This window comes from Sporosarcina sp. P34 (assembly GCF_002743375.1).
Classification (GTDB): Bacteria; Bacillota; Bacilli; order Bacillales_A; family Planococcaceae; genus Sporosarcina.
This window is the reverse complement of sequence record NZ_PDZC01000003.1, coordinates 1-57,671: the sequence shown is the minus strand read 5'-3', so window position 1 is coordinate 57,671 and position 57,671 is coordinate 1. Positions and strand designations below refer to the sequence as shown.

The 57,671-nt window shown below is 40.5% G+C and carries 63 protein-coding genes and 1 riboswitch (1 of these 64 running past the window's edge); of the genes, 17 read left to right on the top strand and 46 right to left on the bottom strand.

Annotated elements, in window-relative coordinates:
- The 3 genes in view from cysK to CSV63_RS06360 are tightly spaced (at most 42 nt apart) and all read right to left on the bottom strand, a layout consistent with a single transcriptional unit that may run on beyond the window.
- Positions 1-8 carry the beginning of a cysteine synthase A gene (gene cysK, locus CSV63_RS06370; RefSeq protein WP_099695079.1) on the bottom strand. Its footprint begins 919 nt before the window's first position, so 8 of the gene's 927 nt are visible here — the first part of the coding sequence; it begins with the start codon at positions 6-8; the stop codon falls past the left edge of the window.
- A gap of 42 nt (positions 9-50) precedes the next feature.
- Positions 51-1,262 carry an MFS transporter gene (locus CSV63_RS06365; protein WP_099695078.1) on the bottom strand — a complete coding sequence of 404 codons (1,212 nt, stop codon included), beginning with the start codon at positions 1,260-1,262 and terminating at the stop codon, positions 51-53.
- A 33-nt stretch (positions 1,263-1,295) separates the two neighbouring features.
- Positions 1,296-1,775: a PaaI family thioesterase gene (locus tag CSV63_RS06360; protein ID WP_099695077.1), complete on the bottom strand. Its 480-nt coding sequence runs from the start codon at positions 1,773-1,775 to the stop codon at positions 1,296-1,298.
- A gap of 167 nt (positions 1,776-1,942) precedes the next feature.
- Between CSV63_RS06360 and CSV63_RS06355 the strand changes: the two genes are divergently transcribed.
- Together CSV63_RS06355 and pepF are read left to right on the top strand one after the other, a co-directional pair.
- Positions 1,943-2,395, top strand: coding sequence for a hypothetical protein (locus CSV63_RS06355; RefSeq protein ID WP_099695076.1), 453 nt, complete (start codon positions 1,943-1,945; stop codon positions 2,393-2,395).
- A 79-nt stretch (positions 2,396-2,474) separates the two neighbouring features.
- Positions 2,475-4,283, top strand: coding sequence for an oligoendopeptidase F (pepF, locus tag CSV63_RS06350; protein WP_199203620.1), 1,809 nt, complete (start codon positions 2,475-2,477; stop codon positions 4,281-4,283).
- 53 nt (positions 4,284-4,336) lie between these two features.
- Here the strand turns inward: pepF and CSV63_RS06345 are convergent, their stop codons facing one another.
- The 4 genes from CSV63_RS06345 to CSV63_RS06330 form a co-directional block, all read right to left on the bottom strand.
- The gene (locus CSV63_RS06345; protein WP_099695075.1) at positions 4,337-5,362 is read right to left on the bottom strand and encodes an LLM class flavin-dependent oxidoreductase; all 1,026 of its coding nucleotides are present in this window, start codon (positions 5,360-5,362) and stop codon (positions 4,337-4,339) included.
- Complete coding sequence (locus CSV63_RS06340; RefSeq protein WP_099695074.1) at positions 5,359-5,718, bottom strand: winged helix-turn-helix transcriptional regulator; 360 nt, start codon at positions 5,716-5,718, stop codon at positions 5,359-5,361. The genes CSV63_RS06345 and CSV63_RS06340 overlap by 4 nt, the downstream gene beginning before the upstream one ends.
- Before the next feature lie 432 nt (positions 5,719-6,150).
- The gene (thiD, locus tag CSV63_RS06335; RefSeq protein ID WP_099695073.1) at positions 6,151-6,978 is read right to left on the bottom strand and encodes a bifunctional hydroxymethylpyrimidine kinase/phosphomethylpyrimidine kinase; all 828 of its coding nucleotides are present in this window, start codon (positions 6,976-6,978) and stop codon (positions 6,151-6,153) included.
- A gap of 187 nt (positions 6,979-7,165) precedes the next feature.
- Positions 7,166-8,512: a dihydrolipoyl dehydrogenase family protein gene (locus tag CSV63_RS06330; RefSeq protein WP_099695072.1), complete on the bottom strand. Its 1,347-nt coding sequence runs from the start codon at positions 8,510-8,512 to the stop codon at positions 7,166-7,168.
- A 149-nt stretch (positions 8,513-8,661) separates the two neighbouring features.
- Here CSV63_RS06330 and CSV63_RS06325 point away from each other — a divergent pair, with 149 nt between their 5' ends.
- Positions 8,662-9,171: a cupin domain-containing protein gene (locus CSV63_RS06325; RefSeq protein WP_233191974.1), complete on the top strand. Its 510-nt coding sequence runs from the start codon at positions 8,662-8,664 to the stop codon at positions 9,169-9,171.
- Positions 9,172-9,298: 127 nt separating this feature from the next.
- On the opposite strand, the gene CSV63_RS06320 is transcribed toward CSV63_RS06325, so the two are convergent.
- The 6 genes from CSV63_RS06320 to CSV63_RS06295 form a co-directional block, all read right to left on the bottom strand.
- Positions 9,299-9,679, bottom strand: coding sequence for a DUF3887 domain-containing protein (locus CSV63_RS06320; protein ID WP_099695070.1), 381 nt, complete (start codon positions 9,677-9,679; stop codon positions 9,299-9,301).
- Positions 9,680-9,936: 257 nt separating this feature from the next.
- The gene (locus tag CSV63_RS06315; protein ID WP_099695069.1) at positions 9,937-10,263 is read right to left on the bottom strand and encodes a monothiol bacilliredoxin BrxC family protein; all 327 of its coding nucleotides are present in this window, start codon (positions 10,261-10,263) and stop codon (positions 9,937-9,939) included.
- Between the two features lie 162 nt (positions 10,264-10,425).
- On the bottom strand, positions 10,426-10,647 hold the full coding sequence (locus CSV63_RS06310; protein ID WP_099695068.1) for a small, acid-soluble spore protein tlp: 222 nt from the start codon (positions 10,645-10,647) through the stop codon (positions 10,426-10,428).
- 85 nt (positions 10,648-10,732) lie between these two features.
- Entirely contained in the window at positions 10,733-12,745 is a 2,013-nt protein-coding gene (locus tag CSV63_RS06305) for an acyltransferase family protein (RefSeq protein WP_233191973.1), read from the bottom strand.
- A 240-nt stretch (positions 12,746-12,985) separates the two neighbouring features.
- A complete protein-coding gene (locus tag CSV63_RS06300) occupies positions 12,986-16,165 on the bottom strand; it encodes a hypothetical protein (RefSeq protein WP_099695066.1) in 3,180 nt (1,059 codons plus the stop codon).
- Between the two features lie 424 nt (positions 16,166-16,589).
- A complete protein-coding gene (locus CSV63_RS06295) occupies positions 16,590-17,117 on the bottom strand; it encodes a D-glycero-alpha-D-manno-heptose-1,7-bisphosphate 7-phosphatase (protein ID WP_099695065.1) in 528 nt (175 codons plus the stop codon).
- A gap of 85 nt (positions 17,118-17,202) precedes the next feature.
- On the opposite strand from CSV63_RS06295, the gene CSV63_RS06290 reads away from it, so the two are divergent.
- A complete protein-coding gene (locus CSV63_RS06290) occupies positions 17,203-17,439 on the top strand; it encodes a hypothetical protein (protein ID WP_369823801.1) in 237 nt (78 codons plus the stop codon).
- A gap of 79 nt (positions 17,440-17,518) precedes the next feature.
- Here CSV63_RS06290 and CSV63_RS06285 read toward each other — a convergent pair whose 3' ends face one another.
- The 3 genes from CSV63_RS06285 to CSV63_RS06275 form a co-directional block, all read right to left on the bottom strand.
- A complete protein-coding gene (locus tag CSV63_RS06285; protein ID WP_099631474.1) occupies positions 17,519-18,034 on the bottom strand; it encodes a QueT transporter family protein in 516 nt (171 codons plus the stop codon).
- Between the two features lie 154 nt (positions 18,035-18,188).
- On the bottom strand, positions 18,189-18,944 hold the full coding sequence (locus CSV63_RS06280) for a 3-oxoacyl-ACP reductase (protein WP_099695064.1): 756 nt from the start codon (positions 18,942-18,944) through the stop codon (positions 18,189-18,191).
- A 55-nt stretch (positions 18,945-18,999) separates the two neighbouring features.
- On the bottom strand, positions 19,000-19,221 hold the full coding sequence (locus tag CSV63_RS06275) for a DUF2829 domain-containing protein (protein ID WP_099695063.1): 222 nt from the start codon (positions 19,219-19,221) through the stop codon (positions 19,000-19,002).
- Between the two features lie 191 nt (positions 19,222-19,412).
- Positions 19,413-19,512, top strand: a riboswitch (purine riboswitch).
- A gap of 52 nt (positions 19,513-19,564) precedes the next feature.
- On the opposite strand from CSV63_RS06275, the gene CSV63_RS06270 reads away from it, so the two are divergent.
- Positions 19,565-20,728, top strand: coding sequence for an MFS transporter (locus tag CSV63_RS06270; RefSeq protein WP_099695062.1), 1,164 nt, complete (start codon positions 19,565-19,567; stop codon positions 20,726-20,728).
- Positions 20,729-20,793: 65 nt separating this feature from the next.
- The gene (locus tag CSV63_RS06265; protein ID WP_233191972.1) at positions 20,794-21,111 is read left to right on the top strand and encodes a DUF3784 domain-containing protein; all 318 of its coding nucleotides are present in this window, start codon (positions 20,794-20,796) and stop codon (positions 21,109-21,111) included.
- A 15-nt stretch (positions 21,112-21,126) separates the two neighbouring features.
- Here the strand turns inward: CSV63_RS06265 and CSV63_RS06260 are convergent, their stop codons facing one another.
- A complete protein-coding gene (locus CSV63_RS06260; protein WP_233191971.1) occupies positions 21,127-21,651 on the bottom strand; it encodes a hypothetical protein in 525 nt (174 codons plus the stop codon).
- Positions 21,652-21,734: 83 nt separating this feature from the next.
- Here CSV63_RS06260 and CSV63_RS16885 point away from each other — a divergent pair, with 83 nt between their 5' ends.
- Entirely contained in the window at positions 21,735-21,863 is a 129-nt protein-coding gene (locus tag CSV63_RS16885; protein ID WP_255408914.1) for a hypothetical protein, read from the top strand.
- Positions 21,864-21,919: 56 nt separating this feature from the next.
- Here the strand turns inward: CSV63_RS16885 and CSV63_RS06255 are convergent, their stop codons facing one another.
- The 4 genes from CSV63_RS06255 to CSV63_RS06240 all read right to left on the bottom strand — a co-directional run bounded on the left by CSV63_RS06255 (position 21,920) and on the right by CSV63_RS06240 (position 26,109).
- Positions 21,920-22,297, bottom strand: coding sequence for a PH domain-containing protein (locus CSV63_RS06255; RefSeq protein WP_099695059.1), 378 nt, complete (start codon positions 22,295-22,297; stop codon positions 21,920-21,922).
- A gap of 224 nt (positions 22,298-22,521) precedes the next feature.
- Entirely contained in the window at positions 22,522-24,429 is a 1,908-nt protein-coding gene (locus tag CSV63_RS06250) for a PTS fructose transporter subunit IIABC (protein ID WP_099695058.1), read from the bottom strand.
- Between the two features lie 16 nt (positions 24,430-24,445).
- Positions 24,446-25,360 carry a 1-phosphofructokinase gene (pfkB, locus tag CSV63_RS06245; RefSeq protein ID WP_099695057.1) on the bottom strand — a complete coding sequence of 305 codons (915 nt, stop codon included), beginning with the start codon at positions 25,358-25,360 and terminating at the stop codon, positions 24,446-24,448.
- Entirely contained in the window at positions 25,357-26,109 is a 753-nt protein-coding gene (locus CSV63_RS06240; protein WP_099695056.1) for a DeoR/GlpR family DNA-binding transcription regulator, read from the bottom strand. The genes pfkB and CSV63_RS06240 overlap by 4 nt, the downstream gene beginning before the upstream one ends.
- A gap of 117 nt (positions 26,110-26,226) precedes the next feature.
- Between CSV63_RS06240 and CSV63_RS06235 the strand changes: the two genes are divergently transcribed.
- The 3 genes from CSV63_RS06235 (at position 26,227) to CSV63_RS06225 (ending at position 28,905) form a co-directional block, all read left to right on the top strand.
- Positions 26,227-26,493, top strand: coding sequence for an HPr family phosphocarrier protein (locus tag CSV63_RS06235; protein ID WP_099695055.1), 267 nt, complete (start codon positions 26,227-26,229; stop codon positions 26,491-26,493).
- The gene (ptsP, locus tag CSV63_RS06230) at positions 26,493-28,208 is read left to right on the top strand and encodes a phosphoenolpyruvate--protein phosphotransferase (RefSeq protein WP_099695054.1); all 1,716 of its coding nucleotides are present in this window, start codon (positions 26,493-26,495) and stop codon (positions 28,206-28,208) included. Before CSV63_RS06235 ends, ptsP begins: the two co-directional genes overlap by 1 nt.
- 283 nt (positions 28,209-28,491) lie before the next feature.
- Complete coding sequence (locus CSV63_RS06225; protein ID WP_099695053.1) at positions 28,492-28,905, top strand: hypothetical protein; 414 nt, start codon at positions 28,492-28,494, stop codon at positions 28,903-28,905.
- 47 nt (positions 28,906-28,952) lie between these two features.
- Here CSV63_RS06225 and CSV63_RS06220 read toward each other — a convergent pair whose 3' ends face one another.
- The 8 genes from CSV63_RS06220 to CSV63_RS06185 form a co-directional block, all read right to left on the bottom strand.
- On the bottom strand, positions 28,953-29,660 hold the full coding sequence (locus tag CSV63_RS06220; protein ID WP_099695052.1) for a hypothetical protein: 708 nt from the start codon (positions 29,658-29,660) through the stop codon (positions 28,953-28,955).
- 26 nt (positions 29,661-29,686) lie between these two features.
- The gene (locus CSV63_RS06215; protein ID WP_099695051.1) at positions 29,687-33,328 is read right to left on the bottom strand and encodes a cupredoxin domain-containing protein; all 3,642 of its coding nucleotides are present in this window, start codon (positions 33,326-33,328) and stop codon (positions 29,687-29,689) included.
- A 17-nt stretch (positions 33,329-33,345) separates the two neighbouring features.
- Positions 33,346-33,633 carry a hypothetical protein gene (locus tag CSV63_RS06210; protein WP_099695050.1) on the bottom strand — a complete coding sequence of 96 codons (288 nt, stop codon included), beginning with the start codon at positions 33,631-33,633 and terminating at the stop codon, positions 33,346-33,348.
- Positions 33,634-33,649: 16 nt separating this feature from the next.
- Positions 33,650-33,940 carry a hypothetical protein gene (locus CSV63_RS06205; protein WP_099695049.1) on the bottom strand — a complete coding sequence of 97 codons (291 nt, stop codon included), beginning with the start codon at positions 33,938-33,940 and terminating at the stop codon, positions 33,650-33,652.
- Positions 33,930-34,511: a hypothetical protein gene (locus CSV63_RS06200; protein WP_233191970.1), complete on the bottom strand. Its 582-nt coding sequence runs from the start codon at positions 34,509-34,511 to the stop codon at positions 33,930-33,932. Before CSV63_RS06200 ends, CSV63_RS06205 begins: the two co-directional genes overlap by 11 nt.
- A gap of 183 nt (positions 34,512-34,694) precedes the next feature.
- Entirely contained in the window at positions 34,695-35,273 is a 579-nt protein-coding gene (locus CSV63_RS06195) for an SCO family protein (protein WP_099695047.1), read from the bottom strand.
- 30 nt (positions 35,274-35,303) lie between these two features.
- Entirely contained in the window at positions 35,304-35,765 is a 462-nt protein-coding gene (locus CSV63_RS06190; RefSeq protein WP_233191969.1) for a hypothetical protein, read from the bottom strand.
- Positions 35,766-35,773: 8 nt separating this feature from the next.
- Positions 35,774-36,193: a hypothetical protein gene (locus tag CSV63_RS06185; RefSeq protein WP_099695046.1), complete on the bottom strand. Its 420-nt coding sequence runs from the start codon at positions 36,191-36,193 to the stop codon at positions 35,774-35,776.
- A 256-nt stretch (positions 36,194-36,449) separates the two neighbouring features.
- On the opposite strand from CSV63_RS06185, the gene CSV63_RS06180 reads away from it, so the two are divergent.
- On the top strand, positions 36,450-37,424 hold the full coding sequence (locus CSV63_RS06180) for an SEC-C metal-binding domain-containing protein (protein WP_099695045.1): 975 nt from the start codon (positions 36,450-36,452) through the stop codon (positions 37,422-37,424).
- Positions 37,425-37,445: 21 nt separating this feature from the next.
- Entirely contained in the window at positions 37,446-38,549 is a 1,104-nt protein-coding gene (gene yfkAB, locus CSV63_RS06175; RefSeq protein ID WP_099695044.1) for a radical SAM/CxCxxxxC motif protein YfkAB, read from the top strand.
- Positions 38,550-38,598: 49 nt separating this feature from the next.
- Here the strand turns inward: yfkAB and CSV63_RS06170 are convergent, their stop codons facing one another.
- From CSV63_RS06170 to CSV63_RS06155, 4 genes are all read right to left on the bottom strand, one after another.
- Positions 38,599-39,384, bottom strand: coding sequence for a MetQ/NlpA family ABC transporter substrate-binding protein (locus tag CSV63_RS06170; protein ID WP_099695043.1), 786 nt, complete (start codon positions 39,382-39,384; stop codon positions 38,599-38,601).
- 127 nt (positions 39,385-39,511) lie between these two features.
- A complete protein-coding gene (locus CSV63_RS06165) occupies positions 39,512-39,952 on the bottom strand; it encodes a DUF2269 family protein (protein ID WP_099695042.1) in 441 nt (146 codons plus the stop codon).
- Positions 39,953-39,960: 8 nt separating this feature from the next.
- Positions 39,961-40,293 (bottom strand): ASCH domain-containing protein, encoded by a 333-nt coding sequence (locus tag CSV63_RS06160; protein ID WP_099672577.1) that lies wholly within the window; start codon positions 40,291-40,293, stop codon positions 39,961-39,963.
- Between the two features lie 122 nt (positions 40,294-40,415).
- Positions 40,416-41,165: a FixH family protein gene (locus tag CSV63_RS06155; protein ID WP_099695041.1), complete on the bottom strand. Its 750-nt coding sequence runs from the start codon at positions 41,163-41,165 to the stop codon at positions 40,416-40,418.
- A gap of 158 nt (positions 41,166-41,323) precedes the next feature.
- On the opposite strand from CSV63_RS06155, the gene CSV63_RS06150 reads away from it, so the two are divergent.
- From CSV63_RS06150 to CSV63_RS06135, 4 genes are all read left to right on the top strand, one after another.
- Entirely contained in the window at positions 41,324-42,001 is a 678-nt protein-coding gene (locus CSV63_RS06150; RefSeq protein ID WP_369823614.1) for a response regulator transcription factor, read from the top strand.
- Positions 41,998-43,392 carry a sensor histidine kinase gene (locus CSV63_RS06145; RefSeq protein WP_099695040.1) on the top strand — a complete coding sequence of 465 codons (1,395 nt, stop codon included), beginning with the start codon at positions 41,998-42,000 and terminating at the stop codon, positions 43,390-43,392. Before CSV63_RS06150 ends, CSV63_RS06145 begins: the two co-directional genes overlap by 4 nt.
- 6 nt (positions 43,393-43,398) lie before the next feature.
- Positions 43,399-43,959: an SCO family protein gene (locus CSV63_RS06140; RefSeq protein WP_099695039.1), complete on the top strand. Its 561-nt coding sequence runs from the start codon at positions 43,399-43,401 to the stop codon at positions 43,957-43,959.
- Positions 43,960-44,024: 65 nt separating this feature from the next.
- Positions 44,025-44,390, top strand: a complete 366-nt coding sequence (locus CSV63_RS06135; protein ID WP_099695038.1) for a hypothetical protein — start codon at positions 44,025-44,027, stop codon at positions 44,388-44,390.
- Between the two features lie 15 nt (positions 44,391-44,405).
- On the opposite strand, the gene rlmN is transcribed toward CSV63_RS06135, so the two are convergent.
- From rlmN to hisZ, 11 genes are all read right to left on the bottom strand, one after another.
- Complete coding sequence (gene rlmN, locus CSV63_RS06130) at positions 44,406-45,479, bottom strand: dual-specificity RNA methyltransferase RlmN (protein WP_099695037.1); 1,074 nt, start codon at positions 45,477-45,479, stop codon at positions 44,406-44,408.
- Between the two features lie 85 nt (positions 45,480-45,564).
- Positions 45,565-45,741 carry a hypothetical protein gene (locus tag CSV63_RS16455; protein ID WP_158233921.1) on the bottom strand — a complete coding sequence of 59 codons (177 nt, stop codon included), beginning with the start codon at positions 45,739-45,741 and terminating at the stop codon, positions 45,565-45,567.
- 97 nt (positions 45,742-45,838) lie between these two features.
- A complete protein-coding gene (locus tag CSV63_RS06125; RefSeq protein WP_099695036.1) occupies positions 45,839-47,191 on the bottom strand; it encodes a cyclic 2,3-diphosphoglycerate synthase in 1,353 nt (450 codons plus the stop codon).
- Positions 47,192-47,409: 218 nt separating this feature from the next.
- Positions 47,410-48,471: a histidinol-phosphate transaminase gene (hisC, locus tag CSV63_RS06120; RefSeq protein WP_099695035.1), complete on the bottom strand. Its 1,062-nt coding sequence runs from the start codon at positions 48,469-48,471 to the stop codon at positions 47,410-47,412.
- Entirely contained in the window at positions 48,464-49,114 is a 651-nt protein-coding gene (hisIE, locus tag CSV63_RS06115) for a bifunctional phosphoribosyl-AMP cyclohydrolase/phosphoribosyl-ATP diphosphatase HisIE (protein WP_099695034.1), read from the bottom strand. Before hisIE ends, hisC begins: the two co-directional genes overlap by 8 nt.
- On the bottom strand, positions 49,107-49,871 hold the full coding sequence (gene hisF / locus CSV63_RS06110; protein WP_099695033.1) for an imidazole glycerol phosphate synthase subunit HisF: 765 nt from the start codon (positions 49,869-49,871) through the stop codon (positions 49,107-49,109). The genes hisIE and hisF overlap by 8 nt, the downstream gene beginning before the upstream one ends.
- Positions 49,858-50,583 (bottom strand): 1-(5-phosphoribosyl)-5-[(5-phosphoribosylamino)methylideneamino]imidazole-4-carboxamide isomerase, encoded by a 726-nt coding sequence (gene hisA, locus CSV63_RS06105; RefSeq protein ID WP_099695032.1) that lies wholly within the window; start codon positions 50,581-50,583, stop codon positions 49,858-49,860. The genes hisF and hisA overlap by 14 nt, the downstream gene beginning before the upstream one ends.
- Before the next feature lie 256 nt (positions 50,584-50,839).
- Positions 50,840-51,424 carry an imidazoleglycerol-phosphate dehydratase HisB gene (gene hisB, locus CSV63_RS06100; RefSeq protein ID WP_099695031.1) on the bottom strand — a complete coding sequence of 195 codons (585 nt, stop codon included), beginning with the start codon at positions 51,422-51,424 and terminating at the stop codon, positions 50,840-50,842.
- Positions 51,406-52,704 carry a histidinol dehydrogenase gene (gene hisD / locus CSV63_RS06095; protein WP_099695030.1) on the bottom strand — a complete coding sequence of 433 codons (1,299 nt, stop codon included), beginning with the start codon at positions 52,702-52,704 and terminating at the stop codon, positions 51,406-51,408. The genes hisB and hisD overlap by 19 nt, the downstream gene beginning before the upstream one ends.
- Complete coding sequence (gene hisG, locus CSV63_RS06090; protein WP_099695029.1) at positions 52,701-53,336, bottom strand: ATP phosphoribosyltransferase; 636 nt, start codon at positions 53,334-53,336, stop codon at positions 52,701-52,703. The genes hisD and hisG overlap by 4 nt, the downstream gene beginning before the upstream one ends.
- Positions 53,324-54,556, bottom strand: a complete 1,233-nt coding sequence (gene hisZ, locus CSV63_RS06085; protein WP_158233920.1) for an ATP phosphoribosyltransferase regulatory subunit — start codon at positions 54,554-54,556, stop codon at positions 53,324-53,326. The genes hisG and hisZ overlap by 13 nt, the downstream gene beginning before the upstream one ends.
- A gap of 158 nt (positions 54,557-54,714) precedes the next feature.
- Between hisZ and CSV63_RS06080 the strand changes: the two genes are divergently transcribed.
- Complete coding sequence (locus tag CSV63_RS06080) at positions 54,715-55,509, top strand: histidinol-phosphatase HisJ family protein (protein ID WP_099695027.1); 795 nt, start codon at positions 54,715-54,717, stop codon at positions 55,507-55,509.
- A 57-nt stretch (positions 55,510-55,566) separates the two neighbouring features.
- Here the strand turns inward: CSV63_RS06080 and CSV63_RS06075 are convergent, their stop codons facing one another.
- A complete protein-coding gene (locus tag CSV63_RS06075; RefSeq protein WP_199203618.1) occupies positions 55,567-56,142 on the bottom strand; it encodes a YdcF family protein in 576 nt (191 codons plus the stop codon).
- 90 nt (positions 56,143-56,232) lie between these two features.
- Positions 56,233-57,453: an argininosuccinate synthase gene (locus CSV63_RS06070; RefSeq protein WP_099695026.1), complete on the bottom strand. Its 1,221-nt coding sequence runs from the start codon at positions 57,451-57,453 to the stop codon at positions 56,233-56,235.
- Between the last annotated feature and the right edge of the window lie 218 nt (positions 57,454-57,671).

Below are 57,671 nucleotides of genomic sequence, written 5' to 3'. Positions count from 1 at the left end.
ATTTTCATTCTGTACACCTTCTCTTCATGATGATAACACTAATAATCTGATTATGTAGCTGATGTAATCTTTTGATCACTAGGTAAAGCTAATCCAACTAGACCAATGAACGGCAAAAATGACGTGATGATCATCGTTTGATAAATACCGATCGAGTCGATAAGTGTTCCGATGGCAACAGCACCGATTGCCCCCATTCCGAACGCTAATCCTACAGTTAGTCCCGCCATTGTACCAATTTTGGAAGGTATGAGTTCTTGGGCATAGATCACCGTGACGGAAAAACTAAGCATAATAAAGAATCCGATCGTGAACAATAATAAAATGATTCCAGGTACAGGTGCATACGGCAGCAACAAACTAAGTGGTAAAGGCACAATAAGCGATAAGACAATCACTTTTTTTCGTCCTATTCTGTCTGCCATGGGTCCACCGAAAAACGTCCCAACAGCACCCAGAGCCAAGAATAAGAAAATGTACAACTGACCATGCTGAATCGTCATGCCATAGTATTCAATCAAATAGAAAATATAGAAGCTCGTAATATTCGTCACATAGAATGAACGCGCGAAAATAATAATCATTAATAAAGTTAGCGCGAGGGTGATTTGTCTTTTTGACAAACTTTCCAATGTCGTTAATAATACTTTCTTTCGCGTGCCTAAACGCTCTTCATTCAGCTGTTTCTTGTACCAGATCGAGATTCGGGTTAATAAAACAATACCAGCAGCAGCTACTAATACAAAAACAGCTGCTCCTATTTGGCCGAGAGGAACGAGGACGAAAGCGCTGATCAAAGGTGCGAGGGCTTGTCCCGAGTTACCTCCTACTTGATAGATAGACTGCGAAAGTCCACGCTTGTTTCCCGCCGCCAAAAATGACACGCGAGAACCTTCAGGATGAAAAATCGCTGACCCTAATCCTAGCAACATAACAGATACAATGATCAGCCAATAGCTTGGTGCTAATGCTAGCCCCACCATTCCAATTAAAGAACATGTCATGCCAATCGGCAACGCAAACGGCTTGGGTTTGCGATCACTTAAATATCCTACAACTGGTTGAAGTAGAGAAGCTACGATATTTAGAGCAAAAACAATATATCCTAATTGTTTATAACTAAATTGATATTCTTTTTCCAGAATCGGCAACATAGCTGGAATCACTGCCTGTAGCGTGTCGTTAAATAAATGACAGACTGCAATTGCAATCATGATAGGAAATACCGGATTCGCTACGGCAGTTTGTGAAGATTTACTCATTCTGTCTATTCACACCTCATCTAGTTGTCTATTTTACTTCGTGAATGTAGTAGGCATTACAACTCCAATTACTTCGCCAGAAGCACATAATTCATCCTCAGCGTAAATTTCTACAGCTACTTTCCACTTCTTTGGATGAATTTCCGTAACGTTTCCAATCGCTTTTAATACTTTTCCTTGCGGAGTCGGTTTACTGTAGGTAATCTGCAAAGAAGCAGTCACGAAGCGCGGCGGTACAGTCCCGTCACTAGGTTCATGACCGTTCTTTCGATGTAGGGCAAGTGCACAAGATCCTGTGCCGTGGCAATCCATAAATGAAGCTAGAAATCCACCATACACAAATCCCGGAATTGCCGTATATTTTTCAGGAGGCAATGAATACGTAACAGTTTGCTCTCCTTCCCAACCCGTTCGGAAATGGTTCCCTTCCTCGTTGAGCCGTCCGCAACCATAACACCATGAAAAGTCATCCGCATAATTATCCTGAATTGCATGCGTCACATATTCTTTCATATTGATCGTCTCCTTTTCAGATGAATACCCTCTATTATACATTCTGAATATTAAAATATCGAATTAAAACAAAATATCATTCATAGTATGGATAGTTATATGCGTATCTTCCTGATTACCTTCATATACTAGTGAGAACCAAAATTTTATGGAAGGAGGGGGATAGTATGAAGATACGTGGAGTTATCTTGGCATTATTAGTGGCTGGAGGATTTTATGTCATGATTCAGACAATCGACGAAGCTGCCTCCCATCCCTTTGAGCGATTGCAAGAACAACAACTGAACGGTTTATCTCCTTATTCATTCATTACTTTCCGGCAACCTGGTCTGCAAAACCAGCAAGCCGTTACGTGGCGAGTGGACCAAGTTGAAGAAGTTGACCGCCTACTTCAATTTCTCCAAGCATATGATTATGAGCAGGTGGAACCGGATACATTACAATTGTTTGACGACCAACCACTCTTCACAATCGATCTACACGATGAAGAAGGAAATCGTATGACTATATTGATTGAGGAAGGGATATTAATCCACAATGACCGTCTTTATTATAAGGTTGTCAATGGTCCCTTACAGGTTGATTGGCTAATGGAATTTATACTTTCCAATAAACCATAATTTGTACTGTAAACATTCATTGTATTATACTATTAGTTAATTCGACAACCGAATAATTGATTTGAAGGAGAGATTCACATTGGTGAAAAGCTTACCTAAACGTGCACAAGTGAACGAACAAGAAACTTGGAATTTACAAACCTTATTTGAAAATGAACAAGACTACGAGAAAGCAGTAAAAGATACTGAAACGGAAGCAACTGCTTTTCTGAAAAACTATAAAGGTACGATCATAGATTCAACTTCAGCTATTCAAGCCTTGGATGCTTATCGCAACTTACAAGAGAAACTTGTCAAGATCGCCAGTTATGCTGAGCTGACCGCAAGTGTTGATTTAACAAATGATGCTGCCCAAATGAGAGAGAGTAGATTTGGTTCAATCGCTGCCAAAATCGGTAGTCAAACTTCTTTCATGATGAGTGAATTGACTGCGCTTTCCGAGGAGACTTTACAACAAGCAAGTAAACAATCTAAGGAATATGCCACCGTATTCGATAAAATCATTCGGGAAAAACCGCATCAATTACACCCTGAAGTGGAGAAGACACTCGCTGCATTCTCTGCTTCTTTCCAAGCACCCTATTCGATGTATAATACAACGAAAATGGCAGACATCGACTTCCCTGACTTCACTGTAGATGGAAAAACCTATCCACTGAGCTATGTTTCATTTGAAGGGAAATGGGAGTCTGAACCTAAAACATCGGTAAGACGTGCAGCGTTTCAAACTTTCAGCGATACGTTGCGGAAATATCAACACACAACTGCCAAAACATATGACATGCATGTACAGATGGAGAAAACAATATCTAATTTACGTGGGTATGACTCCGTTATCGACTATTTATTGATGGAACAAGATGTGGCTCGTTCTATGTACAATCGCCAAATCGATGTAATTACGGAAGAACTCGCACCCCATATGAGAAAGTACGCGAAACTTCTTCAGAAAATATATAGTCTTGACGAAATGACGTTTGCAGACTTAAAAATGCCAATCGATCCGTTATATGAACCTTCCATTACTGTGGAGGAGTCGAAGAAATATATGAAGGATGCGCTTGCTGTTATGGGCGATCACTATCTTGATATGGTGAACCGCGCCTATTCAGAACGCTGGATTGATTTCGCTCAAAATGAAGGTAAATCAACAGGTGCATTTTGTGCAAGCCCTTATGGTCAAGGCTCATTTATCTTAATTTCTTGGACAGGTAGCATGGAAGATGTCTTTGTCTTAGCGCATGAATTAGGTCATGCTGGTCATTTCAACTATGCCCATGAGGCACAAAACCTGTTCAATTCGGAATCATCACTGTACTTCATTGAAGCGCCTTCTACGATGAATGAGATGCTGATGGCCAATCACTTATTGAAAAATTCCGCTGACCCGAAATTTAAGCGATGGGTACTATCTTCCATTGTCGCACGAACGTATTATCATAACTTCGTGACACATTTACTTGAAGCAGCGTTCCAGCGCAAAGTGTACGAACGAGTGGATGCAGGTGGCCATGTCAATGCGACTATTTTAAACGATTTGAAGCGCGGTGTACTCGAAGAATTCTGGGGTGATAGCGTGAAGATGAATGATGGAGCAGAATTGACTTGGATGCGTCAACCACACTATTACATGGGCTTATATCCATACACTTATAGTGCTGGATTGACCATTTCTACTGAAATGGCCAAACGCGTATTGATCGAAGGAGACCCAGCTGTTGAAGATTGGCTCAATACTCTACGTGCAGGCGGTTCAAAAAAACCAGCTGATCTCGCGAAAATGGCAGGAATCGATATCACAACAGACAAACCGTTGCGCGATACGATCTCCTATATTGGTGAATTAATTGATGAAATTGAGAAACTGACTGAAGAGATTGACGCATAGTAAAAAAAACATCCGCCAAGCAGTTTCTTCCTGCAAGGCGGATGCTTTTTCTTTTACTTCATTATTTCACTTAGGATTTCATATGAGCGAAGTCGTTCTTTGTGATCGAAGATTCCTGAACTGATAATCAGCTCATCCGCTTTCGTCATTTCCACGAACTCTTCCAGCTCCCGCTTCACAGTTTCCGGACTACCAATAATGACAGACGGTGCTTGGCTTTGCTGTGCAACCGCTTCTTGCTCAAATGGTGACCATGTCGCATGAATATCTTCAATTGGAGGCGTAAATTGCGTCATCTTACCTTGTCGGATATTTAGAAACTGCTGCTGCATTGATGTAGCCACGTATTGTGCCTTTTCATCTGTATCCGCTGCAATTAAATTAACGCCCATCATTACATAGGGCTTCTGAAGATCTTTCGACGGTCGGAAATTTTGATGGTAAATTTGCAGTGCCTGCATCATAAACTGCGGTGCAAAATGACTGGCAAACGAAAACGGTAAGCCGAGTTCCGCAGATAATTGCGCACTAAAGCCGCTTGAACCAAGCAACCAAATCGGAATGTTCTGGCCCGCTCCAGGAAATGCTCGAACGCGATCAGTCGGATTGCCCGCAAAATACATACGTAATTCTTCTAGTTGTTGTGGGAAGTCTTCTCCACCGCTTTGTAATGTTCGGCGAAGTGCATACGCTGTCGCCTGGTCACTTCCCGGTGCACGGCCTAGCCCTAAGTCAATACGACCTGGATACATAGCATCGAGAGTACCGAACTGTTCCGCAATAACTAGCGGCGCGTGGTTTGGCAGCATGACACCGCCAGAACCCACTCGAATATCCTTTGTCATCTGCGCTACATGTCCAATGATGATAGATGTCGCGGAACTCGCAACACCCGGCATATTATGATGCTCCGCCAGCCAGTAGCGATTGAACCCCCACTCTTCTGCATGCTGTGCAAGATCTACACTATTCTTAAATGACTGTCCTGCATGACTTCCTTCATTAATCATTGCTAAGTCTAATATCGATAACGGAATTCCGTTAAAACGTTTTGCCTGTTCTCTTATCAATGTATTCACTCCTTATAACAGCAACCATTTTTCTTTACCCACTCACAAATGGCCTGAATAATGTCTTCCAATTCTTTCCCTTTTGGTGTAAGTTCGTACTCGACTTTTCTGACCTTTGGATCGGACTGATTTTTAATGACCAAGCCTTGTGCTTCTAAATCACGCAATCTCTCCGTTAGAAGACGATCTGATATCCCTTCGATTTCCATCGATAATTCAAAGAACCTCTTCGGTCCGTCTAATAAATGATAAATAATAATTCCCATCCAACGCTTACCAATAAACTCGATTGTGTTGTGGAAACTATCGCAACTTTTTTGACCTTTAGGATTTACCGACTGAACAAACTCTTCATTTTTCTTCATTAGCAAAACCCCAATCCTGTACTCTTTTCACTTTATCATACCTAGTTATGATAAACAAGCTTACTAATAGTAATCTTATAAAGAACGTACTATTAGTAAGTGATGCACAGAAAGATGTCGCTGGGTCAAAACCTCAAAAGGTATGAAGGAGAAGACACCTTCATACCTTTTCTCATACACTGAAACGTATTTATAAAGTTTAATTCGTTAGTAATCAAGAGTGTACCGAAGCGGAAAAAGGCCGACTCCTGCGGGATTTAGCGCGAATGTTGAGACCCCGCAGGTAGCGAGATCCGTTACGAAGGACGGCTTTTGAAAGTAAAAGCGGAGCGTTGCATGTATTTGCACTTAGCGACGAGGAGGCTCATGCGCGCCTTTTATAGCGTAGGAGAACGGACTGTTTTTTTAAGTTACATCCCAGCCTCATCCTTTTCATGCTTGCTCGATAGTTACATTACAGCCCACTTCATCGTACTTACCATACGCCGCGTGATAGATTGGTCCCACGCCTCGTTTGAAAGTCAATGAACGTCGAATGCCTGCTGTGATGAACTTCTTCGCTTCCACTACGGCAACTTGTACCGTTTGTCCTTTCGCCAAGCCTGCCGCGATAGCAGCAGAGTAACTGCAACCTGCACCATTCGTATTCAACGTCTCCATTCTAGGAGCTTCAAGCAGATAAAACTGTTCACCGTCATACAGCACATCTACTGCAGGTCCTTCCAATCTTCCGCCTTTCACTAATACGAACTTCGGTCCAAATTCAAACAAACGACGTGCAGCTTCCTTTAAATCCGCTACAGATTTCAAGTCCATACCGCCCAATAAGTAAGATGCTTCAGGCATATTCGGTGTAATGATCGTAGCAAGAGGAATCAATTGTTTTTGCATCGCTTCCATTGCATCGGCTTTCAATAACGCAGAGCCCATCTTGCCGATCATCACGGGATCCACTACTATATTTTGAACATCAGACTGCTGAATCCATTTCGTTACATTAACAATAATTTCTTTTGTAAACAACATGCCAGTCTTCATGGCATCAATACCGATATCTTCTTCTATCGTCACTAATTGCGCTTCAATCGCTTCCCAGGACTGAGGGTATATACCTTGTCCAGTACGTGGATTTCTTGCGACAATCGCTGTGACCGCTGTGGTCCCAAACACATCAAATTCCTGAAATGTTTTCAAATCTGCTTGGATGCCTGCTCCTCCACGTGCAGCGGAACCAGCGATAGTTAATGCTCGCTTGATCATTTTCTCTTTTCCTCCTGTTTACTATGTACTTCATCGGATTATTTACACTATAACTGCGTCATTCTACAGGATAACGTAGCGAGGTTTGAAGAGTCAATTTCATAGTACTGTACAGAATACACTCCTTTTTTACTAGTAACTAAAAACCCTCTATCCACTTTTAGGATAGAGAGTTGGAATGATTTTTTTACACCATATAAGAAATATCAGAAGCTATCGTTGGATACGCGAATGGCATTTTCTTTAATTCTATAAGAGGAATTTGGAATCGAATAGCCATCGCAAATAGATTAATCAGTTCATCGGCTCCTCCGCCCAAGAAATGAGCACCAAGTACGACATCTTTTTCTTGGTCGATAATTACTTTGAATGCCGCGGCCGCTTCATTTGTCTGTTTATATGTGAACCACTCAGTGATATCTTGTGATTTTACATATATTTTTAAACCGGAGTTTTTTGCCTCTTGTTCGCTCATTCCAACGGATGATAATTTAGGAACGGTGTATACAACAGATGGAATGACTGGATAATCTGCCGTTTTGTTATTCCCTTTTAGAAGATTCGAAGCGACAACATGTGATTCAGTTGTTGCGACGGGTGTCAATGGAGGCGCGTCACTTGAAGCGACATCTCCAGCTGCATATACATGTGGATTAGTTACGCTTTGCATGTATTCATTGACACATACGCCTCGCTTATCACGCTGTACATTTCCTTTTTCTAAATCAATATCCAATGCCGGTGTGCGTCCTGCCCCGTGTACAACAAGATCCGCTTTCCATTCCACTTGGCGATCCTCTTGTTCCCCTTTGACCACAAATGAATGGCCACATTTTTCAATTCCATTTACCGGTGTGTTCAAATGCACGTGAACACCCATTTCTTCCGTACGTTTAATCAGCATTTTCACTAAATCTTGATCAAATTTCTTTAGGGCGCTTTCACTTCTATGCAAAATATGCACTTCAGATCCTGCCCTTGCAGCAAGATGCGCAAATTCGAATGAAATAAATCCGCCACCTATAAAGACAATCTTTTTTGGTAGTGACTCCAACTCCATGAAGTCATCACTGTGCGTCAAATATTCTTCCCCTTCGATACCCATTTTTATAGGTTCTGCACCTGAAGCAATTAAAATATATTTCCCTTTCAATACTTCTGAGCAGACTTTCAATTCGTTTTCACTTTGGAAGACTGCCTTGCCATGATACATATCAATTCCTAATTTCTCATATTTCTCTTCCGTATCTTCAGGTATCGACTGAGTAAATGTGCGTTTGAATTCCATTAATGTAGGCCAATCGATTTTGCTATCTCCTTCAATCCCTTTTCCTTGCATCCGTTCATTCCAATCAATCAGTTCTGCTGCCTCTACCAATACTTTTTTCGGATCACACCCCCGTTGAGAACATGTCCCACCCAACGGTCGATCATCGATAATTGCAACGCTCCAGCCTTCTTTCCTACATTTTGTTGCTGTAATGGAACCTGCACTACCTGTTCCAATCACAAGCAAATCATATTCTTTGACCATACTTTATCTCCTCCGCCTATTCTTGCTCATTCTTTAATCAATTACCCTTTATCGTCCTTTATCACACTTGGAAACCATTATACAGTTCAATTCACGTTACTTTCCTACGTACATACTATATATCAGTACACAGGAAAGGTCGGATAAAAGTGATTTTAAATAATCCTCATTACGCTGCAGATTTAAATACTAGTCCCTTCTTCAAGAAAAATGAAAAGAACTTTATTAATATTTTGAGCAGCAAGCAATTAAACACGTTGGATAATGTGTCGATGTTGGATATCTTTCTTAGTAGAGATCACGTCATAGAACCCCATTATCATCCAAATGCTTCCGAGCTGACCTACTGCGTTTCAGGCTCTGCTACTATTTCTATTATGAATATTGACACGAAACTTTTTCAACATTATACGATTACAGCTGGTCAAGTCGTTAATATTCCACAAGGCTGGTGGCATTACCAAATTGCACATACCGATGATACACATCTGCAAGGTATATTTAACGCAAATACTCCAGAGGTCGTCTTAGGTTCTGATATTCTGACTGCTACGCCAACTGACGTTTTTGCTTACTCTTATGGGATAGATGAACAACAATGGGCAACCGCTGTGAAGGATATTTCCCCTACGCAATTAATAGGCCCACCAACAGATTAAGCATTTACACATAGCGTCAGTAGCATTCCCTAGAATTCATATAATACTCCCTTCATCCTCTGTGCCATGAAAGAGAAAAACTCTAACTAGAAGTGACCCACTTCCGTTAGAGCTTCAACTGTCAAACTTATTTTACGAAAAATCCTGCGACTCGTTGCTGTTCATCCAATGTAATAGTGTATACTCTATTGTCCTCTTTGTATTTCGTGGCAATGGTTGCAACAAAGTATTGCTCTTTTTTGGTAACAGACTCTTTTTCAAAACCGACGAATTCACCGGATTCCTTTACAATATCGGCTACTTCTTGTAATTGCTCTACAGATAACGCATCTTTCATCGTTGCGTCAAACATCGTACGCATTTCATCAAATTTCTCTTCGTTGAATAGCGTGATCGCCTCTTTCGATTTCTTAATATACTCTGTAGCAGCAGATTCGTCGACCTTATTTTTCCCACATGCTGCGAGTAGGAAAACCGTTGCCAAGGCTAGTATAACTAGTTTTTTCATGCTCTAACTTCCTTCCGTTGATAGATAAAAACAAGCCTCCATAAAGTGATTCAATCTTTTCTACGCATATACTTGAATTAATGATTAGCGAAAGAGTGTTTCGGTTTAATTGGCAGCCATCGCAAACCTTTTCCCATAACGGATTTACAAGATCTAGTGCTTTAACAAAGCCCGGCTGCTCGAGTTTGACTATGTAAAAATGTCCATGCACCTTTCCATATGTCCTAGGAGAGAAACATTCGAAATACTTCCGTATCTTAGACATATTCTTTTATTGCATCCAGCACAATCTGTTCTTTAATTTGATAATGAGTGGCTTGCCAGATAGCTCGCTGATCTTTTAAAATCAATAGTTGTGGGATTTCGCGAGGAACACCTATATCTGATTCAATAGCCGCTGAAAGCTTTTTACTCACCTGTGTAATGACGATGTAAATGGGTAATTCCGTTCGAAGTCCATCCAATTCTTTTTTTGCTGCTAAACTACTAATAGACGTCATGCTCGATTTAAACAACAGAAATGGTTGCTCGTCTGACTTTTCAAGCAATTCCCGCCACTCGTCGATCTTTTTTATTCTTTTCATTTTATATTCTCTCCTTGTATACAAAAATCTTGAAATATACTAGTCCTTCTATTCTATACAGCGTACTGAACTGATTCCTCTTTTTTGCTTAATTATCTCCCTCATTCAACAGCAAAAGCCCCCACTTTTATAAGTGAGGGCCAGTATTTTGACAGTACATTTTTAAATATAACCATTGATTCGTGACTTGTCTTCTTCACTAATTTCTTCTTTTAAATCCTCGATACTTTCTGCCCTACGTTCATTTTTCTTCTTAATCTGTTCGAACTCCTTGCCCTCTGCAAACTTCATTGCATCTTCTGCTGCCTCCATATTACTAATTGTCTTCTTCAGTCGTACTTTGTTATCGGCAGAATCATTCGGTTTTGGATAGTTTTTCGCCATCATATACACTCCTTTTTGAAGTTTTCTTTCTATATGATAGCTTTCCCGTATCTAAATGAACTATACAACGTTCAAGTCAAACCAATCACTCATCATTGCGTATATTTTTATCTAAGCTATCAAATGCTTGCTGCAACGGTACTTTTAATGCGGGTGCTAACGTTTTTGCATATTGTGCAGTAATATGGTTATCATCACGATAGACAATGATATTCCCGATAACAGGATAACAAGTTGTCTCATCACAAAATGAATCTGTTAAGTCTGCAAAAAACACATTCGATGGAATTCCTTCTGTCACTTTCCACGGCGTTTCCTTTGCTATTGCTTGATCTCTTGGTACTGAACAGTCCAATGGATCTTCTGACTGTTCAAGGCAGACCGGAATAATTTCTTGCATACGTGGATTATCCCGTATCGCAAAAATGGTAGTAATGCCTTCAAGCTTTTTCCACTGATTAATAAATCCCCGAGGTACTTTTGGACGCTTGTTCACTGTCGCTGTTGTGAAAACTACGTCAGGTGGATCATCTAGTAACATATCCATTAAATTATGATTCCAAGGAATACAAGCTTTCGTTAAGTGTCCTTTAGGATCTTCGTCAGTAAATCGGCAACCATCATGACTATATAAATCGATTTTAAAATTCATTTCTTCCGCCAATTCTATTAAAGCCGGGAACCAATGACCTGAATGTGAACCACCAACGAGTGCCAATGTGAAGTCAAAGTCCTTCAATACACCATAAGAACATTTTCTGACTTCCGTTAGATTAGCCGACTGGCATTCCAAATCATTATAAAATACCGGAAGATCTGTTTTGATTTCTGAAGGTGCTGGGATGAGGTCTGTATAAGATAAGCTTTTCATCTCATACTCTTTTGATTGAGCACCAGGGTAATCTCGTTCCTGAACAATATCCGAATTAGCAGTTGCCTTTTCAATGTAAGCTGAAATAGAGAATATTGAACTACATGCAAGTACTACCATAGTAGACAATACAAAAATTAGTTTCCCTTTCTTCTGATTTCCACTTATTTTTTGAATAGGTTTTTCTAACAATTTAGTAGAAATCATGGACAACACAAAGGTCGCCATCAGTAGTAATATCCCATCTTCTATAGGCACGGTTTCTGTTTCCATATAAGATTGATAGAAAATCAGCAACGGCCAATGCCATAAATACACACCATATGTAAGACTACCGAGATAGATCAGAGGCTTTGTCGATAAAAATCGATTGACACCATATATCGTTATACTTTCAGAGGCGACTAATATTAGTAATACTCCGCTAATAGGAATCAAAGCCAAATAGCCAGGAAATACAGTGGATACCGGGAATAAAAATCCAGTAAGTCCAATAACCGCAAGGCCTAGCCATCCTAAAATCACACTCCATCTTTTATTGAAAAACAGATAGGGCGATAGTAAAGCAAAAATCCCACCCATACTAAATTCCCATATCCTCGTGAACGTATTGAAGTATGCAAAAGGCTGGTTGACATCTGTTTGATAGATGGAAAAAGTAAGAGAACTTATACATACTACGATAAGCGAACCGAGTAACGTCTTATATACAGGGGTTTTCAAAAGCTTTCGTGCAATATAATAAATAAATGCTAGCAAAATAGGCCAGATGAGATAAAATTGACCTTGCACACTGAGTGACCAAAAATGTTGAAATGGACTAGGTAAATTATCTTGCGCCAAATAATCGATAGAATCTAATGCTAGCCGCCAGTTTTCAAAATAAAACGTGGAAGCCATCATATGCCTGATGATTTCTCCCCATTCAAATTTCGGCAGAAGAATCACCGCAAAAATCCCTGTGAATATTAACACTACTGTAGCTTGAGGTAATAGCCTTCTCGTTAAGCTCAGAGTATATTCGACAAAATTCACTGATCCCGTTCGTTCGATTCGCGCGATAATGGATAACGTCATCAAATAGCCTGAAATAACGAAAAACACGTCGATTCCACCAGACACCCTACCAAACCATATATGATAAATGGCGATCAATAACGTTGCGACCGTCCGTACCCCTTCTATTTCGGGTCTAAATCTTTTAGTAGGTAACTTTAGATCCGACATAACTTCCTCCATTACATATGCTGTTTAATTTTAAATGCATTCCATACTATATCATAAAAGTGTAGAAACGATCATTCATTTTTAATTCATATTATGTAATTTTGACAAGTAGTCATGTATGTATTGTTAAATACTTCATTAAAAAATACCTATATCTTTCTGGTAATTTACTTCCACAATACGAGAAAGAACAGAAATCCACATATGGAATTCTGTTCTTTCTTTATATAAATCTTTCTATCACTTCGCTTTAAATGCATCTTGCAAATAATAATAAGATTTCTTCAATCGTTCTTCATACATCGGAACTTGCCAATTATCCCATGTATAACTTTTCATTGAATCCAACTTCATGTCATGAAGCGCAGGAAATGACTCTAGTACCTTGCCATCTTTTGATGTTAATACCGCTCCAATAAATAGTTCCTCAATGTGAATGCTTGTTTTGGTACCATCCGCCAACAAATTCTCGATAAACTCTTTTGTACTTGGATCTTTTGCTTGTAACAACATCCACGGAATACGTAGCTCCACCATGCCATCACGCATATGGTAATCTGCTAATGAGTCATAATCAGTCGAGTCGGGATCGCCATTTCCTTCCCGAAGTTTTCCGGTTTCATAAGAACTGAATGGAATCGTCCGTTTTTCATTTGCGACAAAATATTCTTTATTTAATGCGTACTGCATAGGAATGAATTGATTCGTTCGATCTTTCATTTCCTTTTTTGGAATATACCCTACATCTTTACCGTAGTCATGGTGGAACAGATCATAATGAGGATCAATCAACATTCGTGATTTGACGCCGTTAATTTTCGCAATGAACTCTAGTCCATTGCTAAATTGTATATCCTTTATTCTACTAGCGCGTGTATTTCCACGTCCTGGTATCGTGTCAAAGAGAATATTTACGACGTCCGTTGCACCTATTTTGGATTCATCATAATCTATCCGAATGTACAAGAAAGTTTCGTCATGATCTACATACATTTTCTCAAGCGTACCTTGCTTGTTCGTATACATCGGTTCTCCTGTCCATTCCTCTTCATATCCCGCAACTTTTATTTTCAACGGATCAAAGCTGAGCAGACCGAACTTTTGTTCATTTGTCTGTGTGTTAGACCAGAAAGGACGACGGTCTGGATTATCATATTCTGCTGTGTTCCATGTTCGTTTAAACCATTCATCTTGCCATGAAAATACTAGTGCACCCATTAAATTCTCATGCAATATATCTTCATATAAATGCGTCAATATTTTACCTTGTTGGTCTTCCGATATAAAACCTTGGTTCCATCCAAACGGATTTTCATGTGCTTTTCCTCTCGAGGCAGGAATTCCAAATTCTGAAATCAGAATCGGTATTCGATGTGCTTCATGTAAATCTTTTAAATAGCCAGCGTAGTTATTCTTCTGGCCTCGGAAATCGATATACTCACGATACTTTCTTTCATAGTTCAAAAAGTCAGGATAATATGGATATACATGATAGGAAGCAAATTGACCCGCCTTATCCATTTCCCCTTTAGTGTAGAGTAGATTTGGATTAACGGCTACCATATCTTCCTGACTAGATGACTCAGACGGATGTGTTAACATATCTGTTGTAACCCAGTTGACGAAGCTCATCGGTCGAATTTGCTGGTAGTTACTCACTTCATGCGAGACTAGGATATCCATTTGCTCCGCCAGCCAATATTCGAACGCTGCAGCACCTTTTGTTTCAAAATACTTTCCATTATATTCTCCTAGATCAGAATGTAACTTATTCGTGTTCTCGACCATGAATGGATACCATTCGATTCCAATCATCCATGCTGTGACCCATTGAGAAATATCCGCATCGTACACACCAGATGCATGACCGGGACGAGGTGGTACAGTAGCATTTCCGTGAATGACATCGACAAGTTGAACCATTTCTTTTTGGAAGTCTTTCAAATTCTCTTTTTCAAAAGCATCCAAGGACTCTTCCAATTTTTCTTCATTAATCCATACACCATGCATGACATATATAGGTGTATCGTGTACATCATTATACGCTTTTAATGCGTGATAAAAGTCAGGTGGATGAAGTGTGTAGACGCGTATAGTATTGGCGTTCATTTCGCCAATGGCTTCGAACCATCTGTAATATTCTTCTTCTGTGATGGCAGCTTCTCCAGGAAATGCTCCCGGTTTTCCCATTCCAATATTTACGCCCTTCACACTCATCGGAGTCCACTTTCCTTCTGATAGAACCTCCAAATACTTTCCATTCATTCGTGATGTCATCTGTACTCCGTCATGCTTCGATTCTTTAACATCCTTTGCCTCTACCTGACCGAACTTAGCTAGGACCCCTTGCATCATAGGTACATAAGCTGACCAGAAGAATGTTTTCTCAGGAGATCTTTGAAGCGTTGCATAAACTCTCGCTATTCCTTTTACTTGATATATAGATGGGATATTTTTCACACTATTGAAATCGCCAGAAAAATACATGCTCTCCGAAACACCGGATGTGTGACGAATTACTGCATCGAATTGAGTAGGGATTCCATTTTCATCTAACACCTTTTTTCCTTTTTCGGTAAGATTCCAATCATACACCGCTAATGATTCGCCTTGCTCCGCAGTTACAATATCGAACCAAGAATGGAAACGATGCGAACCTGTGACGTTTAACCGTTGCGTACCGATGTCCGTAAATGTTAGCTGAATACCTTCATTTGAAAATTCTTCATTTTTTTTCAATGCAAGAACTTTCCCTGTAGTATCATTCATTAACAGAAAACCAGGTCCACTATACGTCCACTCTGCTAATTGTTCGGAAATAATGCTTTGCAATTCTGCATTTTTTTGCGGATCAAGTTCTTCTATATAACGACCTTTCCAACCAGAAAACTTTAATCCCATTCGATCTTCAACACGTGTACGTACTATTTCTGAAGTGGGGGCAGAAAACGAATTATACTCCGCTATAAACAACGAAGGCTTTTTTGAATTAAGTCTTTTCAATATTCGTTGCCACTCTACTTCTTTTAGTCCGCCATGATCATCCGCGTAAGCTGCAAGCACAGGATCTTTCTTTTCTACTGTAGTTTCATCGATACTGTCTGTATTTGCCAAGTAAATGATATCTTTTTCCATATAATCTTGTGGGAGTGGATTTAACTCAGAAATACCCTTTCCTTGTACTACTGTGAATCCCCCATAATAGTCACGCGCTGGATCAAAAGATTTGTTATGCGAAGCTTTTACTTTTGCATAGTTCAATACCCAACTAACCCCAAGATGTTTTGTATGTAAATTTTCCACTGCTGATTTATCTATAATGGCTACTTTCATCGGTTGATTGTCTTTCAAAAACCATAATCCTACAGGTACACTGAGTAAAAATACCAAAATTATCACAACTACTACTAACCTCTTCATACGCAGCCCCCTTCCACTAGTACATATTTATTCTATTGTCTCAAAAATAGTTCTAATCAATTATTCACTTCGTAGAAAAACAAGTGTAATTAGCACCACTTTTTTATTATTTCCAACAATTATAGCATATTATAATACTTTATCACTAGCACTTTTCAATAGAGTCATCATAACAAATGCTTGAACGCTTACGCAAAATTTATCTATGGTGATATGTAAAGAAGGCGATGATGCAAAAAATGAAGTGCCCCAAATGTCTATATCATTGGGGCATTTCATATCGGTTTCAGGAGCTAGTACAATCGAAATCAGGTGGATCTTGAAGTGATTGGGTAGATTACACTGGGATTTGCCAATCTACCAATTGACTGAATAAAAATGTGAAGCGGGATCTACTAGTGATGAAGTATTCCCCCTTTACTTTTCACTTTTCCATATCGTCTATGATCCAAGGAACCGCATGAAGCAGATCTGGATATATTGCATCGGCTAGTGGATCTGTTGTACCTAGGAAGACGGTTTTAGTACCTGCTCTCTTTCCCGCAATAATGTCAGTATCTGTATCGCCTATCATATATGACGCGGATAAGTTTACATTATATTTCTTAGCAAGATTTTCTATCAGTTTACTGTGCGGCTTTCGGCAATCACAACCAGACTTCGGCTTATGCGGACAATAAGTGACTTCGTCAACTATCGCACCTTCCTTTGCGAGCTCTGCTATCATATGATCATGAATGGCTTTCAGTGTGGATTCTTTCATATAACCAAGACCGACACCGCCTTGATTCGTTACAACGAATATATAATCAAACCATTGATTCAATTGCTTAATCGCTTCTGCTACTCCAGGTAAAAAATATAATTGGCTAGGTTCATTCACAAATTTCACTCGATTTGTTAACACTTCATTGATCACACCGTCCCGATCTAGAAATACAGCTTTTTTCATGTTGGCTTTCCCCCTTAAGAAATGATCATATTACCTTTATATTGTCCCCATTATATGCTTTTAAACGTAGTGTCACTGGCTTCATGTGAACGTTTTAATTTCGTTAATCGTCGGAGCAATTTCACTCACCTTTTTAGCTATATTGCACGCTGTAAGAATGTTGGGCATTGCGATGATCATGATGCCTTCCACTACACTAGATTTAAATCAGCTGCCAAATCACTTAATTTCTCATGGCACAGCAATGAATAATACATTCCGACAAATTTCAGGATCCCTCGAAACTGCGGCACTTGTTACAGTCATGATCACTTCTGATTAAGAATCCACAACAACAAACTAGGAAAGCAGCAGAATAATTATATAAAAAAAGCATATTCACAATGTGAATATGCTCTCGTTTATTTGGACAAATCGATTTTTTTATTCAATGTATATATAATAACTCCGCCAATTGTCATCGATAATAATTCACCGATACCCGCTGTCAGCCAAGTAGCCCAGAATGGGAAACCAAGCAAAATCGTCAATTGAGCAGCAATTGCGCACATAGACAATGCAAACACAATAGCAGTGATCACCATTTTGACGATATCATTTTTAATTTTCTTTGTCAGCGCACGACATATTAATAATGCGATTAACGTAGCCATAGAGCCAATCGGCACATCCAAAATCCAAGTGGGTGACATGAAGTTTGCGAACATGACACCTAGCGTGACACCGATCACGTATCGTTTATTATACAAAGCCAGATAATTGAACATCTCTGACAAACGCAGTTGGATTGCGCCAAAACTGATAACCGCAAACACGAACGTCACCGCCACATACAAGGCTGCGACAAGAGCTGTTTTGGTCAGTTCATTCACCGTACTCTTACTCTTAGGTGAATCTTTTACATAAGACATACTCATTTTATTTTCTCCTTTATGAAACAGCCTAGTTGCTATTCCAGTAATAACTACGACCAAAGGAAGAAAGAGCCTATCGCTCGATCAAAAGTGTCGTAGTGCAAACAGAATTTGCTTGCTTCGGTATTATAACAGAGTTCCCTATAATACAAAAGCTTTATTTTGCTGTCCATCCTCCATCAATCGGAACAACCGTCCCATGGATATAATCAGCCGCTGAACTCGCTAAGTATAACGTTAAGCTCGCGACTTCACTCGGCTGTGCCCAGCGCCCTGCAGGTGTTTCCTCTGCTACCCACTTTGCCATTTCACCGTCTCCAGCGAAATCCGCTTGGTTCATCGGCGTCTGAATTGCGCCTGGTGCAATCGCATTCGCACGAATTCCCTCACGGCAGTAATCCATGTCCAGTTGCTTTGTATAACCGATAATGGCATGTTTGGATGCCGTATAGGCTGCCCCGCCACCACCGGCTACAAGACCTGCAATGGATGCCATATTGACAATGATACCTGACTTGCGCGCGAGCATATGTGGCAATATTTCATTCGTCATAAAATAGGTACCTTTAACATTCGTATCCATGATTTTATCCCATAATGCTTCATCAGTATCCAAAGTTTTCGCAAAACCGTCCAGTACACCTGCTGTGTTTAATAAAATGTCTATTTCACCAAATACTTCACAAGCTTCCTTCACCGCGTGTGCTACATCGTCCTTTACACTAATACTGCCTATCGTATAGGCAAACTGCGATGGATACTCTTGTTGTAATTTCGGGAGATCTCCTTCATTTATATCAAACGCAAAGACATTCGCTCCATTCTCTAAAAATGCTATAGCTTGTGCTTGTCCAATACCTGAAGCTCCACCAGTCACTAGAACGGTCTTCCCTGTATATTCTTCAAATTTCATAATATCCTCCTAAATAAAAAAGCCCATGATGGCTCATGAGCTTCGATTCATTGTATTATTCTACGATTACCCAATCCTCTGCAAGTAAGTCACAGACAGTTGGTGTGAACATTGTGTATCCTTCACCCGTTACATCAATCACGAAATAGGGATTTAACTTCTTGCCGTCCAGTACACTCTCTCCTACTAGTTTCACGTATAATTCCGCTCCACCCCAGTTGCTACGGATTACTTTCTCTCCAGCTTTCAAACGTGGCAATATTTCTTCAAATGTCATGTATATCCATCCTTTATCACTATAATCATTCGGACAAGTTTATCGGGAAAAGTATACTTGATTATGATCATTTTTACAACTCGAGATCATTGCAACCATCCTATTGAGCAGAATGAATGTACCTTCTACTTTAAGTTACTAACTGTTTAACTTGCCATATCTCACATTCCATGATAAATTGAACAATAGAAAATTTCATTACGGAATTAACATGTATAACCTCGATAATATGGTTCGAGGGTCTCTACCAGGAACCGTTAAATCCTGATTACAAAATCATTTTTGTAATCGGGATTTTTCTATTCAAAAAAACTGTGTAGAGGCACTAGTAGGAGGAATTGTTTTGGATTTACGTGTTTTATTATTGGCAGTATCCGCTATTACTGTTGGACTTGTAGAATTGGTGGTCGGCGGAATTTTGCCCGTCATTGCTGATGATTTAAATGTTTCAATCGCAACAGCCGGACAACTAATTACGGTATTCGCTCTCGTATACGCGGTAGCGGGACCTGTATTATTATCGCTAACCGCGAAAGTAGAACGCAAGAAATTGTATTTACTCACGCTTTTTGTATTTTTATTAGGAAACATTCTGACATATTTTAGTCCAACATTCGGTTTAATGATGGCAGCCCGTGTTTTGACAGCTGCAAGTGCGGCACTTGTCATTGTGCTGTCGCTAACCATTACAGCGCGTATGGTCGAGCCTAGAATTCGGGCAAAGTCACTTGGCTATATTTATATGGGAATCAGTTCTTCACTTGTACTCGGTGTACCGATTGGGATTGTCATAACAAACGCTTTTGGATGGCGAACTGTATTCCTAGGTATTTCACTCTTGACGGTCGGTTCAATTGTATTGATTTCCAAGTTTCTAGAGAAGATTCCTACTGGCGAAGTGCAGCCGCTTTCCGTTCAAATTAAAGCATTGGCGAATAAAAAGATTTTCTTTGCTCATATGGCAACGATGTTCATGCTCGCAGGTCATTATACTGTGTATGCATATTTTACACCGTTCCTAGAGACCACGATGCAATTGAGTGCATATTGGATTAGTGTATTCTACTTCTTATTTGGACTAGCGGCAGTGGCAGGTGGAGCATTTGGCGGTGAACTGGCAACCCGTCTTGGTTCCAAGAAAAGTATTTTACTCATTCTGGGTGCATTCGCGACTAGTTTATTCGTCCTGCCTTACTCTACATTCTCGATTCCACTATTCATCATCTTCATGATGGTTTGGGGCGGATTGAGCTGGGCATTGGCGCCAGCACAACAAGATTATATTATTCAAAGTGATCCGGTTACATCCGACGTCCACCAGAGTTTCAACAACTCGGCGTTGCAAGTCGGAATCGCGCTTGGTTCTGGTGTCGGTGGCATCGTGTATAGCCAGACGGGCACTGTGATGAACATGCCCGCTGTCGGCGGTATACTTGTCATCATCGCATTCATTTGTGCGGCTATCTCGTTATCGATGACTAGAAAGACTCGTCAGGCTACCGGTTAATCATGTAGAATGGAGTGAACTCGTTACAGAGTTCACTCTATTTTTTTATGAAACGAGGGATGATTATGGTCGGCTTGCTACTGGATATCGTCATTCTACTTGCATTTTTTGTGTACGGTATCGCACTTTGGCAAGGGAAAGGTGCATCTTTACTTTCAGGCTACAATACGATGCCCATGGAGAAAAAGATGCAGATCAATGAACGTGCGTTATGCAAATTCATGGCGAAGATTATGTTCACTTTAAGTTTTTGTGTCGGATTGTTCGCAGTTAGTGAACTGCTGAAGAATGATATATATTTTATAGTGGGGCTATCACTTTTCGTGGCAGTACTAGGGTTTACATTGATTTATGTGAACACGGGAAATCGATTTAAAAAATAAAACGCTGCGTTTTTTCTAATGTTTTGACACCTCGCCAATTTGCTCCATCATGTCCAATACACTTTTTAGGAATGCGTCGATCTCACTCATATGTTCTTCAGTTAATTTTGGTTTAAAATGAATGTTAATTCGGTTCATGAACCCTGGCTCTGTTTGTTCATGACGGAAGTTGAGTGTTTGTGTGTAACTTACGTCGTTTTCCCATACAGTACGAAGAATACACGCAATCTCTTCACATTCTTTATCTACATCTTGAATACATGTGCGGACGAGCAATGTAAGCATACAGCCCGGATCCGTGCCTTTGATTTCAAGTATTTCATCCGCCAAATCCTTGAGTGATGAATGTAACGTAAGATCGACGAGGACAGACGGATACCCAACTTTTGAAAATCGAATAGTAAGTTCCCTAGCCATCATCGCTAAATCCAATTGATCACTACGATGTAAAATATGGATCTTTTGTTCTAAGTTGTCCAAGTCATATAGATGGTTCTCAAATGCAACCTTTAAGTTTTCAAATACGGTTGGATCGTACATGGCATGGCCTCCTAATTTCTCGTATGTATAGGTTGAAAAGATTTAGCCACTATAGATATAAACTAGGAAAGGAAGGTATGTAGATGACAAACAAAGATGCGACGCTTGCGGAATTGAGTACCGATGATTTACATGCACTGAATCGCTTGGAAGATAAATTAGGTGTGACACTTATTGCGTATGAAAACGTTACACCAGCAAAAATGAAGTAAGGATGAAGTGGTACTTTCTATTACAGAAAGTACCTTTTCATTAAGTAAAATGTAGTTTAAACACAAACTGTTGCTAATATTTTTTGAATATCATAAATAGCTTTATCTTTTCTAAACTGTTTTTCAATCTGCGGAGTCAGTGAGCTTGATATCCAGATTTTCAATTCGGCATCCATATCAAAAGTACCTGCAGTTTCTACACTATAATGGGAGATGCTTTTAAATGGCACCGAATGGTATTCCACTTTCTTTCCTGTGATCCCTTGCTTATCTACTAGTATTAATCGCGTTTTCGTAAATACAATTAAATCGCGAACTAGCTTAAACGCAGCTTCCACTTCTTCACCTTCCGCCAAAATCAATTCCAGTTCTTTCTCCACTTCTTCATTGTTTACGACAGAGGCATTCCCTAAGAGTCCATCAAACAATCCCATGTAGTTATTCCCCATTTCGATAGTATTTTGTCCTCAACATTCCCACATAGTTAAAAATTCCTTCATACTTTATATTGCAAAATTTCCCCAATCTATACAAATGTATGCATCTTACATAGTTTACCATGTTGCAGTAAGATTGGATATAAAGAGTTAAAAGCTGGCCACGCTTTGTCAAGTGATGACATAGTGCGGCCAGCCGTTACTAATTATATAATTTGATATCAAGCAGGCTTCTTTCTCAACATGCCGGCAATTAAGCCTGTAATGACCGAACCAATAATGATGGCACATGCATACAGTAGAATCTTACTGATTCCACCTTCGACGAGTCCCATGACGAAGATTCCTCCGTGAGGTGCACGTAAGGCGATATCAAATGCCATCGTTAATGCACCTGTAGTCGCAGCCCCAATTACCGAAGCCGGAATAACTCGCAATGGATCAGCAGCGGCAAACGGAATGACACCTTCCGTTATGAAGCAAGCACCGAGCACATACGCCGTTTTCCCTGCTTCACGCTCAGTCTTTGTATAGCGATTTTTAAATAATGTAGTCGCGATCGCCATACCAAGCGGTGGCACCATTCCACCAGCCATTACTGCAGCGATAAATTGGAAGTTCTGTGCGTCAAGCATGGCAATACCAAATGTGTATGCCGCTTTATTGACCGGACCGCCCATATCGACAGCCATCATTCCTCCGATGACTAACCCTACCAAAATTTGATTCGTACCGCCCATCCCTTCAAGGAAGGCGGAAAATCCTGTGTATAGCTTGGCCAATTGTGGATTGATAAGTAACATAATTAATCCTGTCGCCGCAATACTGAAAACGGGATAAAATAGCACGGGTTTTAATCCCTCTAGTGAATTAGGTAAACGAGCAAATAGTTTTTTAACGAGTAAAGTAATATACCCTGCTAAAAATCCTGCAATGAGACCGCCTAAAAATCCTGATCCGCTACCTACTCCATCTACGCCTGAAACGGTGATCGCAATCAGACCCCCTATCATACCGGGAGCAAAACCAGGACGATCGGCTATACTAGATGCTATGAAACCGGCCAATACAGGGACCATTAGGAAGAATGCTTTTCCGCCACCAATAGTATTAAGCATAGCAGCAAAGGCATTGTATTCAGGACTATCTGGATTGGAAGATTCGATTCCCCAGAAGAAAGAGAGCGCTATCAAAATTCCTCCACCGACGACGAACGGCAGCATATTTGATACACCATTCATCAAATGCTTATAAAATCCACTCTTCTTTTCACTCGATGATGTATCTTCCTGACCTTTTTCTACCTGATAAATCGGTGCATCTTTTTTAATCGCCCTATCGAGTAATGTATCCGTTTCATAAATAGCATCTCCAACTTTCGTCTGGATCACATGTTTTCCAGCGAAACGTGCCATCTCCACTTTCGTATCTGCTGCCACAATAATGGCATCCGCTTCTGCTATTTCTGCATCTGTCAATCTATTCTTCACACCCGATGAACCGTTTGTTTCTACTTTTAATGAAAGGCCACGTTCTTTTGCTCTCTCATTCAATTTTTCGGCAGCCATATACGTATGCGCAATTCCCGTCGGACAAGCCGTAACCGCTAGCAAACGTACCGTTGATTTCTCTTCTTCGTTGGTTTGTACTTCTTCTGTTACCTCTTCATCTAACTCCGACTCTTTATCATTAACCGCTTGCAATACGTCCGCGGCTGTTTGTGCAGACAGAATTTTATCTCGGAATGAAGTATCCATCAAAAATGTCGCTAATCTAGACAGTGCGTCTAAATGGTCGTCGTTTGCCCCTTCACTCGCTGCAATCATGAAAAACAATTGTGCCGGTTGGTTGTCGAGCGAATCAAAGTCTACACCTTCTATAGAACGGCCAAATGCGATAGCAGGTGTCTGAACAGCGGCTGACTTCGCGTGTGGAATAGCGATTCCTTCGCCAATACCCGTTGTACTCTGACTTTCGCGATGCAGAATATCCTTCGTGAACTGTTCTTTGTCACGTAATTTCCCTGCGTCATGTAACTGCTGAATCAGTTCGGATAAAACCGTTTCCTTCGATTTAGATTGTAAATGAAGGTTGATTGTATCCTCTGTCAATAACTGTGTGATTTTCATAGAATAGCACCTCTTCCTATAGTTTCGTAATGATCACTTGACTCAATAAAGACTCAACATCTTCCTTTTCACATAAATCGGACTGGAAAGCGGTGGCACTTCCGCTCGCAACTCCATATCTAAAAGCGTTGCCCGCATGTCCTTCTTTGGAGTAGGATGCAATAAAACCTGATACTAGTGAATCTCCCGCACCTACCGAATTGACGAGCTTACCTTTTGGTGCAGCGGCTGCCAATGTTTCGTTAGCTGATACATAGAGCGCTCCTTCTTTACCCATCGATATCACCACATGTTGAACACCTTCACTTACTAGTTTTTTGGCATAACCAACTGCTTCCTGTTTACTATGAATGGGCTTACCAACCAATTCCCCAAGTTCCTGTTCATTCGGCTTGATTAAGAATGGCTTAGTTACTTCCATGATCTGTTTTAAAGCAGGTCCTGATGTATCCACTACAAGCTTGACTTTATTTTTTTCACACAGTGCGGCAAGTTCAGATAAGAATGACGAAGGTAGAGATTCTGGAATTCTTCCTGCAATCACTAACCAGTCATTTTCAGTTAATCGTCCAATTCGCTCAAGAAGATCTTGAATATTTTTTTCATGTAAACTTGGTCCAGGCCCATTTAGCTCCGTTTCATCCGTGGATTTAATTTTCACATTGATTCGGGTAATATCTGCTGTGCGAATAAAATCAGTTTTTATACCTTCTTTTTGTAAAAAGTCCTCAATATAATCGCCTGTGAAGCCTCCAATGAAACCGCATGCTACCGTATCTACACCTAGTCTGTGAACTACCCGTGATACGTTAATGCCTTTTCCACCGGGATAGTAATACACTTCATTTGTACGATTCAGTTCTCCACGCTCAAAATTAGATAAGTAAGCAGTATAGTCTACTGTCGGCATGAATGTACATGTGAAAATCATTTCTGTACCACCTTTACTAATGTTTTATCTTCCAGTTCATTTAGAATATCTTCTGGTATTTCGTCAATAAGCAACACTGCTTCTTCTATAGATAAAAATTTAATGAAACTGTTTCTATTCACTTTGGAATGATCTGCCACTATATAAGTAGTTCTTGATTGCTCTGCTGCCAAACTTTTCACAGTGACCTCATCAGGATCTGGCGTCGAATATCCGTGAACAGGATCAACCCCATTCGTACCCAAAAAACATTTATTGAAATGATATTGTTTCAATGAGTACCTAGCCTGTTGTCCTACAAGTGCGCCTGTCGTAGCTTTGACATAGCCTCCAATTAAATAAGAGGAAATGCCATACTCATTTAGTGATTCCACATGTGTCAGCCCATTTGTTACAACCGTTATATTACGATCTTTTAGAAAAGGTATCATGTGAAACGTAGTTGTCCCCGCATCTAGATAAATGAAGTCCCCATCTTTGACTATACTAGCTGCCAAGGACGCCACTTTTACTTTTTCTGAGAAATATTTTTCCGACTTGGCTGAAATGCTTAGCTCTTGCATATCTCGATCTGGCATTGTGGCCCCACCATGAATACGTTGAAGTTTATTGAGCGTTTCGAGTTCAGTTAAATCTCTTCGAATGGTAGATTCAGATGCGCCGGTTGCCTCTACTAATTCCGTAATCTTCACCGTTTTATGAGTAGCCAATTTATTTAAGATTAATTCATATCGTTCATTTGTCAGCATGCGCAACCCACCTTTTCTCTCAATAACAACATATTACTTGAATTATTCAATAAAATCTATCATAATCATTCATAAGCAATCAAAAACATTCAAAACATTTCATAGGAGGTTATCGTAATGATAAAAAAACAATTCGTATTCAGCAATGGTGAAGGGCTTCACGCACGTCCAGCTGCTCAATTGGTCGCTGTCGCTACTCCTTTCAAATCAGAACTTTCACTTGAATATAAAGAAAAAAAGGTCAATCTAAAATCTATTCTTGGAGTGATGTCACTGGGTGTCGCTGCAGGATCTACTATTACGTTAATTGCAGATGGTGATGATGAAAAAGAAGCAATGAATAAGTTGGAGGAATTATTACGTTCTGAAGGCGCAGAAGACTAATGGAAAAAATCCTTCAGGGCATCGCAGCCTCCAATGGTATTTCTATCGCCAAGGCCTTTCGTCTAGAAAATGCTGAGTTGACTGTACTGAAGGAATCTATTTCAGACGTATCAGCAGAGATAGATCGTCTGCAAATCGCCCTTTCCCATTCCCGATCAGAATTGACGACTATTCAGAAACAGACACAGGAAAAGTTTAGTGATCAGGAGGCAGCCATTTTCAGTGCGCATTTACTAGTTCTCGACGATCCAGAATTACGCGCTGCAATTACAGATATGATTCAAACGCAACACGTAAACGCCGAATATGCGGTACAAGAAGCGGCAAACTTATACGTTTCCATTTTCGAAGCGATGGACGATCCATATATGAGAGAACGTGCTGCTGATATTCGGGATGTGACGAAACGAATCCTTTCCCATTTGCTTGGCGTAAGCATTCAAACACCCGAAGATATTACACAAGAAGTCGTTATCATTGCGGAAGACTTGACACCTTCCCATACTGTTCAACTGAATCCAGAACAGATTAAAGGATTTGTGACGGATATTGGGGGGCCTACTTCTCACTCTGCAATTTTAGCGAGAACATTGGAAATTCCAGCCGTTGTCGGAAGTAAAACGGCAATGGCTACGATTCAAAACGGCGAACTCATTATTGTTGACGGGGAATCCGGGAAAATTATTGTGAACCCTGACGCTGAAACGTTAGTCGCCTATCAAAAAAAGCAACAAACTTTTGCTGAGCAAAAGGCAGAATGGCAATTGCTTGCACATGAACCTACTATTACACTTGATGGTCATCGCGTTGAATTAGCAGGAAATATTGGAACTCCTGATGATGTTGAAAGTGTCTTAAAAAATGGCGGGGAAACCATTGGTTTATTCCGGACGGAGTTTCTTTACATGGAAAAAGAACAATTTCCGACCGAAGATGAACAGTTCGAAGCTTATAAAAGTGTGTTAAAACAAATGAACGGCAGCGCTACTGTTGTTCGAACTCTGGACATTGGTGGAGATAAAGAATTATCTTATTTACAGATACCGCATGAAGCCAATCCATTCTTAGGTTTACGAGCTATTCGCCTATGTCTCGATTATGAAGAGATGTTTAGAACGCAGTTACGGGCGTTATTGCGCGCAAGTATATATGGAAACTTGCGGATCATGTTTCCCATGATCACAACGATAGATGAATTCAGACAAGCAAAAGAAATATTTTTAGACGTCAAACAACAACTCATTAGTGAAAAAGTCGAGGTAAACGAAACGATTCAACTCGGTATTATGGTTGAAACACCGGCTGTGGCTATATTGGCTGATGTCTTTGCCAAGGAAGTAGATTTCTTCTCAATTGGTTCAAATGATTTAATTCAGTATACGATGGCCGCTGATCGGATGAATGAAAACGTATCTTACCTTTACCAACCATATAACCCGTCCATTTTGCGCTTTATTAAATTGATTATTGACGCGGCTCATAAAGAAGGTAAAGCAGTAGGCATGTGTGGAGAAATGGCACGTGATGAAACGGCAATTCCTATATTGCTCGCGATGGGATTAGATGAATTTTCCATGAGTGCATCTTCAATCCTTCGTGCACGTTCACAAATTAAGAACCTGTCTAAGACCGCTTTGGAAAGTCAAATAGATCATATTCTTTCCCTGTCTACCGCGGACGAAGTCTTACAATTCATCAAGAGTTTAGATAACTAATACTACGTAAAGGAGCACTCTTTGAATCTACATGATTCGAAGAGTGCTTTTTAATTTTTCCAACGTCATTTCGTTATGTATAACATGCGCACTTACCTCTTGCTTGGTACCCTTCGCCATTTACATACTATAAAAAAGGAAGTGTCTGGATGGTTGATTGAAATATATCCACTATTTAATTATAAAAATAAATCTCTAAACTATATAATTTTCTTAGGTCGTTACATTATCTCCCAAGTGCTAGATATTCATATACTACGAAGAACAGTGGGAGGTGAATGCTTTGAGAAAGCCAGTTAATTGTAAATGTGATGAGAAGAAGTATTGTCGGAAGCACTGTAAAAAATACTGCTCCCGTTGTAGAAAAGACTTATGCTGTCCGTGCTTTATGGTTCGTTTAGGCGGTCTGCAAAACGGTCTTAACTTTCGTTTGCGCCAAATGGTTTGTTGTGAAGCAGAGTTCCAGTTAAACGATGGTGAAATCGTAAAGGGTACTATTATTTTTGTTGGCTCCAATTTTGTCGAGTTATTCATAAACGGGAAACCGGAAGGGTTATCTATAGACCCTGATTGTACTGATAAGTTAAACGGAACGAAAAGAGGACATCCCATCGGCGAAACATTGTTATTTCCAATCGACAAAATTTCATCTGTAAAGACACTAGGGGGTTGCCCTTCTAAAAACCGTACCAAGTAATATAAAAAATCAAACAACCAGTCCCCGTGTTTACAGGGACTGATTGTTTATTTACTAATTAGGATATGACCAATATTTCGGATTGTTATGATCCTTGTTTCATTAGCCAACTTCAATGCAATCGACTCTTTATTCACATTCGCAAGTATACCTTCGATCAGTAATGCACCTACCCTAACTTTTATCGTCTGCCCTTCAAACAACAGCAAATAGACCGCTAACGGAATTTTGAAGAATTGCTGAATAAGTTCTGGAGAAGAGGCTACGACTTTTCCAAACTGAAATGTTAGCTTCCTACGTAAATGTGGGTCGATATTCTTTAAATTGTCCTTTGGTAATTGTTCAGAATAGTAGCCCGAGGCTTTGACCGATTCAATCTGCTCGTATGGCACGATGATTTTATAGTCTTCTCGGCTTAGTAGAGTGAAATCATGTGCCGCCATCATCACTACTCCGGAAATGGTTTCATTTAAAGGATTTATTATTTCTACTTCTAGTCCATTCAGCCCGTCAAACGCCCGTTGATACGTTTCTTGAATGGACCGTTTATCGTCAAGTGCTAAATCCAGTAATAACCGATTGGTTTCTGCAATTCTCTCATCTACTTCCTTACGCAATCCAACAGGAAGACAGCTTTCTGGAGAAGGCAACTCGGGATTTCTTGCCCGTCTAGGACAGCATTTTTTTGGTATGAAGAAGTCCGGTTTTTGCATTTGTCTTTTCCTCTGTTTTTTCTTTATTCTCTTATTTCCCATTTTCACACCTCCCGTTCTTCAACAGACTAGTTATCTAGTTTTGGGAGATGCTTTTTAAGTTCTTCGAACACTCTCATAATCCCCCACATCCCTTGCTCGATATCCCAGCGAATGTTTCCTGACCGATACATGAAGTCGCCCGAGAATCCGCTATAAGCTCCTGCACCGCCAAGCAACTGAAGATTTCTCTTAGCGCCCGCAACGTTAAATCCGACATATGATTCAGTTCGAGAATGAATATTTTCCGAACCGAATCTCCAACGGTGACCGTGGAGGTGGAATGTATGAGCTCTTCGTCTTTCAGCAGGTGTAACTAACCGAATAGTGACTGGATCCCCCACATAGCTTTCGAATACAGGAGTAGAAGGATCACCAAAAACATCTGAGCTGAATACATCATGGATTTTTTCATGCTGCCGATAGCGATTAATCAGTCGTTCGCTTCGGTAGTTAAAGCCACGTGATCCTTGATCATACGTATCGAGCAAATCTTCGTCTATCTCAGGCGGAGCGAGCAAAACGCCGTCCACAGGATCAAAAATGACTTGGTTGTTTTTATCAAGTAACCTTACACCGTCATGCATTACAATTACGAATTCTCTTGTATCCGGCAAGTACGGATTCCGCAAGATAACATTCGCTCCAGTCGTAACTGGCTCCAGTGTATACGGATCCAAATATTCGGTTCCCCTAGGTTCTGCAATGAATGCTCCGAACGCGCCTTGCGAACGATGATTGCGAATATCTGCCATATCCCACATGCCACATACACCAACCGCAGAATCGACATACCAGCGATACGTCCTCGACTCACCTGGCCCAACTGTTTGATCGCCATTGAAACCAACTGTCTCGCCTGCAGACGTCTTAACGTCATAATCAAGTAATTGAGCATGAAGGGAGATACGTAAAGATGGTGGATAAAATGCTTGCTCCTTCACGATTGGATACGGATAAATTCCGTCCTTGAATGGAAACAACTCTGGTTTCAAATAGCTAGTTAACGTAACATCGATTGTATTCCCCATGTTGCCGCGTAGGATGAGCGGTACCGGTTCTTTTTTGCCGTCCCGAATCGCTTCCATATCCTCACGCAATGCAAAGATAATCGCATCTGGATCATGATCACCGAACGAGTTATACTGGATAGAAGTTTGAAAAGCTACGACATCATATTTTCGCAGAGGCCCCTCCACTATCTCTACAGTTGGATCTGCCGCTGATGGTGGTTTGTTACCTGTACATTGCGGCACAGGTTTTGAACGCTCTCTCGGTTCGAGCCGATCCGGTAATTTAATTAGTTCAGGAACCTTTTCATCGAACGCGCGGATCAGACCCCATAGCCCATTCCACAAATCCTCTTCTGTTTCGAATGTCCATAAATAATCACCGGCTCGGGGAACATTCATCTCCATCGTAAATGATTCGGATATTCCTATATGCTGCTGGTTTTCCAACCTGGAATTTAAATCTCCGCGCTCACTCAACCAACGTAGACCATGCACATTAAAGCTATGGGATTCTTCCTGTGCTCCTTGAAGCAACCTGATCCGGATGGAATCTCCCTCATAAGCTTTGAATATCGGAGTATTTGGATCGCCTTTTACATACGAACTGAAACTGTAAGCGGGATCACAGTCTTTACCTAAACGGAATTGCAGCGGTTCATTTTTATAGTTCACTCCAAACAGTCCTGGATCATCAGGGGAGCCCGGGAATGGCGGAGGTGCTAATGGTTTACCGTCTTTATTGAATAAGTGTGTAAAGTCCTGTGCAAAAATCACAAAGTCCCTGTAATCCGGAGTCAGCGGGTTGACACAAGTGATTTCCGTACCTTGATCTACTTCTACCCCAGTCGACGAATCGAGATATTTAGAAAAACGCGGATGAACAACGCCCGTTCCAAAGACGCCATGTTGCTGATGGGATCCCGGAAATAAATGATCATGGAAGAACCATGCTTTAAGCTCTGTATCTGCATAATAAGAGTATTGGATAGTCTCACCTGATAGAACGGATGAATCATAGTTCCATCCGACATTCGCACCGTCATTTACCAACACATCAAACTTTACAAAATGGATATGCATACCCGCTTCATAAGTTCGCGTAACAAGCTGGAATGCATCACCATCCAGGATATGCGGCAACCGATTTGTGAAATTGATTTCATAGCGCGTATGACTGGATGTATGGATGACGAGCGGTTCGGGTGCTTTTTTACCCAAGCAAATATCTTCCAGATCTTCGTCTAGCACGTAAATCCGTCCAGTCGGATCATGCCAACCTTCACGGTTATACATAAGAGGAATCTCAATCAAAGAGATATTGAACTCCTTCACAGGTGCACCTTCAGGACACGGATCGGTAAAAACAGCACCTGGACGGGGATTTGCGATTGCTGCATTCCTTTCCAGTTCTGTTAAACCTCTACCTCCGACAATCCCCATTGGTGGACGAGGTGCTTTCATACCGACTTTTCCTGGAATGAAATTTGGGAACCCAGGTTTCATTTTGGTTGGTTTAGGCGGTGCCGGTCTATCGGGAAGAGGTTTAAGCGACTTGATTGGAACCCCGTTCGGATAACACTGACTGCCATCTTGAAGAGTATTGAAGACTCGGTTCATCCCCCACATTCCTGCGACGAAATGCGGATATAGATGACAGTGGATCACTGCATCACCAAAAGAACCTTGCAAGCTGCCAAGACCGTAAAGGGGCTGAATTGTATAATGGCTCTGTGGACTAATGGCCTGCGCATCCAAAATTTCTGACGCTAAATCATTGGGATCGCTGAACCATTGGTTAACGTGATAATGGAATACATGCGTTCCCTTTACTCCGCCATGGAAAAGCCGGATTTTTGCAGGGTCTCCGACATACCCTCGCAAAATCGGGGTCGATGGGTCTCCGAATACCCATGAATCATGGTGTACTTCTTCACCCTCGCAGTTCGGACAGACGACTCCTTCCGCAACTAACTGTTCGCGCCGGTTTTCCGGTTCATAGCGATAATTAGCACCGTGGAAGGACTCTTCTTCCTGGTTCGAGAAATGATTGATCGGTCTGTTACCAGTTAAATCATTCACTTCCATTTCATCTGTAAACATCCACACATACTCTCGGAAGGAAGGTAGTAAAGGATGATGGACGTCTGCATATTGGCCGCTGTTTATTGGCTTGCCCGTTTCAGGATCTGTCCACCAGGAGAAACGGCTTTGGACACATAAGCCTCCAACCAGACCATTTGAGTTGGAACCGTTCTGATCACTTGAGACATTTCCAAGGTCTGAGAAGAAATAGTTCCCTTCTTTCAGTAGGTGCAGCTTATATAAAATTTTTTCACAAGGAGCTATAGTTGTATCTTTATTGAAGCCAACATTCGCTCCATCCGATTGGCAAACATCGTATTCTGCTTCCTGAAAATGCATACCCGCATGGAAAGGAAGTTTGTTTTCAAAAAGAATTTCCACGGTGTCTCCTTCATTCGCCCGGATAAATAGCGGCTGAACGAGATCAACAGGCATGAAAGGATTTTTCTTTACGAGCCGCTTCACTTTTTCTTCATTTTCCTTGAGCACATACATCATGCCATTCGGATTATGGTCACCAAACGTGTTCAGGACAATCCGTATGGGAATGGCTACTACATGGTAGCGTCTTTTCACTTACTTCACCCCATTTCCTACTCTTTTAATTCAGGGATTGGAACTCCATTTTCTGTCTCGATATAGAACACTTCAATGGTGTCTATATGAACAAACCATGTTTTCCCTTCCAATGCAGGGATAGATGTTGTCTGAACTTTCATTTCCGCAAAATCATCCACTACACTAATAATTTCTCCTATAAACATAAACGGAAAGGCTTCCGTCAAGATCAATACTTTTTTACCTATATTCTGACCGAAGTGGGCGCTAATTCCCTCTTCCCGAGCTAGATTGATTGGCTGGCATTCATTTTGTTGCGTCATGTATCCAACTCCCTTTTTAAGTTAACGGAAAGACTAAATCACAAGGCACTTCTGTCGTAAATGATACGATTTTCTCCAAAGGTATACTCAGTGATGTTGGGAACTTATAAAAAGGAGCATTCACCATTTTGACGGTAACAGGCGTTAAGGTTAAATGCCCTACACCTACTTCAGAAACTGTACCGCAAAAAATTGGACGGAATACTTGCCCTAGTAGATTAAGCTGTACTGCCTTTGTAATAATAAGAACTTCCTGACCTATCAAACCTGAGAAGTCATGAGATTGAATCCCTGTTTTATTTTTCATTCTTTCTGCCTCCTGTTACTTTTCCACCAAATGATTGGAGCAACGTTCTCATCTCTTTTTTCCAAAAGGAGACTAGTGAGATAGTAGACACAATGCGAATTTCCACTAAAGGAATCTTGCGTACTGTGCCGAAGCTCGTGAGCAGTAACTCACTCTTTGTCGTATTCATGATCTTTCCGCTTACGGTTTCATTACTCAAAACGACTTCCACTCTTGTACCTTTCCATGAAAGAAAGTTGGTCCGAAAAGATTCTTCAAAAAACTGTTGGACGAGTACTTCTCTTTTGTTAACCGTCTCGCCAAATCGAAGTGTAAGATTTTTTTGCAACTGATTATCATACAGGTGATGCTGATGCGAATTGGAATAGGAAGGAAAACCAAATGGAATATTTGCTGTTTCAATATACGTGTAGGGAATCCATATTCTTTTCTGTAGATTCGTCAGCATGACAAAATCTCTACCAATTGCTGCGACTTTGCCTTCTGTTTCTAGATAACTGTCCACCTCGCCAAATGATGAAATGACGACTTGCTGGTTCCGTTTGCTCTTGAAGAATTTTTTGAGTGTCAATGATTTCCTGAGTGGTTCATGAATATTTGCTATCTTAAATAAATTTTTCTGGCCAATATAATCTGTTAAGACTCTCGTTTGTTCATCCGGTCCATTACTTGTAGGTGAGGAAAATTCAGAATTTCTACTTGATTTCTTTATAAAGTTCGCCTCCCTATCCCCAATTCAAAAGTACTGCTATAACTATTTGATTAGTTGTTGCAAATGATTTGCGATTTCTTCAATTGCTACGCTATTTTTCCCTGTTGCCATATTATGACGAGCTCTTACCAAATCCTGATCATCTACAATATACATAGACGTCGAGTGGGTAACGAATCCATCTTCATTCCTGTCGTAATAGAAATTTAAGTATTTCGAAAACTCTTTAGTTGTTTCTTCTGTACCTCTAAAGAACAACCAGTTTGGGTCTTCGATAGTAAATAGTTCTTTATAGCGTACTATTTTCTCTTTCGTATCATATTCAGGGTCCACGGTGATAGCTATGATGAAGTACTGATCTTGGGATATTCCCCTATCTTCCATCACCTTCTGCAAGGCCGTCAGATCCCACATAGTAGTCGGACAAATATCGGGACACTTTGTGTAGAAAAATGTGACAAGCTTCGGTTTGCCCTGGAAATTTGTCTCGTTCCCGCCCACTTCGGTAAACGGCCATTCCGTTACTTCCCCACTTTTCGGTAGTTCCACTGTCTTTGACCACACCGCGTATATAATCCCGAAAAAGATAGGCAACATCAATATGATGATGAACTTTTTCACTACTGTTCTCCTTTCCTGCCCAAACGATCTTCACGCTCTCATAGAACGGCGAATGAAGAAACAAACCAATGAATGCGAAAAGGTAATAAACATAGTGATAATGAAAAGATTAGTCGCAATCAATGAATTAGAATTAAGAGGTATATTGCAAAGTGCGGGATTTTTCAGCACTGCACCAAGCATCATACCCATTACTCCTCCCATCACGCCGTTATATAGACCATTTAATGAAGCCGGTGCTTGAATAAGCGAGCCGAATTGCCAACCGATAAACACTCCTAGAAATACGGGCAATAAATAAGTAGCAATTTGATCTGCCGGTAACAATAACGCGACGTACAATGCTGTTACGAATGAAGATATTGACGCAATCGCCATACAAATCGTTTTTGTGAACCGATCATCAAACAACAGTCTTTTCTTCTTCACTACTCGATAGTTGACTAGCATTTCACCAACACACCACATGAACAGAACAATTAGAAGCAGCATAGCCCCCTTCACGCCCTTTTAATAGAAATGAATAAAATGCCTAAATTACCGATGAAGAATGCATGTAGAAACCAGATAAATAGCATTTGCATCTCTATAACCGTGCCAATCATCGGTGCCATTAGCCCAACAATCAGACCATTCGTTAGGCCAGTCACAAACGTCTGATAATCAATCAGCATGCCAAACCAAGCTCCTACTGCTCCTCCGATAATTGCCGAGAGTAATGTAATATACGTAAAGTGAAACGGCAAATGTGTGATGAGCACGATCCCAAATAACAAAGCGGCCATCCCGCCCATAACCATGCTCATATTCATACCTAAATGGAAACCTACCAATTTCCTCACTTTTCTAATGTACATATAAAAGCCAATGATAAGACAGATGTCTGCATACAATAAAAATAGCAAGATCGACTGCTCCATAGGTCACCTCGAAATAGCATATGGCAATAGAGACAAAATAGTAACCTATTTACCCAATATTTCACCAGATATAAAGTAAAATTTATACTGCATATCATCCCTTCTCCCACATATTTAAGTACTCTCCAGTTCTGTTATGTAGTACACAATATGCGAAGGGTACACTGCCGTTTGGTCCTCACACAAATATCATGCGAACTCGCCTCACGTTTGGTACACTTAGATATGTAGTAATTTTAATAAGGGAAGTGTTTTTATGGTTGGACGTAATGATCCATGCCCATGTGGCAGTGGTAAGAAATATAAAAAGTGCTGTGAACGAAAAGATGCGGTGACAGTGGAAGATTTGTTGACAGATGAAATGGAACACTTATTGCAAACATTTTATGATATTCATCCCGAGCGACCAGATATACCAGCGTTCGTGGAATTTGCAAATACATGGAAGTCTTCATTGAATAGTTATTTACCACAAGAAATGATTGAAACGATAGCGCTTGACGAATTCTTCTTCCATAAACGAAGAGATATTTGGGACGATTATGTAGCAAAGCAGAAGAAAAAACATATTCGACCATCTATTCTAGAATTACTGGATAGATGGTCAGAGCCACGTGTATTTATCGGTGAAGTAACTGCTGTCGGGGATACATATTTAACAGCTACAAGTATTCTTGGTGATGAAACGATTGAATTGTGGAAAGAAAGCGATAAGCCTGTTCCCGTTGGTGTGCACTTCTATTGCTTTATACTTTCCGATGGTACGTCTGAAGGTAATTATCTAGCAGTCTCCAGTTTAATCTTCTTCCCGACGGATCATTCGGAAGCAATTAAACAATTTGCTAAAACACTTGCAGATACAGAAAATCCTTCACTAAAGGAATCCATCATGAGGTTCTGGATTGCGCTTGGTGAAAGCGGCTATACCGGAGACGAGTTTACTGAATTTGAAGCAGGTGTTATAGAGGCGGCTAAAGAGTTTTTACAGCAATATGACCGAGAATCGAAGGCTTTGCTTGAAGTGCTCGAAGACTTTTTAGTAGATGAGCAGCCAAAAGCACGAAAGAAATTAGCAATTGCGGCGGGCGCGATCCGTTATGGATTAGACAATAATTATTTCGAACCACTCAATATGACACTAAAAGAGATCGCAGAAGCATTCGATGTTTCTACTTCGTCGATGAGTAAATATGCGAAGGATTTAGCGGAATATGCCAGCGATAAAAATTAATTGATATAAGGAGTTATGAACATGGTAGTTTCACATTCCCGTCTACTAGATGCATGGGAAGCGTATCAAGATGTAGATTTGCACGGTAAACAAGTTTTATCAAGCATAGAATTCACGACGACATATTTATGTAATATGCGTTGTGAACATTGCGCGGTTGGATATATGCTACAACCGAAAGATCCACAAGCATTTTCAATCGAGCTACTGTTGCAGAGATTGGATGAAATTCCACATTTGCGAACAATTAGCCTAACAGGTGGCGAACCAATGTTTTCGAAGAAGTCGGTCGAACAGTATGTCGTACCGCTACTGCAGTATGCACATGCGCGCGGAATTCAGACGCAGGTGAATTCAAACCTTACTATGCCTATTGAACGTTATGAATTAATTGCACCGTATTTGGATGTACTGCATATTTCACATAACTGGGGGACAGTTGATGATTTCATCGATGGTGGATTCGCTAGAATGGAACGCAAGCCGTCACGTGAACGTCGTGGAGCACAATTCGTACGCATGATTGAAAACAGCCGAGCATTGTCTGAAATGGGTGTAATGGTGTCAGCGGAAACTATGCTGAATCGCCGAACATTGCCTCATTTACAGACGATTCACGAACAAATCGTCCATGAAATGAAATGTGGACGCCATGAAATACATCCCATGTATCCTAGCGATTTCGCTTCATCATTAGATGTGCTCACTTTGGACGAAACACGTATCGCCATGCTCGATTTGCTGTCATACCGTGATCCGCAAACTTGGATGCTATTTGGAACATTGCCATTTTATCATTGCAGTCCCGACGCAAGAGACCAAGAGTTATTTACGAAACTTGCAGCAAGCGAAAATGTCACTGTACGAAATGATCCAGATGGGCGTTCCCGGTTGAATGTCAATATGTTTACTGGAGATGTGATCGTGACAGATTTCGGAGATGTGCCGCCACTTGGAAATATTCAAACCGATCACTTAACCGATCTATACGATAAATGGCAACAGCATCCATTAGCGAAAAGCGTTAGCTGTCACTGTCCTGCTGTGCGTTGTTTGGGGCCGAATTTACTCGTAAAAGATGCCTATTACCCAGACACAGACTTTTTGAAACGACAAAAAAGATAAAGTAGACGAAAAAACCACGTATGGCTCGAGTTGAGTCCATACGTGGTTTTTATTTTCCGAAGCCTTGGAAATGTTCATCAATAGCTTCTTGGAATGTTTTTGATGCTACTGCTTTTTTAATCGCTAGTGCAAAATCCTTCTCACGATCTTCTTCTCTAATTGCAACAATATATTGCAACTCTTCATCTAGCTGTTCGTGCGCCAGCGCATCGTCCAATTCCATTTCATCGACCAGAATATAATTGTCTGGAATAATTGCCAAATCACCGCTTGCCATAGATGGAATCAGCTGAGCAATCAAGACGGGTTGGATGTTTAGGTTTTTCGGATTACTCTCAATTTGTTCTTCTGTAACCGCATAAGTTGGTGCTTTTGGATCTAATGAGATGAATCCCTGCTGTTCAAGGAAACGTAGGGCCCTAGCCGTGCCTAGTTCATCATTTGGAATAGTAACCCATGAACCATTTGGAATATCGTCCATCGACGTCAACGAGTTGGAGTACAAGCCAAGACCCACACTCGGAACTTCCGTTAAAGCCACTATTGGCAAATCATATTCTTCGTTAAACCGCTGAAGATTGATTTGTTGTTGGTTGATGTTGGCGTCTATTTCGCCATCAGCCAACGCTTTATTTGGTTCAATTAAATCTACGTACGTTTCTATTTCCACTGTGTAACCTAGCTCTTCCAATGCCGGTTTTAATGCCTGATCGATAACTTTTGCATAAATTCCTGCCGTCGTACCTATTTTTATTGTTTCATTGCTACCGGTTGGACTGCATGCCGTCAATAGCAATCCAAGTATCGTCAGTAGACCGAGTACTTTCATTTTCATCTTCAAATCGTTCCTTTCAAAAAACTGCTATCTTCATCATATTCGCTGTAATTTTTACTGTCAAACCAAATCCTGAAATAAAAAAGATGTGCAACAATGTACACATCTTTTTGCTCGCTATGTAATTTTACCAGACTGCCGGTTTTTGTACCATCAGCCAAAGCATTACCATCAGCAGTCCAATATAGATCCAGGCAGTGCGTTGCAACTTATTGACCACTGTTTCCTTGTCATTGCCTGATTCATGGAATCTTTTCAATACAGAAGAGAAACCAGTTGCCAAGAAAAATCCGGACAGCAACATGACGCCTATTGTGAGAATAACCCACGACGTGTTCCATGGCCATGGACCAAATAAAATTAATAAGATACCGGTCACAACAAGCACATGGCCTGAATGCATAACGAGTCGTATAATGACCCGGATAAACGCAAGATAGATGTCTTCCACTTCTGCTTTAGCAGTACGTAGCCGACGTATTAATGGCAGTAGGAGAAATAATGGTCCTACTGAAATTACAGCCGACACTACGTGCGCATAGACAATCGCTCCGTAATAATAGCTCATTTAAGAGATTATTTCTGAGCTGGGCTATATTCGTGTACCCAAACTTTCATTTTAGGAAGCCAAGGCATTTTGTCGTGGATCGACAACATCGCCTGTTTATATTCTTCAACTGTTTCATGACCTTCAGATTTGGCGTCTTCATCTGTTAGTTCACCGAGTGTTTGTTCATACAATTTCTCAATTTTGTACTCTTTGCCTTCTAACGTCATAATTTCGCCAGGGTATGCATAGACACCATTACGTCTAGTCGCCCACTTTTCACCGTTAAGAACTTTTTGTACATCTTCAGGAATTGTTACAAGTCTTTCGATGGAACATGTTTTTTCTGGATAGTTTGTCATGCTAACACTCCTCTTTGTTGGTTAATCTTTCACGTATACTAGTGTACCCTTTTTCATCAATGAATTACAGCTTTTGCTTCCCAATAAAATACCCTCCCCACCGGAGTGACGAGGGATGATACTTATTTTACTTCTACAGTATGTTCTTCATGTTCGTGTATCTCTTCATTTTCGATATGGATAATCACTTGATAGCTGGCTGCTTTAGGAAATTGATAGTTGGCTGTATATTCACCCGGTTTCGCTTCATCCGTATCTACCCATGTGGTTTCTTTATCTGCCGAGATGATCTCATAGCGGACTTGTGCCTTTAATGCCTCGCCGTCAATCTGCACATGTGTCATTAACTCTGTATCTGTCGCTGCTTTTGCTGACTTAGGTTGCATGAAGTGAATAGACAGTCCTTCTACTCCATTGCCATGTTCATGATGTTGATCTTCTTGCTCGCTTTCCTGTCCATCCGATTGAGGACTAGCATCTCCGATTTGGATTTGCTTTTTTGGCATGACATGCATTCCACGCGCAGTAACATGGACCTGTACGTGATAAATCCCATCTGTCTCAAATATATTTTCCACTGAATAAATACCTTCTTTTTCATGGGTTGATTCTACGTGAATACTGTCTTCTTTCTTTCCTTCTTCCCAGATTTCATACTCTACTTCCGATGCATCATCTACATTTTCTTCACCTTGTGTCACATGTGTAGTAATAAATACCGATTCATTGACATTTCCTTGTTCAGGTACTGTAAGTTCTACTTCAATTGGTTCAGGTAAAACAGCTTCCGTCGGTACCTCTTTATCTTGACCACAACCGGCTAGAATACCAATCATTGCCGTACTCATAACAAACATTCCAAAACGTTTCATTTTTTCATTCTCCTATCTATTCGTTTAGCTGTTATGATTATAAAATATGATTACGAAATTTCAATGAAGTTTCGACAACTTTTTGAAACTTCATGTGGATTTCACATGTTTTCCGGAAAATTAGAGTGCAGAGATTTTATGAAATGAGGCGTATTGAATTGGGTTACCAATTATTGATCATTGATGATGAACCGCAGATGCGTGATTTAATTCGTGTCATTCTTGAAGATGCGGGATATACCGTAATAGAAGCCAGTGACGGTTTGCAGGCCTTGTCAGCCGTTAAGCAACATACTATAGATTTATGCATCGTCGATGTGATGATGCCTTATATGGATGGGTTCACATTTGCAGAGGAGATGAAACGCACTTCTTCGATTCCTTTGATTTTCCTATCTGCACGAGGCGAAGAATGGGATAAAGTACAAGGGTTGAAGCTTGGTGGTGATGATTATATCGTCAAGCCCTTCTTACCAGGAGAACTTGTAGCACGGATCGAAGCGGTTTTACGTAGAACATACCGCCATAATCCCGCCCCACTCGTATTACATGCAGGTCCACTTACTATCAATGAGGACTCGTATACCGCACAGCTTAATGGAGAAGCCTTAAGTCTAACTTTGAAGGAATTTGGCTTGCTATTGTTGCTAGTCAAACATAAAGGGCGCGCATACTCCCGTGAACAATTACTTGAATTGGTCTGGGGCGACGATCACCAGAGCAGTGAGCGTACAATCGATACACATATCAAAACACTTCGTCTAAAGCTAGGGGACGCAGGTAAAATGATTGAAACGGTATGGGGGATCGGCTACAAGTTAGAGGACCCCGAATGAATAATTTGAATCTAAGCAAAAAGATGTTGATTGTGTTTTTGGGCAGCATCATTTGCACCATTTTATTTTCATTCTTCTTCATTCATTACTTGTATACGGATTTATATAAAGAACAGATTAAAGAGTCCATCATCTATCAAGGGAATCGAACGGCTTCTCATTATCATTACGGCGAGCTGAGTGATTCGATCATTGAAAAGATTCAATGGTATAACATCGTCTCGGAGTATGAAATCATCGTTGTAGACCGCCTGGATGATTTAACGTCCCATTTCCCCTATCAGATTAATTATCAATCACTAGTCAATGAAAACGACGAGAAGATACTAGAAACGGGTAAGCCTGTTATGAAAGAAGGCTATGTGGATGAACTAAAACGGGAAATCTTCGGTGGAATTTTTCCTATTAAAGGAGAAAATGGACTAATTGGTTTTATTTATATTTATGTTCCGCTCGCTGCGATCCAAGATGTGTTCCATGACAGTCTTCCGATCATGTTACTTGTAGGCAGTATTTTCTTCCTTGTTCTATTTTTGATTTTGCAACGCGTATGGCGTTCGTTGTTCGAGCCACTGCAAACATTGCAGATCTATTCGGAAGAAGTGTCTAAAGGTGATTATTCGAATCGACTCAATACGTTCAGGACAGATGAAATAGGCAAGCTTTCGACTGCATTTGATTCAATGAGTCGTTCTCTTGAAGAACAAGATCAGCGCAAGAAAGACTTCACGTCAAATATTGTACATGAGCTCAGGACACCTTTGACGTATATTAGTGGCTATGCGCAACTTTCACGCGATAAAATCGATTCGTCTCCTGATAATGTAAAACAATACCTATCAACTATAGAGAAAGAAACGGAACGCCTGAAAAAGCTCATACATGATTTAGTCGAGCTGAATCATTTAGAACAAGATGTATATTCATTAGTAAACGAACCAATTGCGATTGCGCAATTACTGTTAGATACATTGGAATTATTCATGATCCGGTTACAGGAAAAAGATATTCAGTTGCGCACATCGATTGATGAGGAATTAATTTTGGAAGGTGATCCTAAACGATTGCAACAAGTTTTTTATAATACAATCGATAATGCAGTAAAATATGCTGAGCAATCCATTGCTATTCATCTCACCGCCAGTAAACACGGTGTACAATACCGCATCGCAAATGACGGCGTGACAATCGGAGATGAAGACATAGATCATATCGGAGAACGCTTTTTCCGTACCGATAAAGCACGAACTCGCACGACAGGCGGTACTGGACTTGGCCTGTCGATCGTCAAAGAAATTGTAAGGTTACACGAAGGAACATTCACGATTTCCAATGAAACAACAGAAACTATTGTGGTGATTGAATTGCCTAAGCAAATGCGAAAGGAGTGAAAGCAGTTGAAACGTTTGATTCCTTTTATGTTGATGCTCATAGTATTCGTCAGTGGTTGCAGTGAACCACTTGAGCGTGGGAAACAAGTTCGTGAATTCACCTTTACGGATCAGCATAATGAACCATTTAACTCCAAGGAACTTTCTGGTTCGCCTTGGATTGCAGACTTTATCTTTACGAATTGTACAACAGTATGTCCGACATTAACGAGTGAGATGGCAGAACTACAAGCTGAATTGAAAGGTCGGGACATCGAAATGAACTTCATTTCGTTTTCTGTAGATCCTGAAACCGATACACCTGCAGTATTGAAAGACTATATCGCAAACTTCACAGATGATGAATCCAACTGGCATTTTCTGACAGGCTACACACAACTAGAATTTGAAGCATTTGCACGTGAAGAGTTCCAGACTTTTGTGCTGAAACATGAATCTTCCACTCAAGTTGTCCATGGCACCAATTTTTATCTAATGGATTCAGAAGGCTATATGATGAAGGAATATAATTTCTCAAATGAATCATATAAAGAAGAATTACTGGCTGATTTAAAACGCATGAAATAATAGTCGGAGGGCGTGACGTATTTCGTCGAATCCGCTATACTAGGATAGGAAAGCAGGTGTACGTGTTGGATCCTCGTTATTGGAAAGCCGGTTTTTTTACTGCATTGATTTCATTTGTTCTACTCATTTTAGGCGTACGGACAGTACTTGGACATGACCTAGTCGTCAATAATTATTTGACGTTTGCAGTGTTCGGTCTAATAGTCGGCATTGTCAGCTCCCTCTTATTATTCTATGAGCTATCCATTGCATTTAAAATGTTCATGGTCGTTCTCGTTCTAGCGTTTGCCGAAATGTTTCGTAGCTTCCTGATGATGGATAATGAATACTCAGAAGCAATCGGAATTTTATCTTTGTTCATTATTTCATCTTTCGGACTAGCAATCTCCATTATTGTGCAGTTTATTGTAAAATTAGCTCGCAAAAACTAAAAACCGGTTGGAGAATTATTCTCCGACCGGTTTTTTCACTTTTTTGATTTGTTTACTTCTTAATTGACCACATGCTGCATCGATATCCGTCCCGTTTTCAAGACGTACTCCACAGTTGATGCCTTTACGTTTAAGTGCTTCGTAAAACGATTTAATGGCTTCGGGTTCACTGCGTTGATACTGACCGTGCTCGTCTACCGGATTATAAGGAATCAAATTGACATAAGACAAGTGACGTTTATCAGCCAACAGCCTGCCTAACTCTTCCGCCTCTTTCACATGATCATTCACATCGCGCAATAAAATGTATTCGAATGTGATTCGACGATTGGTAGTTTCCAAATAATAGTTAATAGATTCCATTAGTTTCTCTATCGGGAATGCTTTGTTAATTTTCATGATAGATGAACGTAACTCATTATTAGGTGCGTGTAATGAAACAGCTAAATTAATCTGAATGTTTTCATCCGCAAAGTCTTTAATTTTCTCAGTCAAACCACTTGTGGAAACGGTGATATGACGCGCACCAATAGAGAGACCTTTTTGATCGTTGACAATATGCAAGAAATTCATCAGATTCGCATAATTATCGAACGGTTCACCGATTCCCATGACGACAATATGACTGACACGCTCTCCTTCACCTTTGCCATCTAGATGCTCTTGAACTTTCATGATTTGACCAACAATTTCCCCAGCACTTAAATCACGATTTTTACGCAATAAACCACTTGCGCAGAAACTGCATCCGATATTACATCCTACCTGTGTCGTCACACATACAGAATAACCATAAGGGAATTTCATTAAAACCGTTTCAATCAAGTTGCCATCTTCCATTTTAAAGAGAAACTTCACTGTACCGTCTTGTGATACTTGCTTAACATTTTGTTCGAGTGTTTGGATCGAGAAGTTCTCATCCAACAAGTCCCGCGCTTCTTGATTGATGTTTTTCATTTCATCAAAGGAAAGTACACGTTTCTTGTAGAGCCAGTCCCATACTTGGGCTGCTCGGAATTTCTGTTGTCCGTTTTCTATGAAGAAGTTTGTCAATTGTTCAATTGTCAAACCATATATGGATGTTTTCATGTAATTTCTATCCTCATTTCAAAATTGCAATCTTAATATTATACTACAAGTTTGCGGTAAAAGGAACAACTGATTAGATTTATAATTATTTTTGCTGAACGTTTTTGTCCGTTCTAAGCTTCATGAAAAATGATAATAGGTTCAATGCTGCGAGTACGACAAAAAAGATCCCCATACCGGTATGTCCTGTAGCGATTCGATCATATGCAAAGTATGCCATTACCACGCCAATGACAAGATCGATAATTTTTGAATTAAACAAGTTACTACCTCCTTACTGTCTTACCCGTAGTATAGCAGAAAAAAGCACCTGCAGACGAATTTCCATTCGAGGCAGGTGCTGAATAAGTTATCTATTCTTATACATTTGTTGCAGTAAGATTATGCTCTTTGATGAAATCTGTAAGAACTGACTCAAGATTTGGTGTTCCGATTTCATCCAAATCATAATAAACACGTGTGCATGGCTTATTTATATTAATGACTCGTGACAGATCCATAGGTGTACCAATAATGACTGCATCTACATCAGCTGCATTGATCGTCGCTTCCAAATCTTTTAACTGTTCTTCGCCGTAGCCCATTGCTGGTAAAATATTTTCGATGTGCTGATACTTATCAAAAGTTGTGATTAAGCTTCCTACTGCAAATGGACGCGGGTCAACAATTTCAGCTGCACCAAGACGCTGTGCTGCAATTACACCTGCACCCAGTTTCATTTCACCGTGAGTTAATGTCGGACCATCTTCAACAATTAGCACGCGCTTGCCTTTGATGATTTCAGGGTTATCAACAGAGATTTTTGATTCTGCTTTAATAATTGTACTGTTTGGTGCCGCAAATTTAATATTGTTTTCAACCGTTTGAATGGCTTCTTCCGATGCACTATCAATTTTGTTAATGATGGATACATCTGTTGTACGCAAGCATACTTCACCTGGGTAGTATTTCAATTCATGGCCTGGACGGTGTGGATCAAGAACTGTGATCGCCAAGTCCGGCTCGTAGAATGAAAAGTCATTGTTCCCACCATCCCAAAGGATTACGTCACAGCCGTCTGGATCATTTTCAGCAGCATCCAGAATATCCTGGTAATCTACCCCTGCATAGATAATATTTCCACGGTCAACATGCGGCTCATATTCTTCCATTTCTTCAATCGTACATTTATGTTTTTTGAAATCTTCTACCGTTGCATAACGCTGCACACGTTGTTCAGCTAAGTCGCCATAAGGCATTGGATGACGAACAGCTACTACTTTCAAATCATGCTCAAGCAATGTTTCGATAATTTTACGTGATGTTTGACTCTTCCCTGTTCCCGTTCTAACCGCGCAAACAGAAATAACTGGTTTATTACTTTTAATCATCGTTGCTTTTGATCCAAGGAGTGTAAAATTAGCACCTGCCGAGTTCACAATTGCACCAATTCCCATAACCTTTTCGTAGCTTAGGTCACTATAAGAGAATACACATTCATCTACTTCTAGTTCTTTGATCAACTCAGGTAGCTGATCTTGTGAATAGATAGGAATTCCTTCAGGATACAATTCACCAGCTAATTCAGTTGGATATTTACGTCCATCGATATCCGGAATTTGTGTAGCAGTAAATGCCACGACATTGTATTCTTCTTTACCACGGTAGTATGTATTAAAATTGTGGAAGTCTCTTCCTGCTGCACCAATAATGATTATATTTTTAGTTTTCATAAATTTATCTCTCCAATCAAGCTTCTTTTTATTATTATAAGTCAACATGTATAAAAATACAATAGAAAATATTAAAAATACATGTATTTGTATACATATACACCTTTTTTCTGTCATATATTGTTACAAAAACTACTATAGCAACCATCTATGCATCTTTCTATACATTTATGACAAGAAAAAGCCATTCAGTATCGAATGGCTTTTGATCATTTTATTCATTTAGTAAGTTGCTTAAGCACTTCAAACAGTGTATTCATCTGATCGTCTGTACCGATCGAAATACGTAAATAATCGCGAATATCCTTTTGATCGAAGTGACGGACTAAAATTCCACGACCTTTTAATTGTTGATACAATACTTTTGCGTCATTGTGTAAAGGCTTAACAAAGACGAAGTTTGCATCGGATGGGAGAACTTCAAAACCTAACTCTTTCAAAGTATGGACTGCAGATTCACGTGTGCGAATGATTTTATTTGTACTTTCCGAAAAGTATGCATGATCAACAAACGCAGCAGTGGCCCCCGCCATAGCTAAACGATCAATTGTGTATGAGTTGAAAGAATCTTTTATTCGCGTCAATCCTGCTATCAATTCGGGTTGTCCAAGTGCGAATCCGACACGCAATCCTGCTAGTGCACGAGATTTAGATGTGGTTTGGATCACAAGTAAATTTGGGTAACGATCAATCAGTTTCATCGCAGACGGACCTGCAAAATCAATATATGCTTCATCGATAATGACCACTTGATCTGGATTATTTTGCAAAATATCTTCGATTACATCCAACTCAGCATAAATACTTGTCGGTGCATTGGGGTTTGGTAGAATGACCCCGCCTGGTGAATTATAGAATTGCTTTTTGGGTAAGGTGAAATCAGCATTCAATGGGATTTTTTCGAATGATATATTAAATAGCTTGGAATAGACCGGATAAAAACTGTAGCTAATTTCTGGAAACCTAATTGTTTTTCCTGGCTCGAAAAATGCCATGAATGAAAATGCCAGTACTTCGTCAGATCCATTACCTACAAAGACATGGTCTTTTGTCAGTCCATATGTCTCCGCTATCGCGTGACGCAAGGGATCTACTGTTGGTGAAGGATAGCGTTGCAATGTGTTGCCGTTTAATTCTTCTTGAATAGCTTCTAATACTTTTGGGCTTGGTGGATACGGATTTTCATTCGTATTTAATTTGATGATATCTGGCTGATTCAACTGCTCACCCGGAACATAAGGTTCTGTGCGGCGTGCAACTGTGCTCAGAAATCTACTCATTGCGTAGCACTTCCTTTTTCGGTCTTCTTTCGCGTAGCACTTGCTGAACATCCGTTAGATCAACGTCAAGAATATTCATCAATACAAGCGTATGGTAGACCAGATCTGCAATTTCATTGGACACTTCTTCTTTATCTGCATTTTTTGCGCCGATTACGACTTCCGTAGATTCCTCTCCGACTTTTTTCAACACTTTGTCGATACCTTCATTGAATAAATACGTCGTATACGAGCCGTCTATTGGATTGGCTTTACGATCTGCGATTTCGTCGATTACTTCGTAGACGACTTCACGTAATGATTCTTCTTTTTCCCTTGCTGTTGTGAAGAAGCATGTTTTTTCTCCCGTATGACAAGCGGGACCTTGTGGAGTAACTTGAATCAGTAATGTATCTTGATCGCAATCTACAGAAATACGTTGCACTTGCTGTGTATTTCCGGATGTGGCCCCTTTATTCCAAAGTTCCTGTCTCGAACGGCTATAAAACCAAGTTTCATTTGTTACTAACGTTTTTTCAATTGAATCTTTGTTCATATAAGCAAGCATTAGGACTTCTCCTGTGCGATCATCTTGTACAACCGCTGGAATTAGACCTTTGTCGTCAAATTTTAATGCATGGATGTCTAGTGTCATTTTAGTCATTCCTAACTGCGATATTTTCTTCTGCTAAGTAATTTTTCAAGTCTCGGATATTGATTTCATTGAAGTGGAATACGGATGCGGCTAGGGCTGCATCTGCTTGCCCTTTTGTAAGTACATCTTTAAAATGTTCAGGTTTTCCTGCACCACCACTTGCGATGATTGGAATAGTGACAGCTTCAGCCATAGCCTGGTTGAGTGCTAGATCATAACCGTCTTTGACTCCATCTTGGTCCACGCTATTGACGACCAACTCACCAGCGCCAAGGGCTTCCATTTTCTTCGCCCATTCGATTGCATCGATCCCTGTTTCTTCCATACCACCTTTTGCATAAACAGACCACTTGTTTTCGCCTTCTTGACGAACATCCATCGATAACATCACACGCTCCGATCCGTACTTATCCGCTACTTCTTTAATTAGTTCCGGATTCGTCAAAGCTGCACTGTTGATAGATATTTTATTACCACCTATTTCAAATACTTTGTCCACGTCTTCAAGCGTACGAATCCCTCCACCTACGATGAATGGGATCGGCACTTCTTTCGCAATTTCCTCAATTAAATCAAGGAACATACCACGGTTTTTTGTCGATGCAGAAATGTCATAGAATACGAGTTCATCAGCGCCGTCTGCAACATACTTTTTTGCTAATGTTAGAGGATCCGCCACTTCCTGAACGTCTAAAAATTTCTTTCCTTTTACAACTTTACGATTATCTACGTCTAAACACGGAATGATTTTTTTAGTTGTTGACATGACTGCCGTCCTCCAATAGCTTCTTTAAGGATAAGTTGCCTTCGTATAATGCTTTCCCGATAATAGCACCGTACATGTCTTCAGTTGCGAGTTTCTTAATGTCCTCTTCTGTAGATACACCACCGGAGGCGATAATATCGATCGAAGAGGCTTCATCCATAATTTTCAGTTCTTCAAAGTTTGGTCCCTGAAGCATGCCGTCTTTCATGATATCTGTATAGACAACTGTTCTGACGCCTATCTCCGCTAAGTCCTGCAATAAATCAACTGCTTTAACGTCACTTGTTTCCGTCCAACCGTCTGTTGCGACTAAGCCATTACGTGCGTCGATGGACACAGCAATTTTGTCACCGTACTTTTCAACGGCCTTTTTTAAGAATTCAGGATCTTGGATAGCTGCCGTGCCGATAATGACACGTGCAACGCCGTTTTCGATATGTGAGTCGACAATGTCCATATTTCGAATTCCGCCGCCTACTTGAACGGGGATACTGACTGCTTTTGCGATGGCTTCAATGGCTTTTTTGTTGGCGGAGTTTCCTGTTTTTGCGCCGTCTAAGTCTACGACATGGATGTATTCGGCTCCTTGGCTTTGCCACTCTTGTGCCATATTTGTTGGTGAGTCGTTGTAGATTATTTCTTGTGCGTAGTCACCTTGAATGAGGCGTACACATTTGCCATCTCTTATGTCGATTGCTGGGAATAAAATCATCAACTAGTCCTCCTAATAAATGAAGTTTCGGTAATACATTCGCGCCGTTGATCTGCACTACGGGCGGACGCTTTCCTTCGGGCATGGCTTGAGCCTAGCGAACAGCGAAGGGTTCGCTTTGCCGTATTCCTGTTTACTTTGCAGAAATTAAGGCATCTGTCCGGGGTCTCAAGACTCATGCTTATCCCGCGGGAGTCGCCGCCCTCCGTTCCGATCAACTAGTATACTCTTCAAGATTCAAAACCATAAAACTTTATTACAAAGACCCTTTAGTAGAAGGTATGCCTTTTACGTCTGGATTGATGGTGCTGGCTACGCGTAGGGCGCGGCCGAAGCTTTTGAATACGGATTCTATAATGTGATGTGTATTTTTTCCGTAGTTCAAGTTGATGTGTAATGTGATTTTGGCGTTGTTTGTAAATGCTAGGAAGAATTCTTCGACTAGTTCTGTGTCGAATTCCCCTACTTTATCTTTCATTCCGTCTACGTTAAATACAAGGAATGAACGGCCACTGATGTCGATAGATGCTGTGGACAGTGCTTCGTCCATTGGTGTGGAAACTAACGCAAAGCGTTCTATTCCTTCTTTTGTGCCAATGCATTGGTTGAATAATTGGCCTAGAACAATACCAACGTCTTCTACGGAATGGTGTTGGTCTACTTCAATGTCGCCATCGCATGTTACAGACAGATCAAAGCGTCCGTGTTTTGCGAATGCCGTCAGCATATGGTCGAAAAATCCAACGCCAGTGTTTATATTCGTCTTTCCCGTGCCGTCTAACGAAAAATCCATTTCAATGGACGTTTCGCCTGTCTTACGTGTTAATTGTTGTTTACGCATTCGTATCCTGCCTTTCGTACGTTAATCGAGTTGGCATGTCCTGTTAATTGTTCGGCATCCGCTAATGTAATGATGTCATCTGCCACTTCTAACAAAGCGTTCTCGGAATAGTAGATAATACTCGACTTTTTCATGAAATCATATACACCTAATGGAGAAGAAAACGCTGCTGTTCCACTCGTCGGCAATGTATGATTCGGTCCAGCCATATAGTCACCCAATGCTTCAGGTGAGTGCTGACCTAGGAAAATAGCTCCTGCGTTTCGTATAGCTGCCAAGTGCTCCATAGGATGATCGATCATTAGCTGCAAATGTTCTGGTGCTAAACGATTCACCGTATCAAATGCTTCTTGTAGTGAATCGACTACAATGATCCGTCCAAAGTGTTCTATAGATTGTGCTGCAATTTCCTTGCGGTCAAGTTCAGTTAGCTGACGTTCAACTTCTTCTGAAAGCTCGGTCGCAAATACTTCGCTCGTCGTGATACATACTGCCGCTGCACGCTCATCGTGCTCTGCTTGAGATAGTAAATCTGCTGCTGCATAAACAGGATTTGTATTAGCATCAGCTACGACACAAATTTCACTAGGTCCAGCAATCATATCGATTGCTACATCACCGAACACCCACTTTTTCGCTCTCGCAACGTATGCATTCCCAGGTCCAGTGATTTTGACGACTTTTTCAATTGTCTCCGTTCCGTACGCAAGGGCAGCTATTGCTTGTGCTCCACCTACTTTAAAGATTCGATCGACTCCCGCTTCTTTCGCTGCTACTAAAACGTGAGGATTAATCTTGCCGTCACGTTGTGGGGGTGTCACCATGGAAATTCGTCCGACTCCTGCAATTTTCGCTGGTAATGCATTCATTAAGACAGTCGACGGATAGGCGGCTTTTCCGCCCGGGACGTAAATTCCAACACTATCAATTGGTGTTACTTTCTGACCAAGCATAATGCCTTCATTTGGATTCAAGAACCATGATTGTTCTTTTTGCGCTTCATGATAAGCCGTAATACGCTCTTTTGCTGAGCGTAATGCACGGAGGAAATCACCTGTAACTGCTCTTTCCGCCTCATTGATTTCTTCTTCTGTGACAATCAAGCCGTCCAGCTTCACCCCGTCAAAACGTTCAGTAAAATCCAAAACCGCTTTGTCGCCTTCAGAACGAACTTTATCGATGATGGATAGGACGTTGCGATCAAATTCTAAATCCGTTTGATTAGAATCATCGCGTCTTAGTAGTTCTTCTGTGAATTCCGCTCCACGAATGATCTTCATGAACGCACCTCCAAACCTTCCTTCATATCTTTGATGAACTGCTGGATATCTTCAGTTTTCGTAGCATAACTTGCTTTGTTTACTATCAAACGGGCACTGACATCCGCCAGCTCCTGCAAGACAACGAGTCCGTTCTCTTTTAATGTTGTACCCGTTTCGACGATATCGACAATGACATCTGACATGCCGATTAATGGCGCGAGTTCAATCGATCCATTCAATTTGATCATTTCAGTACGGATACCTTTTTTGTCGAAAAACTCTTTCGCAACTAATGGATATTTTGAAGCTACCGTTAGAAATGGAATGTTTTCAACTGGTGTAAAGGGGTATCCCGCTACCGCTAGCTTACAGCGTCCGATTCCTAAGTCCAGTAATTCATAAACATCACGGGGATCTTCCATCATGACATCTTTTCCAACAATCCCTACGTCCGCTGCACCTTTTTCAACGTAGACCGGAACATCTACGGCTTTGACAAATATTAGTTTGATCTTTTGTTTGTCATCATAAATGACGAGCTTCCGGCTTTCATCAGTGAATTCCGAAAAATATACATCAGATTTTTCAAGGAACTTCATCGCGCGTTCTGCTGTTCGGCCTTTCGCCATTGCTACTGTTAAATAATCCATTCAGGTACCCCTTTCTTGCTTGCGATAAAATCAAGCAATTGTTTGAAATCGATGAACTCTTTTGTCTCTTCTTGATCTACTAGTTTATTTTGCTGTTCTGTTAATTGAATCGTGTAGAGACTGTCTGACTGGTGTTTTGTATCAATCATAGGTTTAGAAATGACACGATAGTCACGCTCTCTTAACTCATTCGTTATATCGATTGCGTATTTAATACGGCTTTCTTTATATAATACAGTTACGTCGATGCTATATCTTTCTTTTTGACCTTTATTAGATGAAGCTTTGACTAACGATTCGATTTCACATGCAAAACCAATCGCTGGCAATTTCACACCGAATTCTTCACTTAGTGCATCATAACGGCCGCCCATCAATACCGGCTTGCCAAAATTCTCTACGTAGCCTTGAAATATAATTCCTGAGTAATATCCCATGTGGTTAATCAAACCGAGATCAATGACGATATGCTTCTTTAAGCCATACAATTCGACGATATCGCATGTTCGTTGTAAATATTTGATTGCATCCTGTGCCAATTCACTAACCTGTAAGTTTTGTAGTCTTTTAAATACCAGTTCAGGCGCACCATATAATAGAGGTAACTGCTCGAGTACTTCTTTAATAGAAGGATCCATCGATAATTGCTGTAAGAATGGACCTATTTCCACAACATTTTTTGCTTGAATTAACATCTTGAGTTCAGCCGTTTGTTCTGCAGTAATATCAGAGTCCGCAATCAATTCATTGAAGAACCCTGCATAGCCAATTTCAATTTTCACATCCAAGAAACCAACATCCCGTAATGCGTGACATGCAAGCATAATCGTTTCAGCATCTGATGCAGGTGAACTCTCGCAATAGAACTCGACTCCCGCCTGTGTTTTACCGATACGCTCACTTTCCTGGAACGTCTGTCTAAAGACTTCTTGAACATAATAATAACGCATTTCTTCGGGTAAGTTATCATGTAAAAGGACGAGTTGCTGTGTCAATGGTATTGTAACATCCGGTCGCAATACGAGCACTTCACCCGTATAGTCAATCACTTTTATCATTTCGTTTTGATTGATTGAGGTACGTACATTGGAATATAAATCGTATTGTTCAAATGCGGATGTTTTGATGCGCTTATAACCATATGTGGTGAATCGTTTTCCTAATATGTTAATAATCTTTTCATGCACTTCATGTTCATTTTCAAGAATTTCAGAATACAAGATATCTCCTACCGCCTTTCATATGAAAAAACAAAAACTTTACTGCTTTACTACGCTAAAGTAAATTATTACTATAATGGTTATGTAGAGCATTGTCAACTGTTAGTGGCATGGTTCATCTGCTACAATATGTACTATAGAAAAGGAGACTGTAAACTATGTTTGATTACCACATGCACAGCGCATTTTCAGCGGATTGTGAAATCCCCATGGAAGAGATGGCTAAAGCTTCTATCGCTAAAGGCCTTACCGAAATTTGCTTCACCGATCACGTCGATTATGAATATCCAGATGAAACGATTCATTTCGATTTTGACAAACTCGACTATGCACAAAAGATTCTTCAATTGAATGAACAATTCGATGGACAGCTGACTATTAAAAAAGGAGTCGAAATCGGCTTACAACCTGACCTATTACATCTCTATGAAGAATTGATGGATGAGCATACATTTGATTTCGTCATCTGTTCGCTTCACACAGTCGAAAATAAATCCCTACACTATCGCGAGTTATTTGAAGACCGTTCAACAGAGGCAGCTTTTGAGACATATTACAAGGAATTATTGTACTGTGTTCAGCATTATAAGCGTTACAGCGTGCTTGGCCACGCAGATTTGATTAAACGTTATACTGATCAGCCACCAACTAATTTATTTCATGATTATTTAGAAAAGATCTTCAATACTATCATACCAGAAGGAAAAGGGATTGAACTGAATACTTCGGGAACTCGCTACGGATTGCCGCATAATATGCCAAGTGAAGATATTTTACGTTTGTATAAACAATGTGGAGGCGAAATCATTACACTTGGTTCAGATGCGCATAGAACGACAGAAATCGCACATGAGTTCAAGGAATCTTTAGAGTTATTTCAGTCCATTGGTTTTAACTATTTGGCTACATTTACAGAAGGCCAGCCAGAATTCCATAAAATTTCTTCCTTATAAAGAGAAAAGTGACGAGAACTTCCTTGGAGTTTCGTCACTTTTTATTTGGGAATATCCCTATCGTCTGAATAGCCATGTTTTTAACAGGGCCAAACGCTCTCGAATTAACACTTTTGCTTTTATGGATTCAGGCGTCTTTGCTGCAACAACATCAGACTCCCATCCTATCTGTCTTGCAAGAAACCTCGCTCTAGCCAAGTGATAGTCACTGCTGATGATAGTCACTCCCGCCACTTCAGGAATGATATTCTGACTGAATTGAAGATTCTCACTTGTGGAAGTAGATTGGTCTTCCATAACTAAGCGTTCTTTCGCAATTCCATGTTGTTGTAAAAAACGATACATTGCCTCAGCTTCGCTAATGTCTTCGTCTTTTCCTTGTCCGCCTGCAAGAACTAACTGTACATGCGGGAATTGCGTAGCATACTCCACAGCGCTCTCCAATCGGTAACGCAATGACAGCGAAGGAACTTCTCCGTTCACTTTAGCCCCTAGAATAATTGCATACTCATATTTTCCATTCGCTTTCATCTGTTGTGCTTGTTTTATTCTTTCTCCTGGTAACATCCAAAACATCCCCAGTCCCGCAATGATCAAAACTGCTAGTACGATTATTTTCCATGCCTTCTTCATTCGTTCACCTCCTGCTATATTCATAAGACGGAGATGAATGTAAAGTAGTTCCAAAAAAGAGCAGCGAACCTTTTGGTCACGCTGCTCTTGCTATCTATTTAAAAGCTTCTTCATAACTTGCTTTTTATTGACCATACTATGCACTTCAGTAGGTAATCCCCATAGCTTAATGAAACCGACCGCAGCAGCTTGATCAAATTCATCATCAGATGTATAAGTCGCTAATTTCTCATCATATAGGGAATTAGGAGATTTACGACCTTCCACTATTGCATGACCTTTAAACAACTTCACACGAACTGTACCGTTGACGTATTGCTGTGTCTCTTTAATGAACGCCTCTAGCGCATTACGTAAAGGTGAGAACCAAAGACCGTTGTAAATCAACTCACCAAGTTTTTGTGAAATGATGGGTTTAAAGTGTGCTAATTCCTTCACAAGCGTTAAATCTTCAAGTTCCTTATGTGCTTTCAACAACGTAATAGCTCCTGGGGCTTCATATACTTCACGGGATTTGATACCGACTAAACGATTTTCTACATGATCGATACGACCTATCCCATGTTTGCCAGCCATTTCATTCAATATTGTAATCAATTCACTTAATATATACTTTTCCTTATCAATCGTAACCGGAACACCTTGTTCAAAGCCGATCTCGATAATTTCAGCAGTATCGGGTGTATTTTCAATGGAAACCGTTAAGCCAAATGCGTCCTCTGGAGGTGTTGCCCATGGGTCTTCTAACATTCCGCATTCATTTGCACGCCCCCACAAGTTTTGGTCCACGGAGTATGGATTATCCAAATCAATCGGAATCGGAATATGATGTTCTTTTGCATAATGAATTTCTTCTTCACGTGACCAGCTCCATGAACGCACAGGCGCTACGACTTCCAACGTTGGATCTAGCGATTTGATCGCTACTTCAAAACGTACTTGGTCATTTCCTTTTCCTGTGCATCCATGAGCTACTGCCGTCGCTTGTTCTTGATGCGCAATTTCTACTAGCTTCTTGGATATAAGCGGACGGGATAATGCAGAGACAAGTGGATATTTATTCTCATAATAGGTTTGTGCTTGCAATGAAAGAAGAACGAAATCCTGTGCGAATTCTTCGCGTGCATCTATAACATAGCTACTGACTGCGCCTACCGTAAGGGCCTTTTCCTTAATGAAGGTAAGATCTTTTCCTTCACCGACATCTAAGCAAACCGCAATTACGCTATATCCTTGATCCGTTAACCATTGAATTGCAACGGAAGTGTCTAAACCGCCTGAATAGGCTAAAACGACTTTTTTCTTTTCCATGGGTAAATCCCCTCTCATTGAAGCGAGTGTATGTTTATTCAACTAAATGTATTTTTATAATAACATATTTTAGTTGAAACGCAATAAAAAAGGATAATCGAGTAGGAGGGAGTGATTAACTCCCGACCTCTCACACCACCGTACGTACCGTTCGGTATACGGCGGTTCAATTAAGATTGATGACGCAAAGTTTCATAACGAGATACTAGACTTTTGAG

What these genes read in the sequence shown, in the direction of transcription:
- yfkAB (WP_099695044.1), top strand. Translation starts at nt 37,446, where the DNA reads ATGGTAGTTTCACATTCCCGTCTACTAGATGCATGGGAAGCGTATCAA.
- CSV63_RS06320 (WP_099695070.1), bottom strand. Translation starts at nt 9,679, where the DNA reads ATGAAAAAACTAGTTATACTAGCCTTGGCAACGGTTTTCCTACTCGCA.
- CSV63_RS06365 (WP_099695078.1), bottom strand. Translation starts at nt 1,262, where the DNA reads ATGAGTAAATCTTCACAAACTGCCGTAGCGAATCCGGTATTTCCTATC.
- hisB (WP_099695031.1), bottom strand. Translation starts at nt 51,424, where the DNA reads ATGCGTAAACAACAATTAACACGTAAGACAGGCGAAACGTCCATTGAA.
- CSV63_RS06295 (WP_099695065.1), bottom strand. Translation starts at nt 17,117, where the DNA reads ATGAAAAAAGCTGTATTTCTAGATCGGGACGGTGTGATCAATGAAGTG.
- CSV63_RS06185 (WP_099695046.1), bottom strand. Translation starts at nt 36,193, where the DNA reads ATGGAGCAGTCGATCTTGCTATTTTTATTGTATGCAGACATCTGTCTT.
- CSV63_RS06180 (WP_099695045.1), top strand. Translation starts at nt 36,450, where the DNA reads ATGGTTGGACGTAATGATCCATGCCCATGTGGCAGTGGTAAGAAATAT.
- CSV63_RS06125 (WP_099695036.1), bottom strand. Translation starts at nt 47,191, where the DNA reads ATGAAAACTAAAAATATAATCATTATTGGTGCAGCAGGAAGAGACTTC.
- CSV63_RS06165 (WP_099695042.1), bottom strand. Translation starts at nt 39,952, where the DNA reads ATGAGCTATTATTACGGAGCGATTGTCTATGCGCACGTAGTGTCGGCT.
- thiD (WP_099695073.1), bottom strand. Translation starts at nt 6,978, where the DNA reads ATGATCAAGCGAGCATTAACTATCGCTGGTTCCGCTGCACGTGGAGGA.
- CSV63_RS06285 (WP_099631474.1), bottom strand. Translation starts at nt 18,034, where the DNA reads ATGAGTATGTCTTATGTAAAAGATTCACCTAAGAGTAAGAGTACGGTG.
- CSV63_RS06305 (WP_233191973.1), bottom strand. Translation starts at nt 12,745, where the DNA reads ATGTCGGATCTAAAGTTACCTACTAAAAGATTTAGACCCGAAATAGAA.
- CSV63_RS06340 (WP_099695074.1), bottom strand. Translation starts at nt 5,718, where the DNA reads ATGAAGAAAAATGAAGAGTTTGTTCAGTCGGTAAATCCTAAAGGTCAA.
- CSV63_RS06240 (WP_099695056.1), bottom strand. Translation starts at nt 26,109, where the DNA reads ATGCTGACAAATGAACGATATGAATTAATCTTAAATAAATTGGCTACT.
- CSV63_RS06210 (WP_099695050.1), bottom strand. Translation starts at nt 33,633, where the DNA reads ATGACGCAACAAAATGAATGCCAGCCAATCAATCTAGCTCGGGAAGAG.
- CSV63_RS06235 (WP_099695055.1), top strand. Translation starts at nt 26,227, where the DNA reads ATGATAAAAAAACAATTCGTATTCAGCAATGGTGAAGGGCTTCACGCA.
- CSV63_RS06075 (WP_199203618.1), bottom strand. Translation starts at nt 56,142, where the DNA reads ATGAAGAAGGCATGGAAAATAATCGTACTAGCAGTTTTGATCATTGCG.
- rlmN (WP_099695037.1), bottom strand. Translation starts at nt 45,479, where the DNA reads ATGAAAACATCCATATATGGTTTGACAATTGAACAATTGACAAACTTC.
- CSV63_RS06360 (WP_099695077.1), bottom strand. Translation starts at nt 1,775, where the DNA reads ATGAAAGAATATGTGACGCATGCAATTCAGGATAATTATGCGGATGAC.
- CSV63_RS06160 (WP_099672577.1), bottom strand. Translation starts at nt 40,293, where the DNA reads ATGACAAACTATCCAGAAAAAACATGTTCCATCGAAAGACTTGTAACA.
- hisG (WP_099695029.1), bottom strand. Translation starts at nt 53,336, where the DNA reads ATGGATTATTTAACAGTAGCAATGGCGAAAGGCCGAACAGCAGAACGC.
- CSV63_RS06190 (WP_233191969.1), bottom strand. Translation starts at nt 35,765, where the DNA reads ATGCTGCTTCTAATTGTTCTGTTCATGTGGTGTGTTGGTGAAATGCTA.
- CSV63_RS06330 (WP_099695072.1), bottom strand. Translation starts at nt 8,512, where the DNA reads ATGGTCAAAGAATATGATTTGCTTGTGATTGGAACAGGTAGTGCAGGT.
- CSV63_RS06355 (WP_099695076.1), top strand. Translation starts at nt 1,943, where the DNA reads ATGAAGATACGTGGAGTTATCTTGGCATTATTAGTGGCTGGAGGATTT.
- hisIE (WP_099695034.1), bottom strand. Translation starts at nt 49,114, where the DNA reads ATGACTAAAATGACACTAGACATCCATGCATTAAAATTTGACGACAAA.
- hisA (WP_099695032.1), bottom strand. Translation starts at nt 50,583, where the DNA reads ATGATTTTATTCCCAGCAATCGACATAAGAGATGGCAAATGTGTACGC.
- ptsP (WP_099695054.1), top strand. Translation starts at nt 26,493, where the DNA reads ATGGAAAAAATCCTTCAGGGCATCGCAGCCTCCAATGGTATTTCTATC.
- CSV63_RS06265 (WP_233191972.1), top strand. Translation starts at nt 20,794, where the DNA reads ATGGTCGGCTTGCTACTGGATATCGTCATTCTACTTGCATTTTTTGTG.
- CSV63_RS06275 (WP_099695063.1), bottom strand. Translation starts at nt 19,221, where the DNA reads ATGACATTTGAAGAAATATTGCCACGTTTGAAAGCTGGAGAGAAAGTA.
- CSV63_RS06070 (WP_099695026.1), bottom strand. Translation starts at nt 57,453, where the DNA reads ATGGAAAAGAAAAAAGTCGTTTTAGCCTATTCAGGCGGTTTAGACACT.
- CSV63_RS06170 (WP_099695043.1), bottom strand. Translation starts at nt 39,384, where the DNA reads ATGAAAATGAAAGTACTCGGTCTACTGACGATACTTGGATTGCTATTG.
- CSV63_RS06260 (WP_233191971.1), bottom strand. Translation starts at nt 21,651, where the DNA reads ATGTACGATCCAACCGTATTTGAAAACTTAAAGGTTGCATTTGAGAAC.
- hisD (WP_099695030.1), bottom strand. Translation starts at nt 52,704, where the DNA reads ATGAAGATCATTCGTGGAGCGGAATTCACAGAAGAACTACTAAGACGC.
- CSV63_RS06080 (WP_099695027.1), top strand. Translation starts at nt 54,715, where the DNA reads ATGTTTGATTACCACATGCACAGCGCATTTTCAGCGGATTGTGAAATC.
- CSV63_RS16885 (WP_255408914.1), top strand. Translation starts at nt 21,735, where the DNA reads ATGACAAACAAAGATGCGACGCTTGCGGAATTGAGTACCGATGATTTA.
- CSV63_RS06205 (WP_099695049.1), bottom strand. Translation starts at nt 33,940, where the DNA reads ATGAAAAATAAAACAGGGATTCAATCTCATGACTTCTCAGGTTTGATA.
- pfkB (WP_099695057.1), bottom strand. Translation starts at nt 25,360, where the DNA reads ATGATTTTCACATGTACATTCATGCCGACAGTAGACTATACTGCTTAC.
- CSV63_RS06300 (WP_099695066.1), bottom strand. Translation starts at nt 16,165, where the DNA reads ATGAAGAGGTTAGTAGTAGTTGTGATAATTTTGGTATTTTTACTCAGT.
- hisF (WP_099695033.1), bottom strand. Translation starts at nt 49,871, where the DNA reads ATGTCAACAACTAAAAAAATCATTCCGTGTTTAGACGTAGATAATCGT.
- CSV63_RS06250 (WP_099695058.1), bottom strand. Translation starts at nt 24,429, where the DNA reads ATGAAAATCACACAGTTATTGACAGAGGATACAATCAACCTTCATTTA.
- CSV63_RS06315 (WP_099695069.1), bottom strand. Translation starts at nt 10,263, where the DNA reads ATGAAAAGAATAAAAAAGATCGACGAGTGGCGGGAATTGCTTGAAAAG.
- CSV63_RS06310 (WP_099695068.1), bottom strand. Translation starts at nt 10,647, where the DNA reads ATGGCGAAAAACTATCCAAAACCGAATGATTCTGCCGATAACAAAGTA.
- hisC (WP_099695035.1), bottom strand. Translation starts at nt 48,471, where the DNA reads ATGAGTAGATTTCTGAGCACAGTTGCACGCCGCACAGAACCTTATGTT.
- CSV63_RS06145 (WP_099695040.1), top strand. Translation starts at nt 41,998, where the DNA reads ATGAATAATTTGAATCTAAGCAAAAAGATGTTGATTGTGTTTTTGGGC.
- CSV63_RS06280 (WP_099695064.1), bottom strand. Translation starts at nt 18,944, where the DNA reads ATGAAATTTGAAGAATATACAGGGAAGACCGTTCTAGTGACTGGTGGA.
- CSV63_RS06255 (WP_099695059.1), bottom strand. Translation starts at nt 22,297, where the DNA reads ATGGGATTGTTTGATGGACTCTTAGGGAATGCCTCTGTCGTAAACAAT.
- CSV63_RS06220 (WP_099695052.1), bottom strand. Translation starts at nt 29,660, where the DNA reads ATGGGAAATAAGAGAATAAAGAAAAAACAGAGGAAAAGACAAATGCAA.
- CSV63_RS06155 (WP_099695041.1), bottom strand. Translation starts at nt 41,165, where the DNA reads ATGAAACGTTTTGGAATGTTTGTTATGAGTACGGCAATGATTGGTATT.